This is a genomic window from Pelagibacterium montanilacus (assembly GCF_003992665.1).
GTDB lineage: Bacteria > Pseudomonadota > Alphaproteobacteria > Rhizobiales > Devosiaceae > Pelagibacterium > Pelagibacterium montanilacus.
On the sequence record NZ_RZMX01000014.1, the window covers coordinates 280,239 to 337,909 of the forward strand.

General features: G+C 63.9%; 51 protein-coding genes (1 of these 51 only partly in view). 12 read left to right on the plus strand and 39 right to left on the minus strand.

The genetic code is table 11. The annotated features are described in order from the left end of the window. The 8 genes from hfq to dusB form a co-directional block, all read right to left on the minus strand. Positions 1-9: the 5' portion of an RNA chaperone Hfq gene (gene hfq / locus EO136_RS06270; RefSeq protein WP_127143600.1), read on the minus strand. 237 nt of this gene lie to the left of the window's left edge; only the first 9 of its 246 coding nucleotides appear in the window; its start codon is at positions 7-9; its stop codon lies beyond the left edge, outside the window. A 124-nt stretch (positions 10-133) separates the two neighbouring features. Then, positions 134-1,567 carry a TrkH family potassium uptake protein gene (locus tag EO136_RS06275; protein ID WP_127143601.1) on the minus strand — a complete coding sequence of 478 codons (1,434 nt, stop codon included), beginning with the start codon at positions 1,565-1,567 and terminating at the stop codon, positions 134-136. 10 nt (positions 1,568-1,577) lie between these two features. After that, entirely contained in the window at positions 1,578-2,954 is a 1,377-nt protein-coding gene (trkA, locus tag EO136_RS06280; RefSeq protein WP_127143602.1) for a Trk system potassium transporter TrkA, read from the minus strand. 55 nt (positions 2,955-3,009) lie between these two features. Beyond that, positions 3,010-4,389: a nitrogen assimilation response regulator NtrX gene (gene ntrX / locus EO136_RS06285; protein WP_127143603.1), complete on the minus strand. Its 1,380-nt coding sequence runs from the start codon at positions 4,387-4,389 to the stop codon at positions 3,010-3,012. Next, a complete protein-coding gene (locus tag EO136_RS06290) occupies positions 4,389-6,713 on the minus strand; it encodes a sensor histidine kinase NtrY-like (protein WP_127143604.1) in 2,325 nt (774 codons plus the stop codon). The genes ntrX and EO136_RS06290 overlap by 1 nt, the downstream gene beginning before the upstream one ends. A gap of 162 nt (positions 6,714-6,875) precedes the next feature. After that, positions 6,876-8,327, minus strand: a complete 1,452-nt coding sequence (gene ntrC, locus EO136_RS06295; protein ID WP_127143605.1) for a nitrogen regulation protein NR(I) — start codon at positions 8,325-8,327, stop codon at positions 6,876-6,878. Between the two features lie 2 nt (positions 8,328-8,329). After that, the gene (locus tag EO136_RS06300) at positions 8,330-9,451 is read right to left on the minus strand and encodes a two-component system sensor histidine kinase NtrB (protein ID WP_127143606.1); all 1,122 of its coding nucleotides are present in this window, start codon (positions 9,449-9,451) and stop codon (positions 8,330-8,332) included. Continuing rightward, positions 9,448-10,446, minus strand: coding sequence for a tRNA dihydrouridine synthase DusB (gene dusB / locus EO136_RS06305; protein WP_127143607.1), 999 nt, complete (start codon positions 10,444-10,446; stop codon positions 9,448-9,450). The genes EO136_RS06300 and dusB overlap by 4 nt, the downstream gene beginning before the upstream one ends. Before the next feature lie 167 nt (positions 10,447-10,613). Here dusB and EO136_RS06310 point away from each other — a divergent pair, with 167 nt between their 5' ends. Together EO136_RS06310 and EO136_RS06315 are read left to right on the plus strand one after the other, a co-directional pair. Continuing rightward, positions 10,614-11,816, plus strand: a complete 1,203-nt coding sequence (locus tag EO136_RS06310; protein WP_127143608.1) for a bifunctional 2-C-methyl-D-erythritol 4-phosphate cytidylyltransferase/2-C-methyl-D-erythritol 2,4-cyclodiphosphate synthase — start codon at positions 10,614-10,616, stop codon at positions 11,814-11,816. Beyond that, complete coding sequence (locus tag EO136_RS06315; RefSeq protein WP_127143609.1) at positions 11,813-12,307, plus strand: CinA family protein; 495 nt, start codon at positions 11,813-11,815, stop codon at positions 12,305-12,307. The genes EO136_RS06310 and EO136_RS06315 overlap by 4 nt, the downstream gene beginning before the upstream one ends. Here EO136_RS06315 and EO136_RS06320 read toward each other — a convergent pair. From EO136_RS06320 to tpiA, 16 genes are all read right to left on the minus strand, one after another. Continuing rightward, a complete protein-coding gene (locus EO136_RS06320) occupies positions 12,298-12,738 on the minus strand; it encodes a type II toxin-antitoxin system RatA family toxin (RefSeq protein WP_127143610.1) in 441 nt (146 codons plus the stop codon). The genes EO136_RS06315 and EO136_RS06320 overlap by 10 nt on opposite strands. Beyond that, entirely contained in the window at positions 12,735-13,691 is a 957-nt protein-coding gene (gene lipA, locus EO136_RS06325) for a lipoyl synthase (protein ID WP_127143611.1), read from the minus strand. Before lipA ends, EO136_RS06320 begins: the two co-directional genes overlap by 4 nt. A gap of 52 nt (positions 13,692-13,743) precedes the next feature. Then, positions 13,744-13,995 (minus strand): GlsB/YeaQ/YmgE family stress response membrane protein, encoded by a 252-nt coding sequence (locus EO136_RS06330; RefSeq protein WP_127143612.1) that lies wholly within the window; start codon positions 13,993-13,995, stop codon positions 13,744-13,746. Between the two features lie 153 nt (positions 13,996-14,148). Continuing rightward, a complete protein-coding gene (locus EO136_RS06335) occupies positions 14,149-15,213 on the minus strand; it encodes a Gfo/Idh/MocA family protein (RefSeq protein WP_127143613.1) in 1,065 nt (354 codons plus the stop codon). A 31-nt stretch (positions 15,214-15,244) separates the two neighbouring features. Beyond that, on the minus strand, positions 15,245-16,684 hold the full coding sequence (gene lpdA / locus EO136_RS06340; RefSeq protein WP_127143614.1) for a dihydrolipoyl dehydrogenase: 1,440 nt from the start codon (positions 16,682-16,684) through the stop codon (positions 15,245-15,247). A 72-nt stretch (positions 16,685-16,756) separates the two neighbouring features. Continuing rightward, positions 16,757-17,395 carry an SGNH/GDSL hydrolase family protein gene (locus EO136_RS06345; protein WP_127143615.1) on the minus strand — a complete coding sequence of 213 codons (639 nt, stop codon included), beginning with the start codon at positions 17,393-17,395 and terminating at the stop codon, positions 16,757-16,759. A 10-nt stretch (positions 17,396-17,405) separates the two neighbouring features. After that, a complete protein-coding gene (locus tag EO136_RS06350; RefSeq protein ID WP_127143616.1) occupies positions 17,406-18,827 on the minus strand; it encodes a pyruvate dehydrogenase complex dihydrolipoamide acetyltransferase in 1,422 nt (473 codons plus the stop codon). Positions 18,828-18,840: 13 nt separating this feature from the next. Further along, the gene (locus EO136_RS06355; RefSeq protein ID WP_127143617.1) at positions 18,841-20,247 is read right to left on the minus strand and encodes a pyruvate dehydrogenase complex E1 component subunit beta; all 1,407 of its coding nucleotides are present in this window, start codon (positions 20,245-20,247) and stop codon (positions 18,841-18,843) included. A 25-nt stretch (positions 20,248-20,272) separates the two neighbouring features. Continuing rightward, the gene (gene pdhA / locus EO136_RS06360) at positions 20,273-21,310 is read right to left on the minus strand and encodes a pyruvate dehydrogenase (acetyl-transferring) E1 component subunit alpha (protein WP_127143618.1); all 1,038 of its coding nucleotides are present in this window, start codon (positions 21,308-21,310) and stop codon (positions 20,273-20,275) included. A 198-nt stretch (positions 21,311-21,508) separates the two neighbouring features. Beyond that, positions 21,509-21,826, minus strand: a complete 318-nt coding sequence (locus EO136_RS06365; protein WP_127143619.1) for an FtsB family cell division protein — start codon at positions 21,824-21,826, stop codon at positions 21,509-21,511. 111 nt (positions 21,827-21,937) lie between these two features. Further along, entirely contained in the window at positions 21,938-23,212 is a 1,275-nt protein-coding gene (gene eno / locus EO136_RS06370; RefSeq protein ID WP_127143620.1) for a phosphopyruvate hydratase, read from the minus strand. Positions 23,213-23,353: 141 nt separating this feature from the next. Continuing rightward, a complete protein-coding gene (locus EO136_RS06375; protein WP_127143621.1) occupies positions 23,354-23,719 on the minus strand; it encodes a PRC-barrel domain-containing protein in 366 nt (121 codons plus the stop codon). A gap of 109 nt (positions 23,720-23,828) precedes the next feature. Beyond that, the gene (locus EO136_RS06380; RefSeq protein WP_127143622.1) at positions 23,829-24,008 is read right to left on the minus strand and encodes a DUF4169 family protein; all 180 of its coding nucleotides are present in this window, start codon (positions 24,006-24,008) and stop codon (positions 23,829-23,831) included. A 1-nt stretch (position 24,009) separates the two neighbouring features. Further along, a complete protein-coding gene (locus EO136_RS06385) occupies positions 24,010-25,638 on the minus strand; it encodes a CTP synthase (protein ID WP_127143623.1) in 1,629 nt (542 codons plus the stop codon). A 114-nt stretch (positions 25,639-25,752) separates the two neighbouring features. Further along, on the minus strand, positions 25,753-26,301 hold the full coding sequence (gene secG, locus EO136_RS06390) for a preprotein translocase subunit SecG (RefSeq protein WP_127143624.1): 549 nt from the start codon (positions 26,299-26,301) through the stop codon (positions 25,753-25,755). 95 nt (positions 26,302-26,396) lie between these two features. Further along, positions 26,397-27,152 (minus strand): triose-phosphate isomerase, encoded by a 756-nt coding sequence (gene tpiA, locus EO136_RS06395; RefSeq protein ID WP_127143625.1) that lies wholly within the window; start codon positions 27,150-27,152, stop codon positions 26,397-26,399. 160 nt (positions 27,153-27,312) lie between these two features. On the opposite strand from tpiA, the gene EO136_RS06400 reads away from it, so the two are divergent. From EO136_RS06400 to lexA, 8 genes are all read left to right on the plus strand, one after another. Continuing rightward, positions 27,313-29,184, plus strand: a complete 1,872-nt coding sequence (locus EO136_RS06400) for a SurA N-terminal domain-containing protein (protein WP_127143626.1) — start codon at positions 27,313-27,315, stop codon at positions 29,182-29,184. Positions 29,185-29,196: 12 nt separating this feature from the next. Further along, the gene (gene trpE, locus EO136_RS06405) at positions 29,197-30,705 is read left to right on the plus strand and encodes an anthranilate synthase component I (protein ID WP_127143627.1); all 1,509 of its coding nucleotides are present in this window, start codon (positions 29,197-29,199) and stop codon (positions 30,703-30,705) included. Positions 30,706-30,708: 3 nt separating this feature from the next. After that, on the plus strand, positions 30,709-31,305 hold the full coding sequence (locus EO136_RS06410; RefSeq protein WP_127143628.1) for an anthranilate synthase component II: 597 nt from the start codon (positions 30,709-30,711) through the stop codon (positions 31,303-31,305). 15 nt (positions 31,306-31,320) lie between these two features. Beyond that, positions 31,321-32,337, plus strand: coding sequence for an anthranilate phosphoribosyltransferase (trpD, locus tag EO136_RS06415; RefSeq protein ID WP_127143629.1), 1,017 nt, complete (start codon positions 31,321-31,323; stop codon positions 32,335-32,337). Continuing rightward, complete coding sequence (trpC, locus tag EO136_RS06420; RefSeq protein ID WP_127143630.1) at positions 32,334-33,134, plus strand: indole-3-glycerol phosphate synthase TrpC; 801 nt, start codon at positions 32,334-32,336, stop codon at positions 33,132-33,134. Before trpD ends, trpC begins: the two co-directional genes overlap by 4 nt. A 5-nt stretch (positions 33,135-33,139) precedes the next feature. Further along, on the plus strand, positions 33,140-33,622 hold the full coding sequence (moaC, locus tag EO136_RS06425) for a cyclic pyranopterin monophosphate synthase MoaC (RefSeq protein WP_127143631.1): 483 nt from the start codon (positions 33,140-33,142) through the stop codon (positions 33,620-33,622). Next, entirely contained in the window at positions 33,619-34,821 is a 1,203-nt protein-coding gene (locus EO136_RS06430) for a molybdopterin molybdotransferase MoeA (protein WP_127143632.1), read from the plus strand. Before moaC ends, EO136_RS06430 begins: the two co-directional genes overlap by 4 nt. 151 nt (positions 34,822-34,972) lie before the next feature. Further along, entirely contained in the window at positions 34,973-35,680 is a 708-nt protein-coding gene (lexA, locus tag EO136_RS06435) for a transcriptional repressor LexA (RefSeq protein WP_127143633.1), read from the plus strand. 127 nt (positions 35,681-35,807) lie between these two features. On the opposite strand, the gene EO136_RS06440 is transcribed toward lexA, so the two are convergent. Next, a complete protein-coding gene (locus EO136_RS06440; RefSeq protein ID WP_164730469.1) occupies positions 35,808-37,844 on the minus strand; it encodes a ComEC/Rec2 family competence protein in 2,037 nt (678 codons plus the stop codon). 160 nt (positions 37,845-38,004) lie between these two features. Between EO136_RS06440 and gltX the strand changes: the two genes are divergently transcribed. Together gltX and gltA are read left to right on the plus strand one after the other, a co-directional pair. After that, a complete protein-coding gene (gene gltX, locus EO136_RS06445) occupies positions 38,005-39,432 on the plus strand; it encodes a glutamate--tRNA ligase (protein WP_127143635.1) in 1,428 nt (475 codons plus the stop codon). A 158-nt stretch (positions 39,433-39,590) separates the two neighbouring features. Further along, complete coding sequence (gene gltA, locus EO136_RS06450) at positions 39,591-40,880, plus strand: citrate synthase (RefSeq protein ID WP_127143636.1); 1,290 nt, start codon at positions 39,591-39,593, stop codon at positions 40,878-40,880. Between the two features lie 99 nt (positions 40,881-40,979). Here the strand turns inward: gltA and EO136_RS06455 are convergent, their stop codons facing one another. The 14 genes from EO136_RS06455 to dnaE all read right to left on the minus strand — a co-directional run bounded on the left by EO136_RS06455 (position 40,980) and on the right by dnaE (position 57,531). After that, positions 40,980-42,101: a lipid-A-disaccharide synthase gene (locus EO136_RS06455; protein ID WP_164730470.1), complete on the minus strand. Its 1,122-nt coding sequence runs from the start codon at positions 42,099-42,101 to the stop codon at positions 40,980-40,982. A gap of 5 nt (positions 42,102-42,106) precedes the next feature. Beyond that, on the minus strand, positions 42,107-42,946 hold the full coding sequence (locus EO136_RS06460) for an LpxI family protein (protein ID WP_127143638.1): 840 nt from the start codon (positions 42,944-42,946) through the stop codon (positions 42,107-42,109). Further along, the gene (lpxA, locus tag EO136_RS06465; protein WP_127143639.1) at positions 42,943-43,752 is read right to left on the minus strand and encodes an acyl-ACP--UDP-N-acetylglucosamine O-acyltransferase; all 810 of its coding nucleotides are present in this window, start codon (positions 43,750-43,752) and stop codon (positions 42,943-42,945) included. The genes EO136_RS06460 and lpxA overlap by 4 nt, the downstream gene beginning before the upstream one ends. Then, a complete protein-coding gene (gene fabZ, locus EO136_RS06470; RefSeq protein ID WP_127143692.1) occupies positions 43,749-44,186 on the minus strand; it encodes a 3-hydroxyacyl-ACP dehydratase FabZ in 438 nt (145 codons plus the stop codon). The genes lpxA and fabZ overlap by 4 nt, the downstream gene beginning before the upstream one ends. Positions 44,187-44,233: 47 nt before the next feature. Continuing rightward, positions 44,234-45,256, minus strand: coding sequence for a UDP-3-O-(3-hydroxymyristoyl)glucosamine N-acyltransferase (lpxD, locus tag EO136_RS06475; RefSeq protein WP_127143640.1), 1,023 nt, complete (start codon positions 45,254-45,256; stop codon positions 44,234-44,236). A gap of 198 nt (positions 45,257-45,454) precedes the next feature. Next, the gene (gene bamA, locus EO136_RS06480; RefSeq protein WP_206513276.1) at positions 45,455-47,587 is read right to left on the minus strand and encodes an outer membrane protein assembly factor BamA; all 2,133 of its coding nucleotides are present in this window, start codon (positions 47,585-47,587) and stop codon (positions 45,455-45,457) included. A gap of 186 nt (positions 47,588-47,773) precedes the next feature. Continuing rightward, complete coding sequence (rseP, locus tag EO136_RS06485; protein WP_246018273.1) at positions 47,774-48,862, minus strand: RIP metalloprotease RseP; 1,089 nt, start codon at positions 48,860-48,862, stop codon at positions 47,774-47,776. A gap of 83 nt (positions 48,863-48,945) precedes the next feature. Next, on the minus strand, positions 48,946-49,821 hold the full coding sequence (locus EO136_RS06490; RefSeq protein ID WP_246018282.1) for a phosphatidate cytidylyltransferase: 876 nt from the start codon (positions 49,819-49,821) through the stop codon (positions 48,946-48,948). A 2-nt stretch (positions 49,822-49,823) separates the two neighbouring features. After that, positions 49,824-50,576 (minus strand): undecaprenyl pyrophosphate synthase, encoded by a 753-nt coding sequence (locus tag EO136_RS06495; protein WP_127143644.1) that lies wholly within the window; start codon positions 50,574-50,576, stop codon positions 49,824-49,826. Positions 50,577-50,603: 27 nt separating this feature from the next. Next, entirely contained in the window at positions 50,604-51,164 is a 561-nt protein-coding gene (gene frr, locus EO136_RS06500; RefSeq protein WP_127143645.1) for a ribosome recycling factor, read from the minus strand. A 122-nt stretch (positions 51,165-51,286) separates the two neighbouring features. After that, the gene (gene pyrH / locus EO136_RS06505; RefSeq protein WP_127143646.1) at positions 51,287-52,003 is read right to left on the minus strand and encodes a UMP kinase; all 717 of its coding nucleotides are present in this window, start codon (positions 52,001-52,003) and stop codon (positions 51,287-51,289) included. Between the two features lie 51 nt (positions 52,004-52,054). Then, a complete protein-coding gene (tsf, locus tag EO136_RS06510; protein ID WP_127143647.1) occupies positions 52,055-52,981 on the minus strand; it encodes a translation elongation factor Ts in 927 nt (308 codons plus the stop codon). A 131-nt stretch (positions 52,982-53,112) separates the two neighbouring features. After that, positions 53,113-53,910 carry a 30S ribosomal protein S2 gene (gene rpsB, locus EO136_RS06515; protein ID WP_127143648.1) on the minus strand — a complete coding sequence of 266 codons (798 nt, stop codon included), beginning with the start codon at positions 53,908-53,910 and terminating at the stop codon, positions 53,113-53,115. A 174-nt stretch (positions 53,911-54,084) separates the two neighbouring features. Next, positions 54,085-57,531, minus strand: coding sequence for a DNA polymerase III subunit alpha (dnaE, locus tag EO136_RS06520; RefSeq protein ID WP_127143649.1), 3,447 nt, complete (start codon positions 57,529-57,531; stop codon positions 54,085-54,087). Positions 57,532-57,671: the final 140 nt, after the last annotated feature.

The following is a 57,671-nucleotide window of genomic DNA, read 5'->3' on the forward strand; positions in this document are numbered from 1 at the left end:
ATTGGGCATTTTTCGGCCTCTTGTTTACCTCGGCGCCGCACGCAGCCGGTGTTCCGGGCCTGCGTGAGCATGGGATGCTATGCTCGATAGCCGCGCCTTACAACGCAACTATGGCACAACAAGTTGCACCTGCCTACCGGCGATTTCCGGTAAGCGCCGCGAGCACCACGAGTATCTCGATCCGCGCGACCAGCGCCACCGCCGAGATCGAAAGCAGCATGGAGTCCGGCACCGGTGCCGTTCCCGGTGCGGGAAGCGCGGAGGCCACGACGTTGCCGACCTGCGCGAACGACCCGCTGGCAAGCGCCGCCGCCTGGGGCAGTTCCAGACCCTGAGCGGCAAACAGCAGCACCGATACGGTCAGTGTCAGGATGGCGAGAAAGAACGTGCTCCAGACAGCCTTGGCGATCTCGCGGGGCCGCTCGTCGTACTGGACGTCGTCGCGCAGCAAGGCGCTGGGATAGACGAGCCGGTTGAGTTCGTTGGCGAGGTGCTGAAGCATCGTCGCGATTCGGAAGAACTTGATCCCGCCCGCGGTCGAATACGAGCAGCCGCCCATGAAGATGATGAGCAGGATGACCTCGAGCGGCAGCACCACGCCCACGCGGCTGTCATGGGTGATCCCCGTGGTGGTGAGGATCGAGACCGTATCGAACGCGAAGCTGAACGATTTGCGCCAGCCCTCGAAGGTCGGATGCGGGATGAACAGCGAAACGAGCAGGACGATCGCCAGAAGCGCGGCAAAGCTCGTGAGAAACAGAGTGCCCTCGGTTTGCTCCCGGGCCATGGACCAGCGCCGCGCAACGATCATCCGGTGCCAGACGATCGAGGTGGCGCCAATGACCATGAACACCATCATCACCAGTTCGGCGCCTGTGTTGGTGAGCACGCTTGCCCCGCTTTCATGCGGAACAAAGCCGCTCGTGGAGAGCAGCCCCAGCGAAAGCGGCACGGCGATGTCGGGCGGGACCCGAAGTATGACGAGTATCAACGCGCAGAGCGCGGTCAGCGCGGCATAGGGCCAGAGCACGGCGGTGAAGGTGCGCCAGATGCGCGGGTCTGTCTCGGTGCGCGCGTGCTGGACAAGGCGCAACTGCGCGTTGGGCGTGCCGCCCACCTGATAGGGACCCATCACATACACGGCCAGAAGCAGGGTCAGGAGGCCACCAAGCCAGGCCACGGTTGCGCGGTAGACGCCCATTGCCACGGAAATGTCCTGCGGCGGCTTGAGCGCTACCCCCAGCGTTACGGCGGCGGAGCTGGCCTCAAAGAGCGCGGGCACCAACCCCTGCCCTTCGAGCAGCACGAACACCGGCGTGGCAGCCGCGACGAGCGATAGCCACACCACGACGGCCGCGGCGAATATGCCCGCGCGGTTGAGCGTGCGCGCTCGCGAGCGCAATGCCATGATCGTGATGCTGGAGACGAAGGCATAGAGCGCTGCGACCAGCACGATCGCCTCGAAGACACGCCAATTGCCCTCGATGACCGCCGCGGCGGCCGGCAGGGTCATGCCGGCCGCAAAGACCGCAAAGACGATGGCTGACAGGATGGCTGTGGTCGGCAATACGAATTCCTCAGAAGAAGTCGATGCTAACCCTGAACATCTTTTCGACCTGGCGCAGGTTCGCTGCAAGCGCAAACACGATCACGAAATCCCCGGCGCGGACCACGGTGTCCCCGGTCGGCATGATGGCCTTGTTCCCACGCACGATCGCGCCGATGCGCACGCCATCGGGCACCGCGAAATCGCGCAGCGGCACGCCGACCAGCGTCGAGGTCTCGAGCGCTTCGGCCTCCAGCAGCTCGGCAGCGCCGTTGGCGAGGGTATAGACCCCGCGGATGCGGCCGCGCCGGACGTGGCGCAGAACCTTGGACACGGTCACCGAACGGGGATTGATGAAGGCGTCGACCCCGAGCCGGCGGGCTATGCGAGGATAGTGGCCCTGGTTGACCAGCGCGATATTGGCCCGGCATCCCATTTCGCTGGCGAGGACCGAGGAAAGGATGTTGGTGCGGTCGTCATTGGTGAGCCCAAGGAACATGTGGGCGTCCCGCACGTCGACTTCGCGCAGGATTTCGGCCTGCAGCGTGTCGCCGAACACGACGATCGAGCGGTTGAGCGCCTCAGCTGCGGCCTGGGCATTGTCGCGGTTGCTCTCGATGATGCGCACCGAGGCCGCATTGCCCTGCTCTTCGATCTGTTGTGCGACGTAGCGGCCGACATTGCCCGCGCCGGCGATCACGATCCGCGAGGGAGGATCCTCGTCGCGCCCGAACAGGCCGAGGACGCGGCTGACCTGGTCGCGCGACACGGCCACCACGGCCTGGTCCCCGGCCAGGAGGTGCTCATGGGAGTGGAGAACGCGCATCTCCCCGTCGCGGCGCACACCCATGACGGTGGCCTGCAGGTTGGGGAAAAGGTCGGTGAGGTGCCGCAGCGGCGTGTCGACCACCGCGCAGTCCTCGCGTACGTCCACTTCGATCACGATCACCTGCTCGTCCTCGAAGGTGATGATCTCATTGGCCCCAGGATAGGCCATGCGCTGCAAGATGAGGTCGCCAACCTCCACTTCAGGGGAGATGATGACGTCGATGGGCAGGTGCTCGCGCGAAAAGAGGTTCCGCCATTCGGGGTTGAGGTAGGACTGGGAGCGAATGCGGGCGATCCGGGTGGGCACTTCGAAGATCGAATGGGCGACCTGGCAGGCGGTCATGTTCACTTCATCGACCTGGGTCACCGCAATGAGCATGTCGGCGTCACGGGCGCCTGCCTGGGCCAGGACGTCCGGGTGCGAGCCGTGGCCGGAGATACCCCTGGCATCGAGCGTATCACGCACACGCTGAACCAGCGCGGGGTTGCTGTCGATGACGGTAATCTCGTTGCCTTCGGCCGACAGGCGCTCGGCGATGCCGTACCCGACCTGCCCGGCCCCGCAAATGATTACGCGCATTGGGAATCTCCTGCGCCGGTCGTCGTGACCAGCGATAACATGCCGGAAGGGCCGGCTAAAGTCCGAGGGATTTTATCTTCCGATGAAGGGCACTGCGCTCCATGCCGACGAATTCCGCCGTCTTGGAGATGTTGCCCCCGAACCGTTCGATCTGGGCGATTAGGTACTGGCGCTCGAACACTTCGCGGGCGTCACGAAGCGGCAGGCTCATCAGGTGCGATGAGGTATCGGCGTCGCCGATGGTGGGCAGCACCTCTGAAATGTCGGGGGGCAGCATCGATGCGGTGATGACCCCGTCCATGGGCTTGAGATCGCGCACCAGGATCAGCAGCCGCTCGATGGCGTTGCGGAGCTGGCGCGCATTGCCGGGCCAGTCCTGGCCCTGAAGCACCGCGATCGAGTCCTCGCCGAGCACGAAGCGCGGCAGATTGTGCATGCGCGAAAGCTGAAAGACAAAGAGGTTTACCAGCGAGGGGATGTCCTCGCGCCGCTCGCGCAGGGCGGTGAGCACAATGGGCACCACCGACAGTCTGTGGAAAAGGTCGGACCGGAAGCGCCCCTCCTCCACCAGCCCGGAAATGTTCTGGGAACTCGAGGAGATGATGCGCACGTCCACGGGAACCGGCCCTGCCCCGCCGATCCGCGTGAAGCGGTTCTCGACAAGGGCTCGCAGCAGGCTGACCTGCGCCTCGAGCGGCAGTGCTGTTACCTCGGAAAGGTGCAGCGTGCCGCCATGGGCCCGCTCGAGGGCGCCGACTTCCGTGCGCAAGCCGGACTTGTCCCGGTTCTCCCGGCCGAACAGCACTGCGGTGATCTCGTCGGGGGCGTAAAGGGCGGCGTTGATCTCGATGAACGGGCCGTTGGCGCGCGGGCTCTTGAGGTGAAGCAGCCGGGCGCACAGGCCCTTGCCGGTTCCCGCCGGGCCCGAGATGAAGACCCGCGAGCGCGTGCCTGCGGACTTCTCGATCAGGGAGCGGACCTGTCCGATGGCCGGCGATACGCCCGCCAGTTCGGACTCCACGCCTCCGGAACGCTCCTTGAGGTCCGCGACCTCGGTGCGCAGTTTGGAGGCTTCGATCGCCCGCTGGGTGATCAGGAGCAGCCGGTCGATCTTGAAGGGCTTCTCGATATAGTCGTACGCGCCCCGCTGGATTGCGGAGACGGCGGTTTCGACATTGCCGTGCCCGGAGATCATCACCACGGGAAGATCGGGGTGATCGGCCTGGAGCATGTCGAGGAGTTGCAGGCCGTCGAGCCGCGACCCCTGCATCCATATGTCCAGGTACACGAGATTGGGTCGGCGCCGCGCGATCTCCTGGAGCGCGGAATCCGCGTCGGAGGCCTGTCGGGGTTCGTAGCCTTCGTCCTCGAGAATGCCTGCGATGAGTTCGCGGATATCCTCTTCGTCGTCGACAATCAGGATGTCACGAGCCATTACTTGATTGCCATCGCGGCTACGCGCGATGCCTCCCTTTGATCGGATTGTTCGTTTCCGTCCGCCGACCGCTCTGCCCGGGACTCCGGATTCTGTATGGCGCTGGCCTGCAACGGAAGTGTGAACGCAAAGCATGCCCCGACCCTGCCATTGGCATCGGGTTCGGAGTCGCGAAGGTCAATTTTGCCACCGTGCTGCTCGACGATCTTTGCGACAATTGCAAGGCCGAGGCCGGTGCCCTTCTCGCGGGTCGTCATGTAGGGCTCGAGAAGCTGGTGCCGGTTTTCCGCGGGCCAGCCCTTGCCGTTATCGCTTACTGCCACGACCACTTCGTCACCATGCAGTTCGGTGGAGACAATGACCCGAGGGCTCTCCATCGTATCGAGTCCTTCTGATTCAATGGCTTCCACGGAATTCTTGATCAGGTTTGTCAGTGCCTGTGAAATCAGGCGCGTGTCGAAATGGGCCCATATGACGTCGTCAGGCAAGCGGGCTTCGATCTCGATCGCGGGCTGGCGAACGCTTTCGAGGAACACCGCCTGGCGGATCGTGTCGGTCAGGTCGGCGCGGACCATGGCCGCGGACGGCATGCGGGCGAACGAGGAGAACTCGTCGACCATTCGGCCGATGTCTCCGACTTGTCTGACGATCGTCGAGATGCACTTGTCGAACACTTCGGCGTCGTCGGTCAGCTTGCTGCCGTAGCGGCGGCGGAGGCGTTCAGCGGAGAGCTGGATGGGTGTCAGCGGGTTCTTGATCTCATGGGCGATCCGGCGCGCCACGTCTGCCCATGCGCTGTTGCGCTGGGCGGCCACCAGTTCGGTGATATCGTCGAGGGTGATCACGAACCCCTTGGATTCGGTCATTGTGCCTTCGCGGGTCAGCCGGACCTGATAGGTCCTGCGATCGAAGCCCGATGAAAGCTGGATCTGATCCTGTATGCGGCCCCGGCGCACCGATTGCGCGCGCTCCATGATGCCGGCGAGTTCGGGAGCGGTGCCGATCAGTTCCTGGTTCATCAACTCGATCTCGTCCCGGCCCAGCGCCTCGCACGCACGGGAGTTCACAAGCGTGATCCGCCCGAAGGCGTCAAGCCCTATGATCCCGGCGGAGACCCCTTCCACGACGGCCTCGGTGAACTGGCGCCTCTGTTCGTTGGTTCGGCTGGCGGCGATGAGCGCGTCGCGCTGGGAGCGCAATTGCTGGGTCATCTTGTTGAACCGCACCGCGAGGTCGTGCAGGTCCCCGCCCCTCTCGGGCACCGGCAACCGCACATCGAGATCGCCGTCCGATACCCTGTTGGACGCGATCATCAGGTTGCGGATCGGGTCCACGAGACCGTTGGCCAGCGCGATACCGATCCAGAGGGCAGCGAGCAGGAAGACGAAGGCCACGCCCACATACATCAGCGTGAAGGTGATCTGGAACACCAGCCGGTTGGAATCGTAAAGCCGGTACTCGGTGATGTTCTCGTCGGTCAGTCGCACATACTCGAGCACTTCGGGATCGACCGGCCGCGCGACGAAAAGGAACAGGTCTTCGTATCCGCGCAGCCCGACGACGGCGCCGACGAGGTTTCCCGCGCCTGGAGCGATCAGCGTCGGCACACCGACCTCGGTGGCGGCGATGACGTCATCGGGGACGCTCGGGGCCGCGCCCTGCACATTGATCTGGGCCCGCATGACCATGTTGCCTTCGCCATCGACGAGGCTGGTGAACGGGAGCGATCGTGTCGTGGCGAGCGCGGTCAGGATCCGCTGGAAACGGACCTGATCGAGTTCGTAGGAATCGCGCGAAGCCTCGAGCTCTTCAGCAACCCAGACGATGTCCCCGCGAAGCACATGAGCGTGTTCGAGCATGTAGGATCGGGCGACCAGCCGCGAGCTTTCGACCATCGAGCGCGTGCGCTCGGAGAACCACTGGTCCAGCCCCTGGTTGAGCGCGATGGTGGCAACGACGGCGACGATGAAGGCCGGGCCCGCCGCGATGATCGCGAACATCGCGACGATTCGGACCTGCAGGCGTGCGCCGGCCTGCTTCTTGATCCTCGCCTGAACGAGCATGACGATTTCGGTGAGCACCAGCGCAATGACCAGCGCGATCAGCACCGCATTGGCGATCCAGATCAGCGTCCAGACTTCCGGCGCCGGCTCAATGTCGGTCGCCCCGCTCATCACGAGGAACGAGGACGATGCGACCACGACGGCCAGCAACACGATCACGAAGCCGATCTGCCGGATCAGCCGATTGTTCTGGAACAGTGAACTGCCGGGCGGCCCGGCACCGGCGGCCGGACCCATCGCACTGGGGACTGCTTTTGTCATTTCACCTGCCTTGCGGCGGCCCCCTTCGAATGCGGCCTCCCCCCGTCTTGAGGCCGAGTCTGGCTGAACTGTGCCCTTGGTTCAAGATAATTGTTGCCCAAATGTGACAGTGCGCCCCTGCCCCGGGACAAGGCCATCAACTTTCGCCCTGCCACACGCGCGTTATCCGAGGTGCCGGGAATGCTTTACGATCTCGATGCCGTGTCCGCGCACCTTCTTTCGGAGGGTATTGCGGTTCAGGCCCAGGAGCTCGGCTGCCTTGATCTGGTTGCCCCCGCACAGATTGAGCACAGTGGAGAGAAGCGGCACCTCCACCTTGTCGATGACGCGCTGATAGACTCCGGGAGGCGGCAGGTTGGGCTCGTATTCACGGAACAGCTCGGCCAGTTCGCTCTCGATCACTGTGCTGATATCGACGGCACCGGACTGCGCCGGAAAGGAGCCGCGATCCGCAAGGTTGAGCTCGTTCTGCACGATCTCGATGGAGATTGTCTCGTCCGCATAAAGGGCCGACAGTCGCCTCACCAGATTCTCGAGCTCGCGCACATTGCCGGGCCAGTGATATTGCTGCATCACCCGCATGGCCTCGGGCGAGATGACCTTTGGCGGTTCGCCGTCGCGCTGGGCCGTCTTGAGGAAGCTTGCCGCCAGATCCGGCACGTCGTCGATGCGCTCGCGGAGCGGCGGCAGACGGATCGGGACCACGTTGAGGCGGTAGTAAAGGTCTTCCCGAAACAGGCCCTGTCTAATCAGTTGGCTGAGGTCGCGGTGCGTCGCCGCGACGATGCGGACGTCGGTGCGGATCGCGGTACGACCTCCGACCATGGTGTACTCGCCCTCCTGAAGGACGCGGAGCAGCCGCGTTTGGGCGTCCATGGGCATGTCGCCGATTTCGTCGAGAAACAGCGTTCCGCCCTCGGCCTGCTCGAACCGGCCCGATGACCGGGTCGTGGCGCCGGTGAAAGCGCCCTTCTCGTGTCCGAACAGCTCCGCCTCGATCAGATCGCGTGGAATTGCGGCCATGTTGATCGCCACGAACGGCCCGTTCTTGCGCTTGCCGAAATTGTGCAGCGCCTTGGCGACCAGTTCCTTGCCGGTTCCGCTCTCACCGGTGATCATGACCGAAAGGTCGGTCTGCATAAGGCGGGCCAGCGCGCGGTAGATGTCCTGCATGGCCGCGGAGCGCCCGACCAGCGGCATGTTGTCGTTTGGATCTTCCCCACGCCCCTCCGGACGTGGTGGCCGGCGCGCATCGGCCAGCGCTCGACCCACCACGGCCAGCACCTCGGTGATGTCGAAAGGCTTGGGCAGATATTCATACGCGCCGAGCTCCGACGCCCTGATCGCGGTCATGAACGTGTTCTGCGCGCTCATGACGACGATCGGGAGTTCGGGGCGCATCTTCTTGATCTTCGGCATCACATCGAACGCGTTGCCGTCCGGCATGGACACGTCGGTGATCAACAGATCGCCCTCCCCGCGGGAAATCCAGTTCCACATGGTCGATATGTTGCCGGTGGGCCGGACCTCGTATCCGGCGCGGGAAAGCGCCTGATTGAGGACCATCCGGATTGCGGCGTCATCGTCGGCGAGCAGAATGGTTTGCGTGGACATGTTTACTCTTGGGGATCGGTGGCGTGGGTGTGCTCGGCCCGGGCGACGGGCAAGAGGATTCTGAAGCGGGTCCGGCCCGGTCTGGATTCGCAGTCGATCACTCCCCCATGATCGCCCACGATCTTGGCCACGAGCGCGAGCCCGAGCCCCGAGCCGGACAGTTTGGTCGTCACGAACGGATCGAACAGGAACGGCAGGATGTCCGATGGCACGCCCGGTCCGTTGTCCTCGATAACGATTTCCAGCGGCAAGGAGATGCGCTGGCTGACGCCCGAGACGCTGATCCTGATGCCGGGCCGGAACGCCGTCATGATCTTGATCTCGGGTTTCGATATTCGTTCAAGGGCTTCTGAGGCGTTCTTGATGAGATTCAGGAACACCTGGATGAGTTGGTCCCTATCTCCGAGCACCGGCGGGAGGCTGGGGTCGTAGTCCTCCGAAAAGGTCACCCCACGCGCCACGCCGTTGGCGGCGAGCAGTTTCACCCGCTCGAGGATCACATGGATATTGATCGGCTTGCGGTCCACTGGCCTGTCGTCGCCGAACACTTCCATGGAATCCACGAGCTCGACGATCCGGTCGGTCTCGTCGCGGATCAAGCGGGCCAGCACCCGGTCGTCGCCGATTGCCGCCTGCTCGAGAAGCTGGGCGGCGCCGCGAATGCCCGAGAGCGGATTCTTGATTTCATGGGCGAGCATGGCCGCAAGGCCCGTCACCGAGCGCGCCGCACCCCGGGAGACGAGCTGGCGGTCGATCTTGTCGGCCATGGTGCGCTCCTGGAAGATGAGCGCGACATATCCCTCAAGTTCGGGAATGGGGCTGGCATACACGTCGGCGATGCGGTCCTCATGGGTCCGCGAGGTGCCGATATGCACGCGATATTCGATCATCGGCGCGTGTCGCGTTGCGACGGATTCGATCAGCGCCAGGATCGGGGAGCCGAATGCGATGAAGTCCGAGAGCTTCTGGCGGGCAAGAATGCTGGCCGACGCCTGGAAAAAGGATTCGGCGGCATAATTGGTGAAGATGATCGACATGTCTTCCCCGCAGACGATCACCGGCTGGGGCAGCGACTGCAGGATGGCGGTGTGCAGGGTGATGGACGTATCCAGGGCGGCGCTCATGCAGCAGATCTCCAGGATTCCGACAGAACTTGAGGCAGCATGGCGAGCACGTCTGCCGGCGCGTCGGCCGTCATGATGGAGCGCCGCAGCGTCGAGGCGGGCACGTCGAGTGCATCGAGATACCAGCCGATATGCTTGCGCGCGACGCGCACGCCCAGTTCCGTTCCGTATTCGATGAGCATGGCTTGGTAGTGCTCGGCCACGAGCGCTTGCAGGTCGTCGCCGCCCGGGGCGGGCAGTGGCGCCCTGCCCTCTAGCACGGCGCCGATCTGGCCGACGGCCCAGGGGCGGCCCTGCGCGCCGCGCCCGATCATCACAGCGTCCGCTCCGGACTGGTCGAGAGCCTCTCGCGCGGTCTCGGCCGAGACGATGTCGCCATTGACCACGACGGGAATGGAAACCGCATCGACGACCGGCCGCACCCGCTCCCAGCGCGCCTCGCCCTTGTAAAATTGCTGGCGCGTCCGTGCGTGCACGGTCACCATCTGTGCCCCGGCGTCCTGAGCGCTGCGTGCTATCGCAGGCGCGTTGAGGCTTTCGTCATCCCAGCCGAGCCGCATCTTGACCGTCACGGGCAGATCGGTGGCCGCCACCGTCGCTTCGATCAGCGCAAGGGCCTGGTCGGGCACCCGCATCAGCGCCGAGCCGGCATACCCATTGGTCACGCGCTTGGACGGGCAGCCCATGTTGAGGTCGATGACCTGCGCCCCGGCATCGCGCGCAATGCGCGCGCCGATGGCCAGCCACTCGGCCTCACAGCCGGCGAGCTGGACGATATGGGGCAGGCCCGTGGAGCGATGGGTCTTGCGCAGCATGTCGGCATGGCCGGTGACCAGGGCTGCGCTCGCGATCATTTCGGATACGACGAGCCCGGCGCCGAAGCGGGCTGCGAGGTCCCGCATCGGACGATCGGTGATGCCCGCCATCGGCGCAAGAAATGCGCGATTGGACACGCGGACATTGCCTATGCTTATTGCGCAGGCAGTCTCGGACAATCACTTGCCTCAAATCTGTTCAGAGGACCTACGATGGCGCTACATTAATCAAAACTGCAGCAAGTTCAATGCCTGAAAAGGGATCGGCTTGCGAAAGTCAGTATTGCTGACCTTGTCTCGATGCGCAATCGGCATTAGAGGTCGCGTTGGTTGATCCATGGTGCCAGATGTCCATATCCAATCCAGTTTACAAGACGGTAGCGCTTGTTGTCGCAGGCGGTCGCGGTGCGCGCGCAGGCGATGCTCATGACACGCCCAAGCAGTACCGCGCGCTGGCCGCAAAGCCTTTGCTGGCCCGGACGCTCGAAGCCTTTTTGAACATGGAAAGGGTGGATGCCGTCCTGCCGGTGATCGGCGGGGATCATCACGAGATGTTCTCGGCCATGGGGCTCTCGCATCCCAAACTGCTGGAGCCGGTCTCTGGCGGCACGACGCGGCAGTTGTCCTGCCTTGCGGGGCTTGAGGCGCTGGAGCCCTATGCGCCCGACTTCGTTCTGATCCACGACGGCGCGCGCCCCATCGTGGAGGAAAGCGTTGTGGGGGCCGTCCTCGACGCGCTCGAGACCGCGGACGGCGCAATTCCCGCCACCCTGGTGACGGATACGATCAAGCGCTCGCTCGACGGCAAGACGATCGGGGGCACCGAGGACCGGACGCAGCTCTTTGCGGCACAGACCCCGCAGGGCTTCCGCTTCTCCCGGATCCTGGGCGCTCACCGCAAGGCCGTGACCATGACGGACGGCTTTACCGACGATGCGGCGGTGGCCGAATGGGCCAACCTCAAGATCGTGCTGGCGCAGGGCTCGACCCGGAACATCAAGGTCACGCTCGCTGAAGACTTCCCGCGCGCAGAGCGCATTCTGGCCGGAGACCGGACCATGGAAACCCGTATCGGGACCGGATATGACGTCCATGCCTTCGCGGAGGGCAAAGAGGTCATTCTCGGCAATGTCGCCATTCCCCATGACGCAGCGCTCAAGGGGCATTCGGACGCCGATGTGGTGCTCCATGCCCTCTCGGACGCGCTCTATGGCGCCCTGGCCGAGGGCGATATCGGCCATCATTTCCCGCCATCGGACCCCCAGTGGAAAGGCGCGGATTCGCGCCTCTTTCTCGCCCACGCCGCCGAGCGGGTGCGGGCGCGCGGCGGGCGCATCGTCAATCTCGACTGCACGGTGATCTGCGAAGCGCCCAGGATCAACCCGCACGTCATGGCCATGCGCGAGCGGATCGCCGAGATCGCGGGGATTGCTGTGTCGCGCGTGGCGGTCAAGGCCACAACCAGCGAGCAATTGGGCTTTACCGGGCGGCGCGAGGGCATCGCGGCCCAGGCCATGGCAAGCATTGAACTTCCCGGAGACGACACATGAACGCGCCAAGAGATATCGCTGAAATCGCCCGTAATCTCGTGCTTCTGGCCACCGAGCGGGGCGTTACCCTGGCCAGCGCGGAGAGCTGCACGGGTGGGTTGATCTCGGGTGCGATAACGGCGGTGCCGGGCTCATCGGTGCCGTTTTTTGGCGCCTATGTCACCTATGACAACCGCGCCAAGATCGCGATGATTGGCGTAGAAGAGAGCCTGATCGAGGTGCATGGCGCCGTGAGTGCGCCTGTCGCCCGCATGATGGCCGAGGGCGCGCGGGCGACCGCGCAGGTGGATTACGCCGTGGCAGTCACGGGCATCGCCGGGCCGAGTGGCGGGTCCGAGGACAAGCCCATCGGCCTCGTTCATTTCGCCGTCGCGGGACCAGTGGGTACCGAGCATGCCGAGCAGCGCTTCGGGGATATCGGGCGGGACGCGGTGCGCGAGGAGACGGTGCGGTTTGCGCTCGAGATGCTGATCGGCGCGATTCAGCCGTAGCGGCGGGCCGCTTCGGCGACGAAGGCGTCCACGATCTCATCCTGCTTGGCCGCGAACGCCGGCTCTGCGACAGAGCGGATCAGCGGATTGGCGATCCTGAAATCGATATCGAACCGGATGTGGCTCCCCTGCCCTTCGGGCTCGAAGCGCCACAGGCTGTCGAGATGGCTGAACGGGCCGTCGGTGGCCCGTGCCGCGAGCGTCATCGCCTCCGGGGCGACCGCGATCGCGCTGGTATAGGCCTGGGAGATCGGACCGAACCGGATGTGCATGCGCGCGTCAAAGCGCGTGTCGGGCGCCGATGGGGAGCGGGTCACGTCCATGCGATGACAATGGGGAATGAAACGCGGATAGCTCTCCACATCGGCCACCAGATCGAGCATCTGCTGGGGCGAATGGGGAACGTGGCGCTCGAAACTGCGCTTCATCATGAACCGAGCTTGGCCTGCCTTGCTGCCCGCAGATTGGCGAAGTCCTCGCCGGCGTGGTGGGAAGACCGCGTCAGCGGGCTGGACGACACCAGAAGGAAGCCCTTTGTCCGTGCGATGGTCGCGTAGGACTTGAACTCTTCGGGGGTGACGAACCGATCTACCTTGTGGTGCCTGCGCGTGGGCTGGAGATACTGACCGATGGTCAGGAAATCCACATCCGCGACCCGCAGATCGTCCATGAGCTGGAGCACTTCGTTGCGGGTTTCACCCAGCCCGACCATGATCCCGGACTTGGTGAACATCTGGGGATCGAGTTCCTTGACCCGCTCGAGCAGCCGGATCGAGTGATAGTACCGCGCGCCGGGCCGCACCGTGAGGTAGTTCGACGGGACGGTCTCGAGGTTGTGGTTGAAGACGTCGGGCCTGGCCGCCACGACGATCTCGAGCGCCCCTTCCTTGCGCAGGAAGTCGGGGGTGAGAATCTCGATGGTGGTGCCGGGGGTGCGGGCCCTGATCGCGCGGATCACGTCGGCGAAGTGCTGGGCACCGCCATCGGGCAGGTCGTCCCGGTCCACCGAGGTGATCACCACGTGGTTGAGCTCCAGCTTTTCGACAGCCTTGGCGACATTCTCGGGCTCATCGGGATCGAGCGCGGTCGGCATCCCGGTGCGCACGTTGCAAAAGGCGCAGGCGCGGGTGCAGATTTCGCCCATGATCATCATGGTGGCGTGCTTTTTGGACCAGCACTCCCCGATATTGGGACAGCCCGCTTCCTCGCAGACCGTCACGAGATTGTGCTTGCGCACGATCTCCTTTGTCTCGCGATAGACGGCCGAGCCGGGGGCCTTGACCCTGATCCAGTCTGGCTTGCGCAGCATTTCCGTTTCGGGCCTATTGGCCTTTTCGGGATGGCGCGGTTGCGCCCTGCCGGCGGTGTCGAGCAATGTGACCATGGGATATGTCCTGGAACGGCGATCGGTATGACCCTGATCGCCGGACTCCTTGTCAGGTGATGAGACGGGCGATGACGATGACGATCACCGCACCGACCGTGGACGTGATGATCTGGGTGACGATCGGACTGCCCAGCTTGAGATTGATGTTGAGGGCAGAGAACAGATAGCCGCCCACGAACGAGCCGAGAATACCGGCCAGCAGATAGCCGATCAGCCCGCCCGCGCCGCCGGCGATCAGGCTGCCCAGAAAGCCTGCCACCAGACCCACGAGCAGGAAAACGATAATTGTCTTGCCGTCCATGTCATGCCCTTTTTCAGTTGCCCTGGAGCGTTTCCAGAAAAAGTGGAATTACTTTTCCGGTTCGGAAACGCGACAAATCAAAAATTCAGAGCCCCTGTTCTGATTCAATCAGAACAAAATATGCTCTAGATATCGAGCCCCGAACCCTCCGCGTCAAGGCGTGCCGGCCGCCCGCGCCGCGGCGACGAGATCTGCGATCTCGATCCACTCGCCGCCGCGCGATGCGGACAGCACCGTGGCTTCGACGAGCGCCAGGCTCATGAGGTTGTCTGCGCCCGAGCTGAAATAATCGGGCCCCTGCCCTTCCGCGATCGCTCGGGCGACGGCGTCGAGCGTGCCCATCCGGTCGGACAGGTCCAGCTCGGGAAGCGGCACAGATTGCTTTTCCTTGCCGAGAAGGGTCACCTCGAGCCGGTCCGGGTGGTCGCCGTCAGGCCTCTGGTCGCGGGACGACCACCAGATCTCGCCGTCCGAACAGTCCATGGACCACTCCCCCGACCACGGGGTGTCGGGCGCGCCGCTCATCCAGGAGCCGCGGTAGCTGACCACCGTGCCCTTGTCGAACTCGATCGTGGCCACTCCGACCGGATGATGGACGAACTTGCTGTCGGTGGTGTTCCAGGTGCGACACGAAACCCGCCGGGGGTTGTCCCCCAGCACCATGCGCAGAAGGTCGAAATGGTGGATGGCCATGTCCGCCAGCAGCGGGTCGGGCATTTCCCAGTAGCGATAGCCGATCGAGGGCGCGTGCTTGCGGAAGTCGAGCGAGACCATGTTGACCTCGCCTAGAGCGCTTTCGGCGACCATTTTCGCGACCGCGCGCGGCGCCGGCTGGAAGCGGTAATTCTGGCTGACCATCAGAATGCGATCCCGCTCATTGGCCTTGGCGACCATCTGCGCGGCTTCCGCAAGGCTCGAGGCGAAGGGCTTTTCCACGATGACGTGGTAGCCCCGCTTGAGCGCGTCCATGACAACGGGGTAATGCGCCTCGGTCCTCAGCGTCGCGATCACCAGTTCCGCATCGACGGCCTTGGCCGCCTCCTCGAGACTTGTAAAGCAGGCCGATTCCGGCACGCCCAGTTCACTGCGCAAGCGCGAAAGCGCCTCGGGGTTGGAATCCACATAGGCCACCGTCTCGACGCGATCCACATGCGGAATCACCTCCAGCGACCACGAGAGTCCCCAATGGCCGAGCCCGACCTGTATTGCCTTGACCATGCTGCGTCCCTTGCGTTCGAAAACCGGCGGCTCAGATGTTGAGCGCCTGACCGTAGGCGTCCAGAACGCTTTCCTTCATCGTTTCCGACAGGGTGGGGTGCGGGAAGATGGTGTGCATCAGCTCTTCCTCGGTGGTCTCGAGATTCATCGCGACAACGAAGCCCTGGATCAGCTCGGTGACTTCAGCGCCTACCATGTGTGCGCCCAGCAACTCCCCGGTCTTCTTGTCGAAGATCGTCTTCACCAGCCCGTCGGGCTCCCCGAGCGCGATGGCCTTGCCATTGCCCACGAACGGGAATCGGCCCACGCGGATGTCGCGGCCCTGCTCCTTGGCCTTGGCTTCGGTCAGGCCGACGCTGGCCACCTGCGGCTCGCAATAGGTGCATCCCGGAATCTTGCTCTTGTCGAGCCCGTGCACCGTCTTGCCCGCGATGGTCTCGACCGCCACCACTGCCTCGTGCTCGGCCTTGTGGGCCAGCATGGGCGGTCCGGCGACGTCACCGATGGCCCAGATGCCCTCGACATTGGTGCGCCCGTGCCCGTCGACGACGATGATGCCCTTCTCGACCCTGACCCCGGCCTTTTCGAGCCCGAGATCCTCGGAATTGGCCTGCACGCCCACGGCCGAGATCAGGACTTCGGCCTTGATCTCTTTGGACTTGCCATCCTTGAGCTCGACATGGGCGGTAACGCCTGTCTTGGACTTGTCGACCTTGGACACCTTGGCCTCGGTGAGGATCTCGATGCCGCGTTTTTCCAGCCGCTTGCGGGCGAGCCCTGCGATTTCCGCGTCCTCGACCGGCATGATCTGCGGCAGCAGCTCGATGACCGTCACGTCCGCGCCCATGGAGCGGTAGAACGAGGCGAACTCGATGCCGATGGCGCCCGAGCCCATGACGGCGACCGACTTTGGCATCTTTTCGGGCTTGAGTGCCTCGAAATAGGTCCAGATCCGATCTCCGTCCGGCTCGATGCCCGGCAGAACGCGCGGACGAGCGCCGGTGGCGACGATGATGTGCTTGGCCTTGTAGGTGCCTTCGCCCAGAGTGTTCTTGGGCTTGGGGTGCTGGGGCTCGACCGGCTTTTTCTTGGTCGCGGAAACCTTGATCTCGCCGGGCCTGGTGATCGCGGCTTCGCCCCAGATGATGTCCACCTTGTTCTTCTTCATCAGGAACTGGCAGCCATCGTTCATCCGGCCGGCAATTCCGCGCGAACGCTTGACGATATCGGCGATATCGAAATCAAACGAGTCGGCCTTGAGTCCGTAATCCTTGGCGTGCGCCATGTGGCCATAGACTTCGGCCGAGCGCAGCATCGCCTTGGTGGGAATGCAGCCCCAGTTCGAGCAGATGCCCGCCATGTGCTCGCGTTCGACCACGGCGGCCTTGAGCCCGAGCTGGGACGCGCGGATGGCTGCGATGTAGCCACCCGGCCCCGCGCCGATCACGATGATATCGTACTGATCCGCCATTGGCTTACCTCTTGCGTTTCATTGTGGCGCCCGGTGCGCCGGCAGATCGCTCCGCCAGCCTGCCCATGCGCTCTAAAGCCCGAGAATTCTGCTTACAAGCGGCGCGAGCGCGTCGCCGATTGCGCGTGTGTTGGCCGCATCCAGATGCACGCCATCGAGCGGCGTGGCCGTGGCGATGGTGGCGGCATCAAAGAACGCCGCGCCCGTCTGCTCGGCCACCCGCGCGTAATGCTCTGCGAACCGATGAGATTCGGCGATCCGCTCGCCGAACATGGCCGTGAAATCCGGCTCGTCGGTTTGGACCGCATGGGGCGGTGCCACGATCATCACCTGCGGCACGGGCATGTCCTCGCCATAGGGATGGGTGCGGACGATCTCGACCAGGCGTTTCATCCCCTGAGAGGCGCCGTGCGCCGTGCCACACAGATGGGTCTTGAGATCGTTGGTGCCCAGCATGATTACCACGAGATCGAGCGGCTTGTGGCTGTTGAGCAGGGTCGGCAACAGCCGAACCCCATTGCGGTCACCCGCTGCGCTCCAGTCATCGAACGCCGTGGTGCGCCCGCCCAGCCCTTCCGCGATCACACGCGCCGAGCCTGCCAGCCCGGCTTCGAGCCGGGTCGGCCAGCGGTCCTCGAACCGGTGCCGGCCTCCGGACTCCGCGTCCGACCCGAACGTCAGGCTGTCGCCAAAGGCGAGGATGGTCTTCATGGCGACCGTCCTAGGCCAGCATCATGACGGGGGTTTCGATGAGCTGCTTGAAGGCCGAGAGCAGTTCGGCCCCCAGCGCCCCGTCCACCGAGCGGTGGTCGCACGAGAGCGTGACGGTCATGAACGTGCCCGTCTTGATCTCCCCGTTCTCGGGATAGACCCGCTCCTCACCCGCGCCGACAGCCAGGATCGTGCCGTGTGGCGGATTGATGACCGCGCTGAAGTGCTTGATGCCGTACATGCCCAGATTGGACACCGACGACGCCCCGCCCTGATATTCGTGCGGCGCCAGCTTCTTGTTGCGCGCACGTGTGGCCAGATCCTTGACCGCTTCTGAGATCTCGCGCAGCGATTTGGTGTCGCAGGATTTGACCACGGGCGTGAAAAGCCCACCGGGCACCGCGACCGCCACGGCCACGTCCGAGCGGTGATGATAAAGGATAGAGTCCCCCGCCCAGGTGGCATTGGCCTGCGGCACGCGCTGAAGCGCCAGGGCCCAGGCCTTCATGATGAAGTCGTTGACTGAGAGCTTATAGGCCGGCTTGCCGTCCTTGTCCTTGGGGGCCGAAGCGTTGATCTCGGCGCGCGCGGCCATCAGGTTGTCGATCCGGCAGTCGAGCGTGAGATAGAAATGCGGCACGGTCTGCTTGGATTCGGTCAGCCGTGCGGCGACCGTCTTGCGCATGCCGTCAGCGGGCACGAGGTCGTAGGTGCCCTCCTCGTACATGGCCAGAACCTGATCCCGACCGAGCCCCGAAGGCATGGCCTTGGCCGACGGTGCAGCCGAAGGCTTCGCGGCCGCGCCGCCATCCTTTTGTGCCTTCTCGATGTCGGCCTTGACGATCCGGCCTTTGGGGCCCGTGCCCTTTACCGCTGCAAGGTCGATCCCCGCGTCCTTGGCGAGGCGCCGTGCGAGCGGCGAGGAGAATATGCGTTCCCCGTCCCTGGTCGGTGCCGGGCCTGCGCCCTTGGAGGGCTCGCGGCCCTGCGCGATCTCGGGCGTGGCGTTGGATCTGGGCGCCTGGGGTGCCGGCTCGTCCGAGGCCTTTGCATCGGCCGCTGGCTTTTCGGACTTGTCCGCGTCCTTGGCATCCGCCTTGGATTCGGGCTTGTCGTCGTCGGCAGGCTTTTCAGCCTTTTTCCCGGCCTTGGGCTCGGGAGCCGCGGCGTCGATGTCGTCGGCGCTCTCGCCCTCCTCGAGCAGGATGGCGATCACGGCGTTGACCTTGACGTTCTCGGCGCCCTCGTCGACGAGAATCCTGCCGATGGTGCCCTCGTCGACCGCCTCGACCTCCATGGTCGCCTTGTCGGTCTCGATTTCGGCGATGACGTCACCGGACGAAACGGTGTCGCCCTCCTTGACGTGCCATTTGGCGAGCGTGCCCTCCTCCATGGTGGGGGAAAGGGCGGGCATGGTGATGTTGACGGGCATTCTCGACCCTCCCCTAGCTGCGGTAGGTGACGGCGTTCACCGCCGCGATGACTTCGTCCACGTTGGGCAGCGCGAGCTTCTCGAGGTTGGCCGCATAGGGCATGGGCACGTCCTTGCCTGTCACCCGGGTCACCGGCGCATCGAGATAGTCGAATGCTTTTTCCATCAGCCGCGCCGAGATTTCCGATCCGATGCTGCCCTGGGGCCAGCCTTCCTCCACGGTCACGCAGCGCCCGGTCTTCTTGACGCTCTCGACCACGGTGTCGATGTCCATGGGGCGAAGGGTCCGCAGGTCGATCAGTTCCACGTCGACGCCGGCGGCCACGAGCTTTTCGGTGGCCTGGGTCGCGTAGCGCATGCCGATCGAGTACGAGACGATGGTCACGTCCTTGCCCTTGCGGGCCACACGGGCCTTGCCGATGGGCAGAACGAAATCGTCCATCTTGGGCACATCGCCGCTCGATCCGTACAGAATCTCGTTTTCAAGGAAGATGACGGGGTTGGGATTGCGGATCGCGGCCTTGAGCAGGCCCTTTGCGTCGGCGGCGGTATAGGGCGCGATGACGATCAGGCCGGGCACATGGCTGTACCAGGCCGAATAGTCCTGACTGTGCTGGGCGCCCACGCGCGCTGCCGCGCCGTTGGGGCCCCGGAAGACGATGGGTGCCTTGACCTGCCCGCCGGACATATAGAGCTGCTTGGCGGCCGAGTTGATGATCTGGTCGATGGCCTGCATGCCGAAGTTCCAGGTCATGAACTCCACGATCGGCTTGAGCCCGGCGAACGCCGCTCCCACGCCCAGACCGGCGAAGCCGTGCTCGGTGATCGGGGTATCGATGACGCGTTCGGCGCCAAATTCCTGGAGCAGCCCCTGGGTGACCTTATAGGCCCCCTGATACTCGGCCACTTCCTCACCCATCACGAAAACGTCGCCGTCCGCGCGCATTTCCTCGGCCATGGCGTCGCGCAAGGCTTCGCGCACGGTCGTGGTGACCATCTCGACATCGTCGGGGATATCGGGATCGTCGGCGGGCTTGAACTGGGGGGCCGCAGGGGCATCGACGGACTTGGTGGTCGGCTGGGACTTGGCCGCAACCTCCTCGTCGGCGCCGGGCTTTTCGGATTCCTTGGGCTCGTCGGGCCCGATCTCCGGCTCGGGCACCTCCGCGGGATCCTCGTCTTCCCCGATCAGCGCAGCGATGGGTGTGTTGACCTTCACCCCTTCGGTGCCTTCGGCCACGAAGATCTTGCCGATGGTCCCTTCATCGACCGCTTCGACTTCCATTGTCGCCTTGTCGGTCTCGATCTCGGCCAGAACGTCGCCGGGGCCGACCTTGTCGCCCTCCTTGACCAGCCACTTGGACAGCGTGCCCTCTTCCATCGTGGGCGAGAGCGCTGGCATCAGAATATCGGTTGGCATCGCAATCTATCTCCCTGCCGGCGCTTTACTGCAGAATGTCGGTGTAGAGCTCGGAGGCTTCCGGCTCGGGATCATTGGTGGCGAAGTCGGCGGCCTCGGTAACGATGGCCCGGACTTCCTTCTCGATCTCCTTGAGATCGTCCTCGCTCGCGTAGTCGTTCTCGAGGATGCGCTTGCGCACCTGCTCGATGGGATCACGCTCGGACCGCATGGACGTCACTTCGTCCTTGGAGCGGTACTTGGCAGGGTCCGACATGGAGTGCCCGCGGTAGCGATAGGTCAGCATCTCGAGAATATAGGGCCCCTTGCCCGAACGGGCGTGCTCGATGGCGCGTTCGGCGGCGTCCCGCACCTGGCGAACGTCCATGCCGTCCACCTGCTCGCCAGGGATGTCAAAGGATCGCCCGCGCTGGGAGAGGTCGGTTGTGGCGGCGGAGCGCGCGACGGACGTGCCCATGGCGTACTGGTTGTTCTCGATCACGTAGACGACCGGCAGGCTCCAGAGCTTGGCCATGTTAAAGCTCTCGTAGACCTGGCCCTGGTTGGCGGCGCCGTCACCGAAATAGGTCAGCGAAACCGTGTCCTCACCGCGGTACTTGGCTGCGAAGGCGAGCCCGGTCCCCAGGCTGACCTGCGCGCCAACGATGCCGTTGCCGCCGTAAAAGCGGTGCTCGTTGGAGAACATGTGCATCGATCCGCCCTTGCCCTTGGACAGGCCGCCCTGGCGCCCGGTCAGCTCGGCCATAACACCCTTGGGGTCGAGCCCCATGACGAGCATGTGTCCGTGGTCGCGGTAGCCCGTGATCTGGGCGTCCTCGCCCTTGCGGCTGGCCATGGTGATTCCAGTCACAACGGCTTCCTGTCCGATATAGAGGTGGCAGAAGCCCCCGATCAGACCCATGCCATACAACTGCCCGGCCTTTTCCTCGAACCGCCGGACGAGAAGCATCTCGCGGAAGGCCTCGAGCTCTTCGTCCTTGCTGAACTCGGGAGCGTTCGAGCCGGACTTGCTCGTGGTTTCTTTTTTCGCCGGGCTTTTTGCGGCGGCAGCTTTTCGCGCCATGCGGGATCTCCAGACAAAGCTCACGGGGTCCGCTGCCCCTGGCGGCGGACACGATCAGGATGGCGGCATCATAGACGTGTTGTCCCCACGTGCAAATGACACTGCGCGTGCGGCGAATGCGGGCCAACCCCCCGCATTTCCGCCACTGCGGTTGCTTAACTAATCTGGAGTTAAGACGTCACAATAACCGGTCTTCGGTTAATCCGCGTCGGGTGTGATGAGAATGTCGCGGGCGTGGACGAGCCCCAGCATTTCGCGGGCGCGCTCGGTCAGGATGTCCGGGTCCAGCCGGGCCGGATCGAACAGCGCGATGCGGTGCTCATAGGATTGGGTCTCCGCCGCGAGCGAGGCCTGGCGGGCTTCGAGAATCTCGAGCTCGGCGATCATCTCGGCCTGGCTTTCGATGCCGTAAGCGCCATGAAGCAGGTGATAGGCGAGATAGACCTGAAACCCGACGAGCACTGCCGTGGTGGCCAGCTTCAGAACGAGTGACGGGCGTTTGACGCGGGTGGGCATGGGGCATGGGCTCGGCGTGTCGGCAGACAGACCTCTTATGCACCGGTCATGCTTAAGGAGTGGTTGCCGACCGCGCGGTGCGGTCGGCTCCCTTTTGCGAGAGGACGGCCACTATCCCTTGAGGATGGTGCGTCCGGCGTAGGTTGCGGCCGAACCGAGCATTTCCTCGATGCGGATCAGCTGGTTGTACTTGGCCAGCCGATCCGAACGGGCCAGCGACCCGGTCTTGATCTGACCGCAGTTGAGCGCAACCGCGAGGTCGGCGATGGTCGAATCCTCGGTCTCGCCCGAGCGGTGCGACATGACCGAGGTGTAGGAGGCCTTGTGCGCCGTCTCGACGGCTTCGAGCGTCTGGGACAGCGAGCCGATCTGGTTGACCTTGACGAGGATCGAGTTGGCCACGCCCATCTTGATGCCCGAGACCAGCCGCTCGGTGTTGGTGACGAACAGATCGTCGCCCACCAGTTGCACGCGTGAGCCGATGGCGTCCGTCAGGGCCTTCCAGCCATCCCAGTCGTCCTCGGCCATGCCGTCCTCGATCGAGATGATCGGGAAGCGGTTGGCCAGGTCCTCGAGGTAACGCACCATTTCATCCGAGTCGAGCACCCTGCCCTCGCCCTTGAGGTCGTACTGGTCGTTCTTGAAGAACTCGGTCGAGGCGCAGTCGAGCGCGAGGAAAACGTCCTCGCCCGGGGCGTATCCGGCCTTCTCGATCGACTTCATGATGAAGCCCAGGGCGTCCTCGGTGGAATTGAGGTTTGGCGCAAAGCCGCCCTCATCGCCGACATTGGTGTTGTGGCCTTCGGCGGCCAGGTTCTTCTTGAGCGTGTGGAAGATTTCCGAACCCATGCGCACCGCATCGGCAATCGAATCCGCCCCCACGGGCATGATCATGAATTCCTGGATGTCGATGGGGTTATCGGCATGCTCGCCGCCATTGATGATGTTCATCATGGGCACGGGCAGCACGCGGGCGTTCGGGCCACCGATATAGCGGAAGAGCGGCAGCGCACTCGACTCCGCAGCCGCCTTGGCGACGGCGAGCGACACGCCGAGAATCGCGTTGGCGCCCAACCGGCTCTTGTTGGGGGTGCCGTCCAGCTCGATCATGGCGCGATCGATATCGATCTGGTCCAGGGCATCGAGCCCTTCGATTTCACTGGCGATTTCGGTGTTCACATAGGCCACGGCGTTCAGAACGCCCTTGCCCATGTAGCGCTCGCCGCCGTCGCGCAGCTCGACCGCTTCATGTGCGCCCGTGGAGGCGCCCGATGGCACTGCCGCGCGGCCGAAGCTGCCGTCGTCCAGCACGACGTCGACTTCGACCGTTGGATTTCCGCGGCTATCGAAGATCTGCCGGCCAATGACGTCGATGATTGCTGACATGCGCAAGCCCTCTTGTTTCTCTGATGGAGACAGTCCAGTCGTTCTAGACAAGGTCCGATGCGGACAAAAGAGGCTGGCACAAAAATAATACGGGCGGATCACAAGGATCCGCCCGCACAAAATCAGTCAGGGTTAAGCCTCTCAGTGCCAGTAGGGGTCGACCTTGTAGTAGCTGTAGGCTTCCTGGCGTGCCGCGCGACCGTCATCCTTGGTCAGCTCGCTGATCGTGTCGGCAGGTGCGGCTTCGAGCTCTTCCTTGGAATAGGGCACCACATAGCCGCCCGTGTCCTCGGCGTAGTCGAGCGCCGACCACGGAAGCGGGTGGTATTTCTCGCCCATTCCGAGGAAGCCGCCAAAGCCGACCACGGCGAACATGATGGCGTTGTCGAGCTTGTCGAGAACGATATCCTCGACCTTGCCGATCTTTTCGCCGTTCATGTTGTAGACGTCGGTCCCGATGGCGCGGGTGGCGCGAATGGAGGTGGTGTGTCCAGAAGTGGTGGGCATGAGCATCTGCCTTTCTATGTGGCGTTGATGCGTGTCCAACGAGCGGCCCCGTGTGTTGTTCCCTTGCCCGGGCCAATGGTCGCATTGGGGTTCGGTGTCGCTGGCCCGGCTAGCTCTCGTCGCGCCGGTGACCTTCGATGTGATCGAGGGCGCGCTTGCGCGCCGCGTCCTCCCGTTCGCGCTCCGCACGCGTCCGCCCGAACCGCGTGCGGTTGGCGGACGCTTCGGTTTCCCGTTCCTCCCGCGCCTTGCGTTTACGCACCTGACGAAGGTTGACGAGATCACCCATGTTAAACCAGCCGGCTCTGCTCGACCGCTGCGGCCACGAATGACTTGAACAGCGGATGGGGCTCGAACGGACGCGATTTCAGTTCGGGGTGATACTGTACGCCGATGAACCAGGGATGGTCGGTGCGCTCGACGATCTCCGGCAAGAGGCCGTCGGGCGACAGGCCCGAGAACAGCAGCCCGTTGGCCTCGAGCACCTTGCGGTACTTCATGTTCACTTCGTAGCGATGCCGGTGGCGCTCAGCGATCCGGTTGGTGCCGTAGATGTCGGCCACCCGGCTGCCGCGCACGAGCTGCGCCGGATAAGCTCCCAGACGCATGGTGCCGCCCAGATCGGTGTCCTCGCCGCGCTGTTCCTTGTTGTTGTCCTTGACCCATTCGGTCATCAGGCCCACCACAGCTTCACGGGTCGGGCCGAACTCGGTGGAGCTGGCCTTGGGCAGACCCGCGGTGTTCCGCGCCGCCTCGATGCAGGCCATCTGCATGCCAAAGCAGATGCCGAAATAGGGCACGTCGCGCATGCGGGCGAAGCGCGCCGCGTTGATCTTGCCCTCGGCCCCGCGCTCGCCGAACCCGCCGGGCACGAGAATGCCGTGGATACCCTCGAGATAGGGCGCCGGATCGTCGCGCTCGAACACCTCGGAATCGATCCAGTGGAGCTTCACCCGCACGCGGTTGGCGATCCCGCCATGGGTCAGCGCCTCGGTCAGCGATTTGTACGCATCCTTGAGGCCCGTGTACTTGCCCACGATGGCGATGTTGACCTCGCCCTCGGGCTGATGGATGCGTTCGGAAATCTCGCGCCAGCCATCGAGCTGGGGCGTCGGCGCACCGGTGATCCCGAAGGCGGCGAGCACTTCGGCGTCCAGCCCCTCTTCGTGATAGGCGATGGGCACGTCGTAGATCGAAGCCACGTCCAGCGCCTGGATGACAGCCGACTGGCGTACATTGCAGAACAGCGAGAGCTTGCGCTTTTCCCCTTCGGGAATCGGGCGGTCGCAGCGGATCAGCAGAACGTCGGGCTGGATGCCGATCGAGCGCAGCTCCTTGACCGAATGCTGGGTTGGCTTGGTCTTGAGTTCGCCGGCGCTCGGAATGAACGGCATCAGCGTCAGGTGAACAAAGACCGCCTGACCGCGCGGAAGTTCGTTGGACAATTGCCGGATCGCCTCGAGGAAGGGCATCGCCTCGATGTCGCCCACCGTGCCGCCGATTTCGCAGAGCACGAAATCATAGTCCTCGTTGCCCGAGAGGACGAAATTCTTGATCTCGTCGGTGACGTGGGGAATGACCTGAACGGTGGCGCCCAGATAGTCGCCGCGACGCTCCTTGGTCAGAATGTCCGAATAGATGCGGCCGGTCGTCACGTTGTCGCGCTGGTCGGCCGAACGGCCGGTGAAGCGCTCATAGTGGCCGAGGTCGAGATCGGTCTCCGCCCCGTCGTCGGTGACGAACACTTCGCCGTGCTGATAGGGCGACATCGTGCCGGGGTCGACGTTGAGATAGGGGTCGAGCTTGCGCAGACGCACCCTGTAGCCGCGTGCCTGAAGCACCGCGCCCAAGGCGGCAGCCGCCAGTCCCTTCCCGAGAGAGGATACCACGCCACCGGTGATGAAGACGTACCGTGTCATGGGCTTTCACCTTACAGTTCCGCTCGATGATTCGAAGCGTGATTCTTCAATCGCAAACAAAAAAAGAAGGGGATGTTTCCATCCCCAACTTTCAGGTCTCTAAGGGCCCTTCGATCAGGAGCCCGGTGTGGACTGCGGTTCGGGTACCGCGAGGTCTGCCGGGGCGCCGGAGGCGGGAGCCTCCACATCGGCAGCGGGGGCCTCGATGTCCTGGGCGTCAGCCGCCGGAGCGTCGACGTCCTGAGCCGGCGCCGCCTCTGCAGGGGCTTCGACTTCGGTGGCAGGAGCCTGGACGTCATCGGCCGGCGCTTCGATGCCCTCGGCGGGGGGCACGACGAGGTCGTCATTGGACGTGCCCATCGAATCCAGCGCGTCGAGCACCGAGCCCGGCGTACCGTCACCCTCGACGGCGGAGTCGAGAATCGAGGTGCTGGTCCGCTCGAGCTGGCTCACGACAGTGAGCGCGATGGCCGTGAGCATGAACAGAGTGCCCAGAATTGCGGTCGTGCGCGTGAGCAGATTGGCCGAACCGCGCGCCGACATGAAATTGCCGCCGCCTCCGCCGCCCATGCCCAGGCCACCACCTTCGGAGCGTTGCAGCAGAATAACCACGATCATGGCGACCACGATCAGCAGATAGGCGACAATAAGGACTGTAGCCATGGAAACAGAATATCCTTGGGGTCTGGAATTGGGCGCGTTCTACACGCATTGACACGCAATTGCCAGTCTGGCCCCGGCGTTTTTTCCCTGCCCCGTCAGCAGGCCAGAATTATCGAAAAAAAGTCGTCGGCGTGAAGGCTTGCGCCGCCCACCAGCGCGCCATTGACGTTGGGCGTGCGCAGCACCTCGCCAGCATTGTCGGGCTTCACCGATCCGCCATAGAGAATGCGGACCCCTGCCCCCGACTCGCCCAGCATATCCTCGAGCACTCTGCGGATATGGGCATGCATTTCTGCAATATCTTCGGTCCTGGCCGATTTGCCGGTCCCGATTGCCCAGACCGGCTCGTAGGCGATGACCAGCGACTGGCCCCCTGCCTCACCGGGAATGCTCTCGCGGACCTGCCGCTCGACTACATCGGGCGCGATGCCCTGATCGCGCTGGGCTTCGGTTTCCCCGACACACACGATAGGCACCAGGCCCGCGGCCATGGCTGCCTCGGCCTTTGCCTTGACCAGCGCGCTCTCCTCGCCGTGACCGGCGCGGCGTTCCGAATGACCCAGGATCACAAAGCTGGCACCGGCATCGGCGAGCATGGTGGCGCTCGTGTCGCCGGTATAGGCCCCAGACGCTTCCGCATGGCAGTCCTGACCGCCGAATCGCACCGGCGTCGCCTCGGCCATGCGGACAGCGCGCTCGATCAGCGTGGCCGGCGGGCAGACGAGGATATCGGCGCGCACTTCGCCCGCTTCACCGAGCAGCATCTGCAGCCGCCCGATCTGTTGAAGCGACACGGAGGTGCCATTCATCTTCCAGTTGCCGGCAATCAGCGGGCGCACACCATTATCCATTTTGTCTCCCCGGAACTACAGCTTGCCTCTGCAATACGAATGGCCTAGGACCGTTCTTTCATCACATTGCTCACCGAATGTGTCTATAGCGGGGATCGCGTAAACGCCACACGGTTTGCAGACATTTAAGTGACTGAACGGCTGGCACGAATGGATCACCATGCTCGATAATCTGCGCAATTTCGGTCGTACATGGACCGCCAAGATCCTGCTCGGCGTCCTCATTCTTTCGGTGGCCGGATTCGGTTTGCCCAGCATCTTTCTCGACCTGGGCACCAATACGGTGGCCCGTGTCGGAGAGCAGACGATCTCCGCCCGCGAGTTCGATCGCCTCTATCGCAGCCAGCTCAATCAGTTCTCGGCGCAGACCGGGCAGTCGCCGACCGCCCAGCAGGCCATGTCGTTCGGGCTGCCGGGAGCCGTGCTCGGGCGACTGGCAAACGACGCAGCCATCGATTCCCTCGCCGAGCGGCTCAATGTCGGCGCCGCGGATGCGCGTGTGGCACAGCTCGTGCGGAGCGATCCGTCCTTTGCCGGCGGGCTCGGCGGCTTTGATCGCCAGCAGTTCGAGCTCGTTCTCCAGCAGGCCGGTTATACCGAGAGTGAATTTATCGCGCTTCAGCGCGAAGCCGCCCGCCGTGAGCAGATCGGGGCTGCATTCTCCTGGCTTTCGCTTCCCCAGGCCGCGCGGGAAATCGCGCTTTCTTATGAGAACGACCGCCGGACCATCGAGTTCGTGGAGCTCAACCCCGTGCTTTTCGCCGTATCCGATGAGCCGACCGAGGAACAACTCCAGCAGTTCTACGAAGAAAACAGCAACCGGTTCGTGACTGAGGAAACCCGGGGCGTGAGCCTGATCGTTCTGACCGCCGAGACCCTGGCGGGCAATATCGAGATCAGCGACGCGCAGATCGAGGCCGAATACGAGCGCCTCTCCGCGCAGTTCACCCAGGTCGAGCGGCGCACCGTCCATCAGGTCGCCCTGCCCGATGAGGCCGCCGCCGAACAAATGGCCCAAGCCGCGGGCCAGGGCGAGAATTTCGAGGATGTAGTTGCCGAACTCGGTCTTGATGGCGACGTCGATACCCTCGGCACCGTGGCTCAGGCCGAGTTGAGCGATGCCGGGTTGGCCGATGCGGCGTTCGGGCTCGGAGAAGGTGAGTTCACGGTGATCGACAGCGCTGTCGGTCAGCGCGCGGTCTGGGTGTCCCAGATCGAGCCTGGCGGGTTGCAGCCGCTTGAGGAAGTGCGGGACCAGATCGAGCAGAGCCTGCAGATCGCTCAGGCGGGCGACCTCTATCTCGACGCCTACGACGACATTGAGGAAGCCCGCGCGGCCTTCCAGCCGTTCGACGAGGTGGCAAGCCAGTATGGGCTCGAGGTCTACGAACTTGACCTGACGCGCAATGGCGACGCCCTTGCCGATGTCGCCGGATTGCCCGAAGGCACCGCGGGGACCGTCGTCGAGCAGGTCTTTGGCGCATCCGAGACGGCTAATGTAACCCCTGCGATCAATCTGGGGTCGAACCGGACCGCATTCTTCACCCTCGATGAGGTCGTGCCCGTTCGCGAGCAGGCGCTCGAGGAAGTGCGCGACCAGGTGGTCGCCGCATGGCAGGAACTGGAAACAGACATGGCCATGACGCGCACGGCCGAAGACATGGTTGCAGCCGTAGATTCCGGTGAGAGCCTGCTGACTGTGGCGAGCCAGCAGGGGCTGGTGCCTCAAGCCTCGGCGCCGTTCGACCGGAGCGGCAATGGCGCTGCCAACGTGCCGGCGGGTGTCGCAAGCTCTGCGTTCATGGGGCCGGAAGGCTATGCCAGTTACACGCGCACAGAGGCGGGAGATTTCGTGATCTTCGAAGTCACCGACGTCGTGCCGGCAGAAGCGGCCGGCAACACCGAGATCGAGACGGCCATCTCCCAGAACTTCAGCGAGGCGGTCTATACCGGGCTCGTGGAAGGGCTGCGCCAGGATATCGGGATGCGCATAAACGAGCAGACGCTCAATCGTCTGATCGGTCTCGAATAAGCCGGTGACCTCATGAGTGCTGTCAGTTTCGAGACCTTCGCTTCTGCCTATGACGCAGGTGAGGGTCAAATCGTCTATCGCCGGGTCGTTGCCGATCTGGAGACACCGGTCGGCACCTATCTCAAGCTCGCCGAGGGCCGCACCCACACTTTCCTGCTCGAATCGGTCGAGGGCGGCGCGACGCGCGGCCGCTATTCGATGATCGGTCTCGAGCCCGATCTGCTCTGGCGCGTGGTCGAGGGGCGGGCCGAGATCAACCGCAGGGCATCGACCCATCCCGATGCCTTCGAGGCCCAGGACGGCCAGCCACTCGATTGCCTGCGTGCCCTGATCGCCGAATCCCGGATCGACATGCCTGCCGAGCTTCCTGCCAATTCTGCGGGCGTCTTCGGGTATCTGGGCTATGATATGGTCCGGTTCATGGAACGGCTGCCCGACGATAACCCCGATACGCTCGGGGTGCCTGACGCCTTGATGATGCGGCCCTCCATGCTGGCGGTGTTCGATACTCTCAAGGACGAATTGATCCTCTCCGCCCCTGTCTATCCGCGCGCCGGTGTTTCGGCCCGACACGCCTGGGACGGGGCCCATGAGCGGATCGAAGCGGCCATCGCCCGGCTGGAGAGGCCCCTGCCCCGCACCGAGCCCGTGCAAGCCATGGACAGCATCGCGGTGACGAGCAACACCAGCCGTGAAGCCTATTTCGAGATGGTCGCCGCCGCACAGGATTATATCGCGGCAGGAGACATCTTCCAGGTCGTCCTCAGCCAGCGGTTCACTGCCGATTTCACGCTGCCGCCCACGGCGCTCTATCGCGCGCTGCGGCGCACCAATCCCTCGCCCTATATGTATTTCCTCGATCTCGGCGATTTCGCGGTCGCGGGCTCCAGCCCGGAAATCCTCGTGCGGGTCGACGAAGGGGAAATCACGATCCGCCCGATCGCCGGGACCCGCAAGCGCGGCTCCACGCCGGAGCGCGATCGCGAGCTGGCCGAAGAGCTGCTTTCGGACCCCAAGGAGCTCTCCGAGCACCTGATGCTGCTCGATCTGGGCCGGAACGATGTCGGCCGCGTCTCCAAGATCGGCTCCGTAAAGGTCACCGACAAGTTTTTCCTCGAATACTATTCCCACGTCATGCACATCGTCTCCAACGTCGTGGGCCAGCTCGATCCGGCCTATGACCATATCGATGCGCTCAGCGCGGGCTTTCCGGCCGGCACGGTCTCGGGTGCGCCCAAGGTCCGCGCCATGGAGATCATCGACGAACTGGAAGTCGCGCGCCGCGGCGTCTATGCCGGCTGCGTGGGCTATTTCGGCGCCGACGGACGGATGGACACCTGTATCGTGCTGCGCACGGCGATCCTCAAGGACGGCAAGCTGCACGTCCAGGCGGGTGCCGGAATCGTCGCGGACAGCAAGCCCGAACTCGAGCAGCTCGAATGCGAGAACAAGGCCCGGGCCCTGTTCAGCGCTGCGGAAGAAGCGCTACGCTATGCCGGGCAGGCCAGGGTGGGGCAGTAGCCGATGCGCGTCCTCGTGATCGATAATTACGACAGCTTCACCTACAACCTCGTCCACTATATCGGCGAACTCGGAGCCGAGCCGGTGGTGCGGCGCAACGACGCCATCTCGCTCGACGAGATCGAGGCGATGGACCCCGATGCCATCGTGATCTCCCCGGGCCCCTGCACGCCCAACGACGCGGGAATATGCCTTTCGCTGATCGAACGGTTCGGCGCGGACCGGCCGATATTCGGCGTCTGCCTCGGCGCCCAGTCGATCGGGCAGGTCTATGGTGGCAACGTGGTGCGTGCGCCCAAGCCCATGCACGGCAAGGTCAGCACCATCACCCATGATGGACAAGGTGTATTCCGGGGGCTCAACAGCCATTTCGAGGCGACGCGCTATCATTCGCTGGTGGTCGAGAGCGAGGGGCTTCCCCAGGATCTGACCGTCACCGCCCGGTCCGAGGACGGGCAGATCATGGGCCTGCAGCATCGCGACCTGCCAGTGCATGGCGTCCAGTTCCACCCCGAGAGCATCTCCTCGGAGAACGGGCACGCCATTATCAGGAATTTCCTCACCATCGCCAAGGACTTCAACAGGGGACGCGCCGACTAGCGCGGGAGGAACGCCGTGGACATCAAAGCCGCACTCGACCGGATCGCCCAGGGGCGCGATCTCACCGGCACCGAAATGCGCGATGTGATGAACGTCATCATGTCCGGTGAGGCGACACAGGCCCAAATCGGCGCGTTCCTGATGGGCCTGCGGGTCAAGGGCGAGACGGTGGGAGAGATCGCGGCCGCGGTTTCGATCATGCGCGAGAAGATGGTGCCGGTGCGGGCCCCTGCGGACGCCATCGACATCGTTGGCACGGGCGGGGACGGTGCGGGTACCCTCAACATTTCGACCGGCGCTGCGCTGGTTGTCGCGGGCGCCGGCATTCCTGTGGCCAAGCACGGCAACCGGGCGCTCTCGTCCAAATCCGGGTCCGCCGAGGCGCTTCAGGCGCTGGGGATCAGCCTCGAGCTGAAGCCGGACGGCATCGCGCGCTGCATAGCGGACGCCGGCATCGGCTTCATGTTCGCGCCCAACCACCACCCGGCCATGAAGCATGTGGGCCCGGCGCGCGCGGAAATGGGCGTGCGCACCATGTTCAACCTGCTCGGTCCCCAGTCCAATCCCGCAGGGGTTCGGCGCTATGTGCTGGGCGTCTATGATCGGGACTGGGTCGAGCCGGTCGCCGCCGCGCTGCTGGCCAACCGCGCGCAATCGGCCTGGGTCGTTCATGGCCATGACGGTCTGGACGAGCTTTCGACCACCGGCCCCTCCTTCGTCTGTCAGATCTGGGGCGGCAACCTCACCAGCTTCGAGATCACCCCCGAGGAAGCCGGACTGCCGCGGGCCCAGCTTTCGGACCTCGTGGGCGGTGACCCCGCGCACAATGCCGCCGCTCTCACCCGGCTTCTCGATGGCGAGAAGGGCCCCTACAGGGACATCGTACTGCTCAATGCCGCTGCGGCGCTCATGGTCTCGGGAAAGGCGCGCGAGATCGCGGAGGGCGTACGTTTCGCCGCCGAGGTGATCGACAGCGGCAAGGCCCGCGAAACGCTCGCCAGGCTGGTGGCCGTCTCCGGTGCCGCGCAATGACCGACATCCTGCGCCGCATCGAAGCCTATAAGCGCGAGGAGATCGCGGCCGCCAAAACCCGCCGGCCCTGGGCCGATGTGGTCGCGGCCGCGCACGACCAGCCGCCGCCGCGCGGATTCCTCAAGGCGCTCAAGGCTCGTCGCACGGCCGGCGCCTTCGCCCTGATTGCCGAGATCAAGAAGGCCAGCCCTTCCAAGGGCCTGATCCGGCCCGATTTCGATCCTCCGGCGCTCGCGAGGGCCTATGCCGAGGGCGGCGCCGCCTGCCTCTCGGTTCTGACCGACACCCCGTCCTTTCAGGGCCAGCCCGACTATCTCGGCGCGGCGCGCGATGCCTGCGATCTGCCGGCCCTGCGCAAGGATTTTATGTTCGAGACCTATCAGGTCGCCGAATCGCGGGCCTGGGGCGCGGACTGCATCCTGATCATCATGGCGTCGGTGACCGACGACGCGGCCCGCTATCTGCTCGATTCGGCAGCCGAATGGGGCATGGATGCGCTGGTCGAAGTCCATGACGCAGCCGAAATGGAGCGCGCATTGGCGCTCGGCGCCGGCTTTATCGGCATCAACAATCGCAATCTGCGCACTTTCGAGGTCAGTCTGGAGACCACCGTGGAGCTGGCACGCATGGTGCCGAAAGACCGGTTCCTTGTGAGCGAGAGCGGCTTGTTCACCCGCGATGACGTGCTGTTTCTCGAGCGCGAGGCCGGCGTGGGGGCGTTCCTCGTCGGCGAAAGCCTGATGCGCCAGGACGATGTGGCTGCCGCCACGCGCGATCTGCTGTTCGGCAGGGGATGAGCGCCATGTCCCGGCTTCCCCATATCGATGAAAAGGGCCGCGCAAACATCGTCGATATCGGCGGCAAGGACGAGACAATCCGGCGCGCCGTCGCGCGGGCCGATCTGATCTGCTCTGCCGAGGTGGCCAGCGCCATTCTCGCGGGCGGACTCCAGAAGGGTGACGCGGTGGCCGTTGCCAGGGTCGCGGGCATCATGGCCGCCAAGAAGACCTCCGAATTGATCCCGCTTTGCCATCCGATCGCGCTCACCAAGGTGACGCTCGATATCGGTCCGGGCGATGCTGACGGGATGGTAAGCGTCGAGGCCATTGCCCAGACCACCGGACGCACAGGGGTGGAAATGGAAGCGATGACAGCGGCTTGCGTTGCCTGTCTCACGCTCTACGACATGGCCAAGGGGCTCGACAAGGCGATGACCATCACCGATGTCCGGCTGATCGAGAAAACCGGCGGCAAGTCCGGCGACTTCCGCCGCGCCGATCCATGATCTCGCTGGAAGAGGCCCTGGCGCGTATCGCCGCCCTCGTCTCGCCGCTCGGCACGGAGACGCTGCCCGTTGGGCAAGCCGCAGGCCGCACGCTCGCCGAAACCATCACCGCTGTCACCGACAATCCCCCTTTTCGCTCCAGCGCCATGGACGGCTACGCCGTTCGGTCTGAGGACGTTGCCGATGGCGCGCGCCTCGTCCGGGTCGGCCAATCCCAGGCTGGCGCACGCTATCGAGGCGCGATCGCTGCGGGCCAGTGCGTCCGCATCTTCACCGGGGCGCCTGTTCCGGACGACGCCGATGCCGTGGTGATGCAGGAAAAGACCACCCAGGACGGCGGCGCGGTGATTTTCTCCCAGCCTGTGGCGCCGGGCAACAACATAAGGCCCCGCGCCAATGATTTCGCGTCCGGCGACGGTCTGGCCTCGGCGGGCGATATCCTCACCCCTGCCCGCCTGGCGCTCGTCGCCGCCGGCAACCGGGCCGAGGTCTCGGTGGGCCGTTTGCCGTCGCTGTGTCTCATGGCCACCGGCGATGAGCTCGCCGCGCCGGGCAGTGCTCTCGGGCCCGATCAGATCGTGGGGTCCAATTCCATTGGGCTTGCCGCGCTTCTGGCGGCGCACTGCCGGGACGTGACCGATCACGGCGTGGCTCCCGACGACCGGGCCGTGCTCTCGGCCCGGATCGGGGCGATCCTCGAGACAGCACCCGATGTCGTGGTCACCACCGGCGGGGCCAGCGTGGGCGAGCACGATTTCGTGCAGGACGTTCTCGCCGAGAACGGCGTCGAACTCGATTTCTGGCGCATCGCCATGCGTCCGGGAAAGCCCGTGATGGTGGGGCGCAAGGGAACAACGCTCGTCTTCGGGCTTCCGGGCAATCCGGTTTCCGCGCTGGTGACTGCGCAGGTGCTCGTCATCCCGGCGCTGGTTGCCATGGCCGGCGGTCGACCGTCCGTTCCCATGCGCCTGCCGCTGGCGCAGGCTCTGGCCCCCAATGGGCCGCGCCGGCATTTCATCCGGGCCCGGATCGTGCATGACGGCCCGGGGTGCTCCCGCGTGGCCCCGACCGGGGAGACCGACAGCGGGCATCTCTCATCGCTCGCGCTCTCGGACGCGTTGATCGTCCAGCCCGAGAATTGCCCGGGCCGTCAGCAAGACGATGTCGTCGATGTCATGTTGCTTTATCCGGCCCGATAGACAGACCGATCCTGAACAGTCCGAGCAAGCCAGGTGGAACAGACCGCAAACCTTCCCGCAGGGTGTGCGATTCACTTGCGGAACATTTGCGGAACATGTACAAAGGTTCAATATTTGTTCCGATTCGACTGGCTGGGAGAGGTATCCCGCAATGCTGACGCGCAAGCAGCACGAACTCTTGATGTTTATTCACGAGCGGATGAAGGAGGCGGGTATTCCGCCTTCCTTTGACGAGATGAAGGAAGCACTGGACCTGAAGTCCAAGTCAGGGATCCACCGGCTGATCACGGCGCTCGAGGAGCGCGGTTTCATTCGCCGGTTGCCCAACCGGGCGCGGGCGCTCGAAGTGCTCAAACTGCCCGATTCCATGAACCCCTCGCTCGGGGGGCGCAAGGCCAGGTTCGAGCCCAGCGTCATCGAGGGCAATCTCGGCAAGGTTCCGCCCAAGCCCATCCATGCTGCCAACGATGCAAACCAGTCGGTTGCCGTGCCCGTCATGGGCCGTATCGCTGCGGGCACGCCCATCGAGGCAATCCAGACCCATTCTCATTCGATATCGGTGCCGCCCGAAATGCTTGGCAGCGGCGAGCACTACGCGCTCGAGGTGCGCGGGGATTCGATGATCGACGCGGGCATTTTCGACGGAGACACCGTGCTGATCCGCAAGCAGGATGCAGCGGGCAATGGCGAGATCGTGGTCGCGCTCGTCGATGACGAGGAAGCAACGCTCAAGCGCCTGCGCAAGCGCGGCAACGCCGTGGCGCTCGAGGCCGCCAACCCGGCCTATGAGACCCGGATCTTCGGGCCTGACCGCGTCAAGGTTCAGGGGCGTCTGGTCGGCCTGATGCGCCGCTACTGATCGCGGCCGGTACTGGCAGGCGCGCTAGAGAATATCCTGTTCTGATTGAATCAGATCAGGAACTCTAAGTCTTTGATTTGTCGCGTTTCCGAACCGGAAAAGTGTTTCCACTTTTTGTGGCAACGCTCTAGCGCGGCGCTATCCGCCACGGTCGGCTCTCGTCCTCTATAGCCCTCGCGATGGTGAAGGTGCCGCGCTCGGGCTCCCATCTGAGGACATGCACGCCGCCGACCGACAGATCGGTCTGGTCAACCACCTGGGTGGTTTCGCGGCACTGGCTTGGCGCTGGTATGCGCGTGACGACGATATCGGCGACCGCGCAGTCCTCGTGGAAGGCCATGACGTTTTCAACGAGTGCCAGCGTGAAGCCCTGTCCCGAGACGAAGATGCAGCCGATCGCGTCGCACCGCATCTCTTCTGGTCTCGCCCCGATCGGCTCCATATAGCGCTCCGACCATATGGTGGGGGCGAATGTGTTCGCCCTGCCCGCGATGAGAGCCAGCCCCGGGGCATGGCGTGCCGCGAGAGCCTGTGTCCCGTCCGCGATGATGATGTCGGGCCGCGACGCCGTGCCGAATAGCACGATCACCGGCAGCGCCACGATGGTCCCCCAAAGGCGTATCCGGCTTCGGAAGAACGCGAGCCATCCGAGCGCGAAAAGCCCGGCAACCAGTGCGACCGGCGTCAGGATCGGGGCCGGATCGAACCCGCCGCTCATGGATCGCACGGCGTGCGCGCACCAGAGCACGGCCTCGATGGCCTTGCCCATGATCGCGAGCGGCACCGCCTCCAGTCCGAGCGGCATGAGCAGCATGGCGATCAGCGCCATGGGCATCATCACGAAGGTCACGAGCGGCATCGCCATCAGGTTGCCCAGCAGCCCGAAGGGCGCGGTCTGCTGGAAGTGATAGGCGGTGAACAGCATGGTCGCTGCACCCGAAATCAGGCTGGTCATAGCTATATCGAAGAACAGACGGATGACGCCATTCCGTGGCGAAAGGCGTTTCTCGCGCGTCCGGCGCGCCAGCTCAAACGCCGCGATCAGCGCGATGACCGCAGCAAAGGAGAGCTGGAAGCTGGCGCGGAAAATGCTGGCCGGATCCACGGCGATCAGAATCAGCGCCGCTATGGCAACGTTGCGCATGGTCAGGGCCTGCCGTCCGAGCACGACGGCGGCAAAGACCAGACACAGCATGATTGTGGCCCGGATCGCCGAGACGCCCATGCCGGAAATCACCAGATACCCCAGCGCCACACCGATCGCACCTGCAGCGGCGATGCGCTTGGCGGGAATGCGCTGTGCCAGCCTGTGGGACACAACCAGCCCGTATCGCAGCGCGGCAAAGGCCGTGCCGGCGACAAGGCTCAGGTGCAGCCCCGAAATCGCCAGCACGTGTGCGAGGCCGGCACTGGCCATGACGGCCCGGTCTTGTTCATCGAGTCGCGACTGGTCCCCGGTGATCAGGGCCGCAGCGATACCCCCGATCCGGTTGCCCAGCACTTCGACGATGCGTTCGGTGATCGTCGTGCGCAGGCGGGCGACCATCGTCTCCCAGCCGCCGGGCGCCCTGGAAAGGAATTGTATCTCGGGGGTGGCAAACAGGGTGCCATAGGCGCCGATGCCGTCGAAGTATCCGGCGAACTGGGAATCGAACCCGCCGGGCACGACCGGTCCGGGTATCGGATAGAACCGCATGCGGCCGGTGAACCTGTCGCCCGGCGCCACATCGAAGCTGCCGCTCACCGCCAGCCGCGCGCGCCGGATGGCCGGGTCGGACCAATCCTCGTGGGCCACGATCTCCGATACGATCCAGCGCTGGCTGGCGCCGTCATCGAAAATGACCTGGTCGATACGGGCATCGAAGGTGCCGTATCGCGACGACTCCAGCATTCGGGTTCCGCCCAGCGTGCCGTGCAGCGGCAGGATGGCAAAGCCGATCCAGCCCGCCAGCGCCAAAACGATGATCCTGTGGACGAAGGGCCTCGACAGCGTTGTCAGAAACGCGAGCCCGAGGGCAACGAACCCTGCGACATATAGAACCGCATCGGGCTCTGCCGGTGCGATCCGGTAGGCGATGGCGCCCGCGATCGCGGCAAACGGGGTGAGCGCGATCAGGCGGCGCTGCTCGACCGCATGCACCGTCTCCCGGTGCAAAGCCGCCAATCCGCCGCCTATCGCGGTCCTGATCGTGCCCCTTAGGGGCGCAGACCGGCGCCGCCAGTCGCTCCCGCTCGCCGCCCCCTCGGTCACATCCACGGCCACCCTTGCGCTTGAGGATTGCTATGATACACACGGCGCGCACGAATTCCCAAGGTTTCAGCCGATGTCCCAGCCCGTAGTCACCCGTTTTGCGCCCTCTCCGACAGGCTTCCTCCACATCGGAGGCGCCAGGACCGCTCTGTTTAACTGGGCGTATGCGCGCAAGACCGGCGGCAAGATGCTGCTGCGCATCGAGGATACCGACCGCGAACGCTCCACCCAGCCCGCAGTGGCCGCCATTCTTGACGGTCTGAGCTGGCTCGGGCTCGACTGGGACGGCGAGCCGATCTCCCAGTTCTCGCGCGCCGATCGCCATGCCGAGGTGGCCCGCCAGCTTCTGGACCAGGGCAAGGCCTACAATTGCTACTGCAGTTCCGAAGAACTCACGCGGATGCGCGAGGAAGCGCGCGCCGAGGGGCGACCGCCCCGCTATGATGGCCGCTGGCGCGACCGCCCTGCGTCGGACGCCCCCGCAGGCGTCAGCCCGGTCGTGCGCATCAAGGCGCCGCGCGAGGGTGATATCGTCGTGCACGATCACGTGCAGGGCGAAGTGGTGTTCAAGGCCGAGAACCTCGACGATTTCATCATCCTGCGCTCGGATGGCACGCCCACATACATGCACGCCGTCGTCGTCGATGATCACGACATGGGCGTGACCCACATCATCCGTGGCGATGATCATCTCACCAACGCCGCCCGGCAGATCGTGATCTACCAGGCCATGGGCTGGACGGTGCCGGAGATGACCCACATCCCGCTGATCCATGGCCCGGACGGCGCAAAGCTCTCAAAGCGCCACGGCGCGATGGGCGTGGAATCCTATAGGCAGATGGGCTACCTCCCCGAAGCGCTGCGCAATTATCTCGCGCGGCTGGGCTGGGCGCACGGGGACGACGAGATATTTTCCACTGAACAGATGGTCGAGTGGTTCTCGCTCGAGGCGCTCAACAAGGGCGCTTCGCGGTTCGATTTCGTCAAGCTGGGCAATCTCAACGGCAACTACATCCGCGCCGCAGAGCCTGCCCGCCTCTATGATGTCATGGTCGATACCGCGTCGGAAGTCGGCCGGAACTCGGACTATCTGGGGCTGGTCAACTCCAGGGACACGGTCCTTGCGGCCCTCCCCGACCTGCAGCCGCGCGCCAAGACGGTGCTCGAGCTCATCGACCTGGCGCAGTTTATCTATGACCAGCGCCCGCTGGCCATGGACGAAAAGGCGGCCGCCCTGCTCACTCCCGAAACCCGCGAGCATCTTGCCGCCCTGCGCACGATCTTCGGGGCGATGGAGGACTGGAGCGTTGAGGCGCTGGACGGCGCGGCGCGGTCCTATGCGGCCGAGAACGATCTGAAACTGGGCAAGATCGCGCAGCCCCTTCGCGCCGCGCTCACCGGGCGCACCGTGTCGCCGGGGGTGTTCGAGGTCATGGTGCTGATCGGGCGCGAAGAAGCTATGGCCCGCCTCGATGACCAGGTGGCCCTCGCCCGGCAATAGTTCTTTGGTCTTGCCCTATACGTCAACTTCTATGACTTTGTTGCATGCCGGTGTTAAATCGGATACCGAAAGGCAGCATTTCTAGAAGGCAATGATACGGGCCGGGGCAGCCGCTTTTCGCGGGTGAGCATGCCGGTCCCGGTGTCCGGGAGGCAGCCATGAGCGACAAGACAGCCAAACTCACGATCGGTGATGACAGCTACGAATTTCCGGTGCTTTCGGGCACTGTCGGTCCCGACGTGATCGACATCCGGTCCCTTTACGGACAGACGGGCCTGTTCACCTACGATCCCGGCTTCACCTCCACGGCGGCCTGCGATAGCGCCATCACCTATATCGACGGCGACAAGGGCGAGTTGCTCTATCGCGGATACCCGATCGACCAGCTTGCCGGCCAGAGTTCCTATCTCGAAGTCTGCTACCTGCTGCTTTATGGGGAGCTTCCGACGGCGTCCGAGCTTGCCGACTTTTCCACGCGCGTGACCCGTCACACCATGGTGCACGAGCAGATGCACTATTTCTTCCGGGGCTTCAGGCGCGACGCGCACCCCATGGCGATCATGACCGGCGTAATGGGGGCCATGGCTGCCTTCTACCACGACTCCACCGATATCTCAGATCCGGTGCAGCGCGAGATCGCATCGATCAGGATGATCGCCAAGACCCCGACCATCGCCGCAATGGCCTACAAATACTCGGTCGGCCAGCCTTTCGTTTATCCGCGCAATGATCTCGATTACGCGGCCAACTTCCTGCACATGTGCTTTGCGGTGCCGGCAGAGGATTACAAGGTCGATCCCGTGGTGGCCAAGGCCATGGATCGCATTTTCACCCTGCACGCCGATCACGAGCAGAACGCCTCGACCTCCACGGTGCGCCTGTCCGGGTCCTCCGACGCAAATCCTTTCGCCTGCATCGCAGCCGGCGTGGCGTGCCTTTGGGGCCCTGCACACGGTGGCGCGAACGAAGCGGCGCTGAACATGCTGCGCCAGATCGGCTCGGTCGACCGGATCCCCGAGTTCATCGCGCGCGCCAAGGACAAGAACGACCCCTTCCGCCTCATGGGCTTCGGCCATCGGGTGTACAAGAACTACGATCCGCGCGCTGCGGTCATGCAGGAATCGGCCCGCGAGGTGCTTGATCTGCTTGGCGTGGAGAACAACCCCACCCTGCAGGTCGCTCAGGAACTCGAGAAGATCGCGCTGAGCGACGAATATTTCGTGGAGCGCAAGCTCTACCCGAATGTGGATTTCTATTCGGGCATCATTCTGGACGCGGTCGGTTTCCCCACCTCCATGTTCACCGCCATCTTCGCGCTGTCGCGCACGGTCGGCTGGATCGCGCAGTGGAAGGAAATGATCGGCGATCCGCAAAAGAAGATCGGTCGCCCGCGTCAGCTCTATAACGGCGCGCAGGCACGCGACTACGTCGGCATCGACCAGCGCTAGCGCATATCCTGTTCTGATTGAATCAGAACAAGAACTCTAAGTCTTTGATTTGTCGCGTTTCCGAACCGAAAAAGTCTTTCCACTTTTTCTGGAATCGCCCTAATCGCCAGCGCGCGCCAACACGCGATCGGCGGCACGATGCAGGGGCGCCTCGGGCGCCCCTTTTTCCATCTGCTCGCGGATTTCGGCAAACCCCTGCACCTGAGCCCGCAGCGCTTCGGGGTCTTCGACCAGCGCCGTGAGTGCATCGCCCAGAACGTCTGCATCGCCCTCGCCCACAAACAGGTGTTCGGGAACCAGATTCCGCTGGGCTATGATATTGGGCAGTCCCACATAGCGGGTGGTCGCGGTCTCGAAGTGCTTCGCCTGGGCGGGTTCGGCCACGTAGGTGATGAGGTGTGGAACGCCGGCGACCGCCAGTTCGAGGGTCGCCGTCCCACTCACGCAGACCGCCGCGAGCGCCTCAGCCATGGCGGACCGTCGGGCCAGTTCCCCGGAAATGGCACGCACGGAAACAGGCCAGCCAGCAAGTTCTTCTTCGATCCGCTTCAGGTTCTGCCGGGTTGTGGGCACGATGAACTCGGACACCTGAGCGTGGTCCGCCAGCCGGATCGCCAGAGTGCGCATCATGGGCAGGTGGCGTCGCAACTCGCCGCTGCGGCTGCCGGGCAGGAGCAACAAGGGCCCGCGTTCGGCCGTACCGGTCCGCATGGGAAAGCGCGCAAGCGCGGGATGGCCGACATAAGTCGTGGGCGGGCCGTCGAGCTGGAGCATGGCTGCGGGCTCGAAGGGCAGAACGCTGAGCACTTCATCGTAAAGCGGGTTGATCGCCTTGGCCCGCTCGGGCTTCCAGGCCCAAACCGATGGCGCGACATAGAGCAGAATCGGCCTGTCATAGCCGAGCGCCCGCAGGCCCTTGGCCACCACCTGGGAGAAGACCTGGGAATCGATCAGCACCGTGACGTCCGGTCGCGTGCGGCGCACGGTGCGGATGATATCGAGCGCGCGCCAGAGAAGCCGCGGCAGGCGGACGATCACGTCCGCATAGCCCATGACCGAAAGCTGGTGCATGGGGAAAATCGGATCGAGCCCATGCTCGATCATCGCCTCCCCGCCAACTCCCACGATCGAAACGCCGTCATGGGCCTGCAGATCGGCCATAAGACTCGCGCCGATCCGGTCGCCCGAAGCCTCGCCGGCGAGGATGAAAATGCGGGTCACGAGGATCAGGACCCAGCCGCAGGGCTGTCCGCGAGCCCCACCAAAGCGATTCCCGCCTTATCGGCGGCGGCAATGGTCGCATCGCGGTCGATCAGCAGCGTGCGGCCGGCTTCGATCACGATTCCCGATATCCCGGCTTCGATCGCTCCGGAAATCGTGTGGGGACCGATGGCCGGCAAGTCCACATGCAGGGGCTGTCCGGGCTTGGACGTCTTGGCGAGCACGAGGGATGCCTTGCCGTCTGCGACAAGTCCCCGGATCCGGAACTGCGCGCAGCGCTCGAGCAGCGCATCGGTGCCTGCGATGTCCTCGGTGGCGATCACTCTGCCCCCGGAAACCACCAATGCCTGCCCCAGATCGAGATCGCCGGCCCGGCGTGCCGTGACGAATGCGAACGCCATGGTGCGCTCAAGATCGGCTGTCGGGTTCGCTGCTCCGATCGTTCCATGCGGCGCGAGCAGTCCGGCCACGATCTCATGGACCCCGATAAAGGGAATGCCCAACATCTTTAGGAGGTTGGCCCCCAGCTGGGAAAGCCTGGAGTCGCCCTTGTTCCCGGAATCCTTGCCGTCGGCCGCGAAATCCGAGAGGGTCTCGCGCTGGTGGTCGGACATGTGCATGCCGCCAACGGCGCAGACATGGGTCGCCCCGAAACCCTTGATGGCGCGCAGCACCTGGTCGGGCCGCGAAATCCTGATCGGAAACGGCGTGTAGCGTTCGAGATCGTCCCTGGGGTGCAGGCAAAGCACCTTCACCGCCCAGCCCGCCTCCAATGCGGCCTCGATGGCCAGCGGCGGCAGAGCGCCAGATCCTACGACCAGCGCCAGCCGGCCCGGGGCGGTCATTGCTCCGCCCCGGCTCCGTTGCGGGGCATGCACAACGAGCGTTCGGAGGGCTTGCGGATGAAGTTGATGACCTCTTCGACCAGCGTCTGGCCGGTGAAGATCTCGGCGGCATCCTCGATCCGTTCGCGCAGCGTGCCTTCATTTGAAAAGATCATGCGATAGGCGGCCCGCAGCGCGTGGATCGACTCACGGTCGAACCTGGCACGCTTGAGGCCAACGAGGTTCAGCCCGCCGAGATAGGCCCTGTTGCCGAGGACGGACCCGTAAGGGATCACGTCGTTGTCAACGAAGGTCATAGCGCCAATAAAGGCGTGGGCGCCGATGCGAACGAACTGATGGACGCCACAGAGGCCGCCGAAGCGGACGTAATCGTCCACCACGCAATGGCCGGCGAGGCTCGCCTGGTTGGCCATCACCACATTGTTGCCGACCAGGCAGTCATGGGCGATGTGTACGCCCACCATCAACAGGCAGCGGTTTCCGACCACGGTCTGCATGCCGCCGCCTGCGGTGCCCGGATTGATCGTCACGTACTCGCGCAGCACGCAATCGTCCCCGACCGTGACCGTGCTCGGCTCGCCTTCGTATTTCAGGTCCTGGGGCGGATGCCCGATCGAGGAAAACGGGTAGATCTTGGTACGCGCACCAATTCGGGTGCGGCCATCGATCGATACATGCGAGATGAGCGTGACCCCTTCCCCCAATTCGACCGAGTCGCCGACCATGGAATACGGGCCAATGGTGACGTTGTCGCCGAGCTTGGCGTCGGGCGAAACGATCGCCGTGGGATGAATCGTCGTGGTCACGAGGCTTCCTTGACGATCATTGCACCGATTTCCGCTTCCGCAACCACCACCCCATCAACGATCGCACGCGCCTGATAGCGCCCCACGGTCTTGCGGCGGTGAATTTTCTTGATGTGGTACTCGAGCCGATCCCCAGGCTTGGCGGGCTTGCGGAACTTCACATTGTCGATGGTGAGCAGGTAGACGATATGCTTTTCGCCGGACTTGTTTTCCAGGTTGATCACGATCGCGCCGGCCGTCTGGGCCATGCCTTCGATGATGAGCACGCCCGGGAAAATCGGTTCGCCAGGAAAGTGGCCGAGAAACTGGGGCTCGTTATAGGTCACATTCTTGATGCCGATGGCCGAATCGTCCCCGTCGATCTCGATGATCTTGTCGATCATCAGAAACGGATACCGATGCGGCAGCGCGGCGAGAACCCGGTCGATCTCCATGGTGGATAGCTGCTTGGCGTCAGGCGCCGGTTGGTGATCGACGGTCGTCACTTCCTGTCCCCTTTTGTCATTCGGCGGATCATTGCTATCTCCCGCTTCCACATCCTTACATCCTGGGCCGGCGCACCGGCAATATTGGAGCCGGCCGGAAAGCTGTGGGAAACGCCGCTGCGCGCCAGAACCAGCGAACCGGCGCCGATGGTCAGATGGCCGGCCGTGCCAGCCCCTCCGCCCATCACTACGCCGTCCTGGAGGGTCGTCGAGCCGGAGAGACCGCACATGCCCGAGATCACGCAGTTGCGGCCGATCCTGCAATTGTGGCCAATCTGGACGAGGTTGTCGATCTTGGTGCCCTGCCCGATCACAGTATCATCGAGGGTGCCGCGATCGATCGTGGTGTTTGCGCCGATCTCCACATCGTCCTGGATGATGACGCGCCCGAGTTGCGGAATCTTCTTGTGGCGGTCGGGCCCGAGCCGAAATCCGAAGCCTTCGGCCCCGAGCACCACGCCCGGCTGCAGCACCACACCATCACCGAGATAGCTGCATTCGATGGTCACTCCCGGCCCGATCACGCAGTTGCGTCCGATACAGACGCCCGACCCAATCACCGTATTGGCGCCAATCACCGTATTGGCGCCGATCTCGACATTGCTGCCGATAACGACGCCTGGGTTGAGGACGACGCCCTCCTCGAGCCGTGGCGCCTGCGCGTCCACCAGACCCGCGACGACCCGCCTCGTGTCATCGGGATAGAGCACCGCAAGGAAATCGATGAAAACCCCGTAGGCATCCTCGCTCACGATCGCGCGCGTATGGCGGGGAACCGCTTCCAGCAGTGCTTCGGGGACGATCACCACACCGGCAGCCGTTGAGGCCAACTCGTCGGCATAATCCTTGCTCGCCGCGAACGACAGCGAGCCCGGGCCTGCCGCCTCAAGGCCGCTGGCGCCTTCAATGGGCATCCGGCCCGCCTCTTCGGAAGGCACGATTTTTCCATGCCCGGCCGCACGCGCCAGTTCGGCAAGCGATATGGGGCCGGTGCAGTGATGGAACCGGGAATCAACCATCACGCGCGGCCCTGCACGTCAATCGCATCGCGATGGAAGGGGATATACCCGAGAGGCTGTGTGGCTGGAAAATACGTCATGTCATGGAGGAGCGGAACCGAATCAAACATCACCTAGCCTCCCCCAGAGGGCCAAAACAAACAAGCCGCGGAGCCTTTAGCACCGCGGCTTGTCGAATGTCTATGCAGATGACCGGCTTTAGAACAGGGTCGAAAGCGTCAGCTGGAACACCTGGGTTTCGTCCTGCTCTTCCTGATTGAGCACATGCGCGAAGTCACCCCGCAGCGGGCCGAGCGGCGATTCCCAGATCACCGATGCGCCGACCGAAGACTTCAGAGCATCTTGGATATCATCGACACCTTCGCCAGCGGCGTCGGGTGCGCCGTCGATCCAGCCGACATCACCCCAGACCGCGCCACGGATGCCCCAGCTATCGGGAATCAGAGGGATCGGGAAATCGACTTCAGCCGAAACGCCAGCATAGGCCATAACGCCAAGCGGATCGTCGGTGTCGCTCACCCGCGGGCCCATGCCGCCCTGGCGGAAGCCGCGGACGAGGTTGGGGCCGAGCAGGAAGGCTTCTGAAGGATGGATACCCTCACCACCGAGATCGTTGATGATGCCGCCGGTTGCCCGGACCGAACCGATGATGCCCGCTTCTTCCCAGATCGGATGATAGTAGCGCGCACGGGCTTCGGTCTTGATGAAGTTATGGCTCAGGCCCGCATATTCCTGCGAGAAATTAGCCACAAGACCTTCGGTCGGACGCGTCTGGCTGTCCACGGTGCTGTAGTCGAGTGAGTAGCCGACAGTGAGCTTTGTGAGCGTGTCGTCCTCGATATCGGAGATGTAGTCCGGCGCAAACGGCGAGTCTTCGTCATAGAACCGGCGCTGCTCGAGCCCGACATGGGTGCTGAACCGTGTGTCGTTCGCGACCGGAACGCCGAACCGCAGACGACCGCCGATCGTATCGGTTCCGTAGGAGAACCGCTCGCCTTCCTGGACCACGCGACGATAGGCATCGACGCCGGCGGAAACGCGCAGGCCCATGAAGCGGGGCTCGGTGAAGCTGAAGTCGAAGGTCTGACCCACTTCCGACCGCCCCAGTGCCGCGCGCAGGAACTGGCCGCGACCAAGGAAGTTGCGCTCGGTCAGCGAGATCTCACCGAAGAAGCCGTCATTGGTGGAGTAACCGCCACCGATACCGTATTCGCCGGTGCTGCCCTCGACCACGGCCACGTTCAGAACGACCTGATCGGGCGCGCTGCCGGCCGCCGAGGTCACCTGAACCGATTCGAAGAAGCCGAGGCTCTCGATGCGGCTGCGGCCACGGGTGACGAGCGTGCGGTTGAACGGATCGCCCTCGGCGAAGTCGAACTCGCGACGGATCACGAAGTCACGCGTCTTGCTGTTGCCGGTGATGTTGATGCGCTCGACATAAACGCGCGCACCCTCGTCGACCAGATAGGTCACATTGAAGCGGCGGTTTGCGATGTCGCGGTCGATACGCGGGCGCACTTCGGCGAACGAATAGCCCTGTTCGGTTGCCCGGACCGCGAGTTCGGTCTGGGACGCCTCGAGATCGGAGATCGAGTATCGGCTGTTGGCCTGGGTCTCGATGCCGCCGCGCAGGGCGTTGGTGTCCAGACCAGGGATGCTGGTCTCGATCGCCACGTCGCCGAACGTGTACTGCTCGCCCTCTTCGATCGTGAAGTTGATAAAGTAGGCATTCCGCTCTGCGTCGAACTCGGCGACCGAGGACAGCACGCGTGCGTCGGGATAGCCCCGGTTGGCGTAATAGAGACGGATGCGCTCGCGGTCGACCGCAAGGCGATCCTCGTCATAGAGGTCATCGCGGAACAGCCAGCTGAGCAGGTGCGACTCCTTGGTGACCAGAACTGACTTGAGCTGCATCGAGCTGATGGCGTTGTTGCCGGTGAAGTTGATCGCAGCGATGCCCGCGCGTTCACCTTCATTGACAACGAACACAACCCGGAGATTTCCATCCGTGGCCGTCTCGAGGCGGGTGGTGACGGAAACGTCGTTATAGCCGGCCTGATCGTAAGCGATCTGGATGGCCTGAACGTCGCCCTGGATGCCGGCCTCAGAATAGACACGACGGTTGGCGACATCGACCATGGAGGTCAGTTCGGCATCGGAGAATCGACTGTTACCCTCGAATCGCACCCCCGAAACCTGGGAGGTACCGGCCTGCTGGGCGAGCGCCTCGGCGGAACCGAACAGCCAGGCTGGCGTTCCCGCTACGGGCGCAGCTGCGGCCATGAGAAGGGCGAGTGATGCGCTTTGCAAAAGCTTGGCGTTTTTCAACATGTTGTTCGTGCTTGCCTTGTGAGACTTGCCTGCAATCAGAGAGTTGCGCCGGGAATCGCACAGGTGCACGGATTCCCCCAAAGCTCCGTTATCCCGTTGTAACGCTTTTTCATTCGAGGGCAAGGCGCATCCCCTTCTCGCTTCCCAAAAGTTCGGCCGGTCATGTATTCGTGCAACACACATGCCTCAGATGAGGTCGTTGACGATGGTGAACACCATGAGCGTGCACACCAGTGCGAACCCGATCCTGAACCCGATCTCCTGTACCCTCCGGCTCAAAGGCCGTCCTCGGACGGCTTCGGCCAGATAGTACATGAGGTGTCCACCATCGAGCATCGGCACTGGCAGCAGGTTAATTATGCCGATGTTTAGCGATAATAGTGCGGTTAGGTTAACCAACGCCAAAAAGCCGAGGGTGGCCACTTCACCCGAAACCTGGGCCATCCCCACAGGGCCGGCAATCTGATTGAGGTCGCCCCGTCCTACGAACAGATCCGCAAAGAACGCGACGGTGCGATCCACGATGAACCAGATTTCTTCAAACGTCATGGAGACCGCTTCGAGCGGCCCCGGGTGATAGAGCACCACGTCGCCTTCAGCCACATTCCGCGCGACCCCGATAGTGCCGATCACCAGTTCACGTCCGAATCGGGTCTGAGTGGTATCGCCCTGCGGCACCACGCCGATCTCAACACGCTCCCCTGCCCGTTCGACCGACACGGTGACGGGACGGTCGGGCGAGGTGGCGATGAGGCGCTGGAAGTCGGAAAACCCGATGACGCGGAACCCGTCAACGGACAGAACGCGATCTTGGGGCGCAAAGCCTGCCGCTTCGGCGACCGAGCCGGGAACCACCTCCCCGATCACGGGATCGAGGGTCGGCCGGCCATAGCCGAGGAGCATGGCGTAAAGGACGAGGAAGGTGAAAATCAGATTGGCTGCGGGCCCTGCAACCACCACGGCCATGCGCTGCCAGACCGATTTGTTTGCAAAAAGCGTGCGCGCCTCTTGCTCATCCATTCCGTCGGCGGCATGGGGATCGGGCATGCTCGCCGCGTTCATGTCCCCGGTGAACTTGACGTATCCGCCCAGGGGAATCGCAGCCAGTCTCCAGCGTGTGCCGCGCCTGTCGGTCCAGCCGAGTAATTCGGGACCGAACCCGATCGAGAAGGCGTCGATGGCAACCCCGTTCCACCGGGCCACGAGGTAGTGGCCAATCTCGTGGATGAACACGATGACGGTGATGACGGCGAGAAACGGAATGATGTAGTTCAAAAAGAACGGAAGGGTATCGATGGGTGGGCCTCACGGCTGGACGGGGATTCGACGTGCACAATGCCACGGGCGCGAGCCATCCGCTACCAGAACAATATGCCCTGCGGCACCGCGCCCAGCCCCCGGTGCGCCAGCCCTATGGTCCAGAGAACCAGGGCCGCCATGGTGAGGCTGTCGATTCGATCCATGATGCCGCCATGACCGGGAATCGCCGCGCCGCTGTCCTTGATTGCGAACCTGCGCTTGACCGCGCTTTCCGCGAGATCGCCGCCCTGCGCCGAAATGGACACCAGGACCGCGATGAGCAATCCGATCACGAACGGAGACGGGGTGCCCAGGAACCACCCGGCTGCATTCCAGACCAGCAGGCCAGCAGCCGTGCCGAACACCAGCCCGCCGGCGGCGCCAGACCAGGTCTTGGACGGCGAGACTTCCGGGGAAAGCTTGGTGCCGCCAAAGATCCTGCCCACGAAATAGGCCCCGATATCGGTCATCCAGGTGATCGAGAGCAGGAACACGCCCGCCCATATGCCCACGGCCGAGCTGCCCCTGATGGCGAGGAACGCGATGGTCGCCAGGCCGAAATAGATCATGCCCACCAGCCGCCAGCCCCGGTTCCGTCCCGGCAGAGCGATCCCGATGACCACGGCTATGCACAGCAGTGCTGCGCTCGCCCATGCCCCGTTCATCGGATAGGCGATTGCGGCGATGGCCAGAAGGCCCATGACCAGCACCGCGGGAAAGGCCTGCTCCCGGCCCACGATCATGGTCTCCCATTCGCGGTAAGCGCCGGCGATCACGAGGGCGACCATCAGCGCGAACGGTACCCAGCCGGCGACGAGCGCGATGGCCGTCAATGGGATCAGTACGATCGCCGAGAGCAGTCGCGGAAGAAGATCGGGTCCGAACGGCCAGACGATCGAACGCTTTTTGCCTGCAGTAGGCTCCTTCGGGCCCATACTCACGAAGCGATCCCGCCAAAGCGCCTGTCGCGTTCCGAATAGGTCCGCAGGACCTTGAGGAACACGGCTTCGTCGAAATCGGGCCATGCCTCTTCAACGAACACCAGTTCGGCATAGGCTGATTGCCACAAAAGAAAGTTCGACAGCCTCATCTCGCCGCTGGTGCGGACAATAAGGTCGGGGTCGGGAAGACCGTGGGTGTAGATGTGGCCGTCGAGCAAGGCCTCGTCGATTTCGTCGGGCGAAATCTCGCCGGTCGCGACCTTGCCTGCGATCTGCCTGACGGCGGAGACGATCTCGGCCTTGGCCCCGTAATTGAACGCCACCACGAGGTCGAGCCCCGTATTGGCCGCCGACTTGGCTTCGACCTCTTCGATGATGGCGCGCAGCCCCGACTCAAGACCGGCCCGTTCGCCGATGATACGGATGCGGACATTGGCCGCCACGAGACGATTGAGGTCGGAGGAAACGAACCGGCGCAGCAGACCAAAGATGAAGTTGATCTCATCGGGAGGACGACGCCAGTTCTCGGAGCTGAAGCTGAACAGGGTCAGGCAGCGGACCTTGTAGGAGATGCACAACTCCACGATCCGGCGCACGGCTTGTACGCCGGCCCTGTGGCCTTCGGATCGCCTCAGGCCCCGGGCATTCGCCCACCGACCGTTGCCGTCCATGATCACACCGATGTGGTCGGGGATCTTCAGGGCCTGACGCTCCGGCTGGAGGGAAGCGATCGCCGGGTTGGTGGACATGGTGCCTCTCGGACCGGTCGAGACGAGCTAGACCTGCATGATTTCCTGTTCTTTGGTCGCAACCAGTGTATCGACGTCGGCGATGAAATCGTCCGTTGCCTTCTGCACCCTGTCGGTGTTGGTGCGGGCGTCGTCCTGGCTCATGTCGCCGTCTTTCTCGAGCTTGCGCAACAGCTCGATCCCGTCACGCCGGATATGCCGGATAGCGACGCGCGCCTGCTCGGCATACTGATGGGCGACCTTGGAGAGTTCGCGCCGGCGCTCTTCGTTCAATTCAGGCAGCGGCACGCGGATCAGCGCACCCTCGGCGATCGGGTTCAGTCCGAGACCGGATTCGCGGATGGCGCGGTCGACGGCAGCCGCCATGGACCGGTCCCATACCTGTACGCTGAGCATGCGGGATTCGGGCACCGACACGGTCGCCACCTGGTTGAGCGGGGTCGGGCTGCCATAGGCATCCACGGTGATCGGATCGAGTAGGCTCGCGCTGGCACGGCCCGTGCGCAGGCCCGCCAGATCGCTCTTGAGCGAGTCGACACTCTTGCTCATGCGCGCCCGCAGTTTTTCGAGCGAGAACTCTTCGGTCATGTGGGGCTCCCCATTCTGTTTTGAGAACTCCGGCCTGTATGGTTTCAGAACGGAAACTCTAAGTCTTTGTTTTGGCGCGCTTCCGAACCGGAAAACTGGTTCCAGCAGAAGCGCTCCGGCCGTCAACCGACGCGCGTGCTCGGCGTGCGCCCGTCGAGCACGCCGACAAGACCATCCCTGGTTGTCAGCGCATAGACAATTATCGGCAAGCGATTGTCACGGGCAAGGGCAAACGCTGCCGTATCCATGACCCGCAGGTCGCGCGCGATCACCTCTTCGTGGCTGATCGTTTCAAAGCGCGTGGCTTGGGGATCCTTTTCGGGGTCGGCGCTGTAGACGCCGTCGACCTTGGTTCCCTTGAGCAGCACGTCGCAGCGCAGCTCGATGGCCTTGAGCGCCGCGGCGGTATCGGTGGTAAAGAACGGATTTCCGGTGCCGCCCGCGCATATCACGGTGGCGCCCGCTTCCAGTGCCGCAATGGCGGCGCGCTGGGTAAAGGTGTCGGCAATCGAGGGCATGGTCACCGACGAAAAGACGTGCGGCCTTCCTCCGGCCTTGCGGATCGCATCGCCCAGTGCCAGCGAGTTGATCACCGTGCCGAGCATGCCCATGTGGTCGCCGATGACCCGGTCGCCGCCCTTGGCGGCCACGGCCATGCCCCGGAAGATGTTGCCACCTCCGATCACGACCGCCACCTGGATGCCCCGGCGGGTCACATCCACGATCTGCCGGGCTATCGCATTGAGAAAATCGGGCTCGATGCCATATGACTGGTCTCCGGTGAGGGCTTCACCGGAGACCTTGAGCAATACGCGTGAATATGCGTCTTCGGACATCAATCCGTCCCAGCCTGCCAGAAATCTGCGGACCAGTGCCGCAAGAGGGGCACGTTATGCGGTGCCGGCGGCTGCGGCAACCTCGGCTGCGAAGTCCGAGGTCTCGCGCTCGATGCCTTCACCCAGCGCGTAACGGACAAAGCCGGTGATCTTGATGGGCGCGCCCGCGTCTTTCTCGGCGTTCTTTATTGCCTGCTCGACGGTGTTCTCGCCGTCGATCACGAAGGTCTGCGCCAGAAGCGTGACTTCCTCGTAGAACTTGCGGATTCGACCCTCGACCATCTTCTCGACGATGTTGTCGGGCTTGCCCGATGCCTTGGCCTGCTCGATGAACACGGAGCGCTCACGCTCAACGGCCTCGGGGTCCACATCGTCGGACGACAGGGCCAGCGGGTTGGTCGCTGCGACGTGCATTGCGATCTGCTTGCCCAGGGCTTCGAGAACCGCCTTGTCACCGGTCGACTGCAGGCCCACGAGAATGCCGATGCGGCCGAGGCCTTCGGAGACCGCGGAGTGCACGTAGTGGCCGACCACGCCGTCCTCGACCTCGAGCACCGCGGCGCGACGCAGGGTCATGTTCTCGCCGATCTTGGCAATCGCTTCGGTCAACTCGCCGCTCAGCGACCGGCCGGTGCCGGGGAAGTCGGCATTTGCCAGCGCCTGGGCGTCGCCATTGACGTCGAGCGCCAGCTGCGCTGCGGTCTTGACGATGGTCTGGAACTGCTCGTTGCGGGCCACGAAGTCGGTCTCGGAGTTGATCTCGACCACGGCGGCGCGCTTGCCTTCGCTCGCCACGGCGACCAGGCCTTCTGCGGCCACGCGGTCAGCCTTCTTGGCGGCCTTGGCAAGGCCCTTGGAGCGCAGCCAGTCGACTGCCGCTTCGATATCGCCGTCGGTCTCGGTCAGAGCCTTCTTGCAATCCATCATGCCAACCCCGGTCATCTCCCGGAGCTGCTTCACGTCCGCTGCACTAATCGCCATCTCGTCACCTCTTTAAGCCGATGCAGGCCCGGACGCTCTGCCTGTCGTCCGCCGCCTGCATGATTGATTTCTGCGTCGTTGCGGGCGCGGGCCGCGCTCCGCCACCGGAGCGCGATCCACCCGGTCCGGGATCAGGACTGCTGCGCTTCGGTCTGTGCGGGCGCGATGTCCTCGGCGGCCGCAAGCGCAGGCTCCTCGGGAACGTCCTGGGCGGCGCCCAGGTCGATACCCATGCCTGCCGACGAGCGCGAAATGCCGTCGATCGCTGCCTTGGAGATCAGCGAGCAGTAAAGCTCGAGGGCGCGGGCCGCATCGTCATTGCCGGGGATGGCGTAGTCGACAACGTCGGGGTCACTGTTGGTGTCGACGATCGCGACGACCGGGATGCCGAGGCGACGCGCTTCCTTGATCGCATTGGCTTCCTTGTTGGTGTCGATCACGAACAGGAGGCTGGGGACGTTGCCCATGTCCTTGATGCCACCCAGATCGCGCTCGAGCCGATCCTGCTCGCGCTGGCGCTGAAGGCGCTCGCGCTTGGTCAGGCCGACGGCGCCCTCTTCCTGGAGCGCTTCGAGCTCGCGAAGGCGCGCGATCGAATGCGAAATCGTCTGCCAATTGGTCAGCATGCCGCCAAGCCAGCGCGAGTTCACGAAGTACTGGGCGCTCTGGCGCGCGGCCTCGGCCACGAGCGGAGCCGCCTGGCGCTTGGTGCCCACGAACAGCACGCGACCGCCGTCTGCAACGGTGTCGCTGACGAGCTGGAGGGCGCGGTAGAGCGAGGGAACGGTCTGGCTCAGGTCGATGATGTGCACATCATTGCGAACGCCGAAGATGTAGCGTTCCATCTTGGGATTCCAGCGGTGCTTCTGGTGACCGAAGTGGACACCTGCTTCGAGAAGCTGGCGCATGGAAAAATCTGGCAGTGCCATTGTAATCGTCTCCTTGACCGGTTGTGCCTCTGCAGGGGGAAGCGAAACGGGCTTTCCCGTCACCGGATCGGCGTCGCGCAATCGCGAAACCGGCCCCTGCATGTGGATTTGACGCTGTGCGCTATAGCCCAGGGAAGCAGGCTTGGCAAGCTGCATCGGCCTGCCTGGAGACGGTCAGTGGAGCCGCACATCCTCAATGCCCGTTACGGTCTTGAGCATGCCTGCAAGCTGGGGCGTGATCTTGAACTGGCCCTTGAGCTCCATCTCGTACTCGCGCTCACCGCCGTGCCCGGTCAATACCAGGCTCACCACGCCATCGCCGCCGCGCTTGAGCTGGTCCCTGATCGAGGGCAGACAGCGCGGATCGGCGGCAAAGATGGTCAGCCTCTGGCCGAGCCGGTCCACCGATTTCTCCAGAGGCTCAGCCTTGAGCAGCCGGAGCCGCACCCCGTCGGGGCGTGAATCCGCGCCAACCTCGAGAATGACGGAATTGCCCTTCTCGAGCAGATGCCCGTAGCTCTCGATTTCCTCGGAAAACGCGATGCACTCATATGATCCGCTGGGGTCCGAAAACATCATGATGGCCATGGTCGAGCCCTTGCGGGTCTTGCGGTCCTGCCGGGAGACCAGCGTTCCTGCCAGCCGGCCGGCCACGGCGCCATTGCGCGCCGCCTTCTCGAACATGGCCCACTGCTGAACGCGCAGCCGGTCAAAAAGCGTCACGTAGTCATCGAGCGGATGGGCGGAGAGATAGAACCCGATCGCGGAATGCTCGCGGGCCAGCCGCTCGGTGAGATCCCAGAACGCAACGTTCTCGGGCAGCACGATCGTGCTGGCCTGGTCGCCAGCGAACATATCCACGATCCCGTCGGCACGTCCCGAGGTCTCGCGCTGGGCGGTGCTGATGATTGCGTCCGCGACCGCCGAGACCTGTTCCCTGCGTCGTACCATCTCGTCGAAGGCGCCGGCATTGATCAGCGTATCGAGGGTGCGCTTGTTGATGATCCTGGGATCGATCCGACGCGCGAAATCGGCGAGGTCGGCAAACGGGCGCTCTCCCCTCACCTCAACGATGTGTTCGGCGACTTGGCGCCCCACGCCCTTGACGGCACACAGCGAATAGAGAATGCGGCCCTCGTGCACCGAGAAGTCGGCCTGGGAGCGATTGATGCAGGGGGGCACGATCTCGATCCCCATCCGCTCCGCCTCGCTCTTGAAGTCGTTGAGCTTGTCGGTATTGCCCATGTCCAGCGTCATGGACGCGGCAAGGAACTCGGTCGGGTGATGGGTCTTGAGATAGCCGGTCTGGTAGGATACCCAGGCATAGGCGGCCGAGTGGCTCTTGTTGAACCCGTAATTGGCGAACTTGGCCAGGAGGTCGAAGATCGTATCGGCCAGGGCCGGCTTGATCCCGTTGCGCTCGGCTCCTTCCTGGAAGCGGACGCGCTGGGTATCCATCTCCGCCTTGATCTTCTTGCCCATGGCCCGGCGGAGCATGTCGGCCTCACCCAGCGAGTAGCCCGAGAGAAGCTGGGCGATCTGCATCACCTGCTCCTGATAGACGATGATCCCATACGTCTCGTCGAGCACGGTGCGGAGCGCTTCGTGGGGATAGGTGACCTTCTCGCGCCCGTGCTTTCTGTCGATGAAGCTCGGGATGTTGTCCATCGGCCCGGGCCGATAGAGCGCGTTCATGGCGATCAAATCCTCGATCCGGTCGGGCTTGAGCTCGACCAGGGCGCGCCGCATCCCCGGACTTTCAAACTGGAAGATGCCGAAGGTGTCGCCCCGGGCGTAGAGCTTGTAGGTCTCGGCGTCCTCGAGCGGAATGGCATCGATGTCGATCTCGATGCCCTTCTTGGCGACCATCTCGACCGCATAGCGGATCGTGGTCAGCGTCTTGAGCCCCAGAAAGTCGAATTTGACGAGGCCGGCCGGCTCCACCCATTTCAGATTGTACTGGGTGACCGGCATGTCCGAACGCGGGTCGCGATAGAGCGGCAGCAGCTCATGGAGCGGCCTGTCGCCAATCACGATGCCGGCAGCGTGGGTCGATGCGTGCCGGTAAAGCCCCTCGAGCTTGCCCGCGATCCTGAGCAGCTCGGCTACCGTCTCGTCCTCGTCGCGCATCATCTGAAGGCGCGGCTCGCCGTCTATGGCCTGGGCGAGCGTTACCGGGCTGGCGGGATTGTTGGGCACGAGCTTGCAGATGCGATCAACCTGCCCATAGGGCATCTGCAGCACCCGGCCGACATCGCGCAGCGCCGCGCGCGGCTGCAGCGTTCCGAAGGTGATGATCTGGGCGACCTGATCCTCGCCATACTTGTTCTGAACGTAGCGAATGACCTCTTCGCGCCGCTCCTGGCAGAAGTCGATGTCGAAGTCGGGCATCGACACGCGCTCGGGATTGAGAAAGCGCTCGAACAGAAGATTGTAGCGCAGCGGATCGAGATCGGTAATCGTCAGCGCGTAGGCCACCAGTGACCCCGCACCCGAACCGCGGCCTGGCCCTACGGGAATTCCCTTGGCCTTGGACCACTTGATAAAGTCCGCGACGATAAGAAAGTAGCCGGGAAACTTCATGTCCCGGATGATCTTGATCTCGTGCTCGAGCCGGTCGGCATATTCCTCGGGCGTGCGGCCCGGTGCAAGCCCGTAGGCATTGATGCGCTCGGCCAGTCCCTCACGCGCCTGCCGGGCCAGTTCCTCGCCTTCGGCGAAGACGGCCTCTTCTTCTGTCTGATCGGCTGCGGCAGCGAATTTGGGCAGGATCGGATCGAGTTCTCGGGGCCGGAACGCCACCCGTTGGGCAATCTCGACAGTGTTCTCGATGGCTTCGGGCAAATCCTCGAACAACGCCATCATCTCGGCGCGGGACTTGAAATAGTGCTGGTCGGACAGTCGCCGACGCTCGGTCTGGGCGACCACGGATCCCGAGGCGATGGCGAGCAACGCATCGTGGGAATCGTAGTCATCCCCGGCCGGGAAATAGGGCTCGTTGGTCGCAACGAGCGGGATGCCGAGACGATAGGCAAGATCGACGAGGCGGGGCTCGACACTCTGCTCGATCGGCCGGCCATGCCGCTGCAACTCGATATAGAGCCGATCGCCGAACACCGCGTGCAGCGCATCGAGGCGCGCCTGAGCCTGGACATTGAGTCCGGCTGCCAGATAGGGGTCGATCGCGCCCTCCGGCCCCCCTGTCAGGCAGATGATACCTTCCGCCGCGCCCTCAGTGAGCCACCGGAACAGCGCCTGGGGCCGCCCTGCCCCGGATTCGAGATAAGCGCGACTCACCAGCGTGGAGAGATTGGAAAATCCCTTCTCGTCCGCCGCGATCAAGACGAGCGTGCCCTTGCCCAGATTGATCCGGTCGCTGGGCTTGTCCTCTTCGAGCTCGAAATCGATCACCAGTTCGCAACCGATGATCGGCTGGATGCCCTTGCCGGAGGCCTTCGAAGAGAACTCTAGCGCGCCGAACAGGTTCGAGGTGTCGGCTATGCCGATGGCGGGCTGCCCGTCCTTAGCGGCGAGATCGAGGATCTTGGCGAGCGGAAGCGCGCCCTCGAGCAGCGAATAGGACGAGTGGATATGAAGATGGATGAAACCCGGACCAGACATGTCCCTACCTTATCGGAACGTTTGTGCCATCTGCGGCACGACCGCACCACCCCGAACGGGCCTTGTTCACAGAATGCGAGTCACGCGAGATAGGCAAGCATGTCCACATAAGCCAGCGTTGCGGCGCCAAAGGCGGTGAG

Excerpts from the sequence above, each read along its gene's own strand:
- EO136_RS06300 (WP_127143606.1), bottom strand. The coding sequence starts at position 9,451 with ATGAGCGCCGCCCTGGATACGTCCATCACCCTGCACACCGCCATCCTG.
- EO136_RS06460 (WP_127143638.1), bottom strand. The coding sequence starts at position 42,946 with ATGACCGCCCCGGGCCGGCTGGCGCTGGTCGTAGGATCTGGCGCTCTG.
- eno (WP_127143620.1), bottom strand. The coding sequence starts at position 23,212 with ATGTCAGCAATCATCGACGTCATTGGCCGGCAGATCTTCGATAGCCGC.
- lipA (WP_127143611.1), bottom strand. The coding sequence starts at position 13,691 with ATGGTCACATTGCTCGACACCGCCGGCAGGGCGCAACCGCGCCATCCC.
- EO136_RS06355 (WP_127143617.1), bottom strand. The coding sequence starts at position 20,247 with ATGCCAACCGATATTCTGATGCCAGCGCTCTCGCCCACGATGGAAGAG.
- lexA (WP_127143633.1), top strand. The coding sequence starts at position 34,973 with ATGCTGACGCGCAAGCAGCACGAACTCTTGATGTTTATTCACGAGCGG.
- rpsB (WP_127143648.1), bottom strand. The coding sequence starts at position 53,910 with ATGGCACTGCCAGATTTTTCCATGCGCCAGCTTCTCGAAGCAGGTGTC.
- EO136_RS06430 (WP_127143632.1), top strand. The coding sequence starts at position 33,619 with ATGATCTCGCTGGAAGAGGCCCTGGCGCGTATCGCCGCCCTCGTCTCG.
- EO136_RS06310 (WP_127143608.1), top strand. The coding sequence starts at position 10,614 with ATGTCCATATCCAATCCAGTTTACAAGACGGTAGCGCTTGTTGTCGCA.
- trpE (WP_127143627.1), top strand. The coding sequence starts at position 29,197 with ATGAGTGCTGTCAGTTTCGAGACCTTCGCTTCTGCCTATGACGCAGGT.
- gltX (WP_127143635.1), top strand. The coding sequence starts at position 38,005 with ATGTCCCAGCCCGTAGTCACCCGTTTTGCGCCCTCTCCGACAGGCTTC.
- ntrX (WP_127143603.1), bottom strand. The coding sequence starts at position 4,389 with ATGGCTCGTGACATCCTGATTGTCGACGACGAAGAGGATATCCGCGAA.
- EO136_RS06320 (WP_127143610.1), bottom strand. The coding sequence starts at position 12,738 with ATGATGAAGCGCAGTTTCGAGCGCCACGTTCCCCATTCGCCCCAGCAG.
- frr (WP_127143645.1), bottom strand. The coding sequence starts at position 51,164 with ATGACCGAAGAGTTCTCGCTCGAAAAACTGCGGGCGCGCATGAGCAAG.
- EO136_RS06410 (WP_127143628.1), top strand. The coding sequence starts at position 30,709 with ATGCGCGTCCTCGTGATCGATAATTACGACAGCTTCACCTACAACCTC.
- fabZ (WP_127143692.1), bottom strand. The coding sequence starts at position 44,186 with ATGGAGATCGACCGGGTTCTCGCCGCGCTGCCGCATCGGTATCCGTTT.
- dnaE (WP_127143649.1), bottom strand. The coding sequence starts at position 57,531 with ATGTCTGGTCCGGGTTTCATCCATCTTCATATCCACTCGTCCTATTCG.
- lpxD (WP_127143640.1), bottom strand. The coding sequence starts at position 45,256 with ATGGTTGATTCCCGGTTCCATCACTGCACCGGCCCCATATCGCTTGCC.
- trpC (WP_127143630.1), top strand. The coding sequence starts at position 32,334 with ATGACCGACATCCTGCGCCGCATCGAAGCCTATAAGCGCGAGGAGATC.
- EO136_RS06375 (WP_127143621.1), bottom strand. The coding sequence starts at position 23,719 with ATGCCCACCACTTCTGGACACACCACCTCCATTCGCGCCACCCGCGCC.
- EO136_RS06290 (WP_127143604.1), bottom strand. The coding sequence starts at position 6,713 with ATGACAAAAGCAGTCCCCAGTGCGATGGGTCCGGCCGCCGGTGCCGGG.
- trkA (WP_127143602.1), bottom strand. The coding sequence starts at position 2,954 with ATGCGCGTAATCATTTGCGGGGCCGGGCAGGTCGGGTACGGCATCGCC.
- EO136_RS06330 (WP_127143612.1), bottom strand. The coding sequence starts at position 13,995 with ATGGACGGCAAGACAATTATCGTTTTCCTGCTCGTGGGTCTGGTGGCA.
- EO136_RS06490 (WP_246018282.1), bottom strand. The coding sequence starts at position 49,821 with ATGGGCCCGAAGGAGCCTACTGCAGGCAAAAAGCGTTCGATCGTCTGG.
- pdhA (WP_127143618.1), bottom strand. The coding sequence starts at position 21,310 with ATGGCGCGAAAAGCTGCCGCCGCAAAAAGCCCGGCGAAAAAAGAAACC.
- EO136_RS06315 (WP_127143609.1), top strand. The coding sequence starts at position 11,813 with ATGAACGCGCCAAGAGATATCGCTGAAATCGCCCGTAATCTCGTGCTT.
- moaC (WP_127143631.1), top strand. The coding sequence starts at position 33,140 with ATGTCCCGGCTTCCCCATATCGATGAAAAGGGCCGCGCAAACATCGTC.
- EO136_RS06365 (WP_127143619.1), bottom strand. The coding sequence starts at position 21,826 with ATGCCCACCCGCGTCAAACGCCCGTCACTCGTTCTGAAGCTGGCCACC.
- gltA (WP_127143636.1), top strand. The coding sequence starts at position 39,591 with ATGAGCGACAAGACAGCCAAACTCACGATCGGTGATGACAGCTACGAA.
- EO136_RS06385 (WP_127143623.1), bottom strand. The coding sequence starts at position 25,638 with ATGACACGGTACGTCTTCATCACCGGTGGCGTGGTATCCTCTCTCGGG.
- EO136_RS06400 (WP_127143626.1), top strand. The coding sequence starts at position 27,313 with ATGCTCGATAATCTGCGCAATTTCGGTCGTACATGGACCGCCAAGATC.
- secG (WP_127143624.1), bottom strand. The coding sequence starts at position 26,301 with ATGGCTACAGTCCTTATTGTCGCCTATCTGCTGATCGTGGTCGCCATG.
- EO136_RS06350 (WP_127143616.1), bottom strand. The coding sequence starts at position 18,827 with ATGCCCGTCAACATCACCATGCCCGCCCTTTCCCCCACCATGGAGGAG.
- lpdA (WP_127143614.1), bottom strand. The coding sequence starts at position 16,684 with ATGGCGGATCAGTACGATATCATCGTGATCGGCGCGGGGCCGGGTGGC.
- bamA (WP_206513276.1), bottom strand. The coding sequence starts at position 47,587 with ATGTTGAAAAACGCCAAGCTTTTGCAAAGCGCATCACTCGCCCTTCTC.
- EO136_RS06380 (WP_127143622.1), bottom strand. The coding sequence starts at position 24,008 with ATGGGTGATCTCGTCAACCTTCGTCAGGTGCGTAAACGCAAGGCGCGG.
- ntrC (WP_127143605.1), bottom strand. The coding sequence starts at position 8,327 with ATGTCCACGCAAACCATTCTGCTCGCCGACGATGACGCCGCAATCCGG.
- EO136_RS06495 (WP_127143644.1), bottom strand. The coding sequence starts at position 50,576 with ATGTCCACCAACCCGGCGATCGCTTCCCTCCAGCCGGAGCGTCAGGCC.
- tsf (WP_127143647.1), bottom strand. The coding sequence starts at position 52,981 with ATGGCGATTAGTGCAGCGGACGTGAAGCAGCTCCGGGAGATGACCGGG.
- tpiA (WP_127143625.1), bottom strand. The coding sequence starts at position 27,152 with ATGGATAATGGTGTGCGCCCGCTGATTGCCGGCAACTGGAAGATGAAT.
- EO136_RS06335 (WP_127143613.1), bottom strand. The coding sequence starts at position 15,213 with ATGGTCAAGGCAATACAGGTCGGGCTCGGCCATTGGGGACTCTCGTGG.
- EO136_RS06345 (WP_127143615.1), bottom strand. The coding sequence starts at position 17,395 with ATGAAGACCATCCTCGCCTTTGGCGACAGCCTGACGTTCGGGTCGGAC.